The 55,331-nt window shown below is 74.0% G+C and carries 53 protein-coding genes and 2 pseudogenes (1 of these 55 running past the window's edge); 25 read left to right on the top strand and 30 right to left on the bottom strand.

What is annotated here, in order from left to right; genetic code table 11:
- Positions 1-209: 209 nt before the first annotated feature.
- Positions 210-1,007: a hypothetical protein gene (locus AB0B20_RS19075; protein WP_357390461.1), complete on the bottom strand. Its 798-nt coding sequence runs from the start codon at positions 1,005-1,007 to the stop codon at positions 210-212.
- A 348-nt stretch (positions 1,008-1,355) separates the two neighbouring features.
- On the opposite strand from AB0B20_RS19075, the gene AB0B20_RS19080 reads away from it, so the two are divergent.
- The 4 genes from AB0B20_RS19080 to AB0B20_RS19095 are packed head-to-tail and all read left to right on the top strand — an operon-like array spanning position 1,356 to position 6,388.
- Positions 1,356-1,694: a PadR family transcriptional regulator gene (locus AB0B20_RS19080; RefSeq protein ID WP_357390463.1), complete on the top strand. Its 339-nt coding sequence runs from the start codon at positions 1,356-1,358 to the stop codon at positions 1,692-1,694.
- The gene (locus AB0B20_RS19085; protein WP_357390465.1) at positions 1,691-2,512 is read left to right on the top strand and encodes an ATP-binding cassette domain-containing protein; all 822 of its coding nucleotides are present in this window, start codon (positions 1,691-1,693) and stop codon (positions 2,510-2,512) included. The genes AB0B20_RS19080 and AB0B20_RS19085 overlap by 4 nt, the downstream gene beginning before the upstream one ends.
- Entirely contained in the window at positions 2,509-3,195 is a 687-nt protein-coding gene (locus AB0B20_RS19090; protein ID WP_357390467.1) for a hypothetical protein, read from the top strand. The genes AB0B20_RS19085 and AB0B20_RS19090 overlap by 4 nt, the downstream gene beginning before the upstream one ends.
- A 52-nt stretch (positions 3,196-3,247) precedes the next feature.
- Positions 3,248-6,388, top strand: coding sequence for a BTAD domain-containing putative transcriptional regulator (locus AB0B20_RS19095; RefSeq protein WP_357390469.1), 3,141 nt, complete (start codon positions 3,248-3,250; stop codon positions 6,386-6,388).
- On the opposite strand, the gene AB0B20_RS19100 is transcribed toward AB0B20_RS19095, so the two are convergent.
- Positions 6,372-7,118 (bottom strand): ABC transporter permease, encoded by a 747-nt coding sequence (locus AB0B20_RS19100; protein WP_357390471.1) that lies wholly within the window; start codon positions 7,116-7,118, stop codon positions 6,372-6,374. The two genes, AB0B20_RS19095 and AB0B20_RS19100, sit on opposite strands and share 17 nt — an antisense overlap.
- Complete coding sequence (locus AB0B20_RS19105) at positions 7,115-8,056, bottom strand: ATP-binding cassette domain-containing protein (RefSeq protein ID WP_357472055.1); 942 nt, start codon at positions 8,054-8,056, stop codon at positions 7,115-7,117. Before AB0B20_RS19105 ends, AB0B20_RS19100 begins: the two co-directional genes overlap by 4 nt.
- 168 nt (positions 8,057-8,224) lie before the next feature.
- Here AB0B20_RS19105 and AB0B20_RS19110 point away from each other — a divergent pair, with 168 nt between their 5' ends.
- Together AB0B20_RS19110 and AB0B20_RS19115 are read left to right on the top strand one after the other, a co-directional pair.
- Positions 8,225-9,214: a DUF3800 domain-containing protein gene (locus AB0B20_RS19110; RefSeq protein WP_357472058.1), complete on the top strand. Its 990-nt coding sequence runs from the start codon at positions 8,225-8,227 to the stop codon at positions 9,212-9,214.
- Positions 9,211-10,200, top strand: coding sequence for a BtrH N-terminal domain-containing protein (locus AB0B20_RS19115; RefSeq protein WP_357472061.1), 990 nt, complete (start codon positions 9,211-9,213; stop codon positions 10,198-10,200). Before AB0B20_RS19110 ends, AB0B20_RS19115 begins: the two co-directional genes overlap by 4 nt.
- A gap of 3 nt (positions 10,201-10,203) precedes the next feature.
- Here AB0B20_RS19115 and AB0B20_RS19120 read toward each other — a convergent pair whose 3' ends face one another.
- Positions 10,204-13,476: a hypothetical protein gene (locus tag AB0B20_RS19120; protein ID WP_357472064.1), complete on the bottom strand. Its 3,273-nt coding sequence runs from the start codon at positions 13,474-13,476 to the stop codon at positions 10,204-10,206.
- 241 nt (positions 13,477-13,717) lie between these two features.
- Between AB0B20_RS19120 and AB0B20_RS19125 the strand changes: the two genes are divergently transcribed.
- Both AB0B20_RS19125 and AB0B20_RS19130 read left to right on the top strand, forming a co-directional pair.
- Positions 13,718-14,593 (top strand): sulfotransferase domain-containing protein, encoded by an 876-nt coding sequence (locus AB0B20_RS19125; protein ID WP_357472067.1) that lies wholly within the window; start codon positions 13,718-13,720, stop codon positions 14,591-14,593.
- Between the two features lie 21 nt (positions 14,594-14,614).
- Entirely contained in the window at positions 14,615-15,325 is a 711-nt protein-coding gene (locus tag AB0B20_RS19130; RefSeq protein WP_357390485.1) for a helix-turn-helix domain-containing protein, read from the top strand.
- Here AB0B20_RS19130 and AB0B20_RS19135 read toward each other — a convergent pair.
- Both AB0B20_RS19135 and AB0B20_RS19140 read right to left on the bottom strand, forming a co-directional pair.
- Positions 15,307-15,885 (bottom strand): dihydrofolate reductase family protein, encoded by a 579-nt coding sequence (locus tag AB0B20_RS19135; RefSeq protein ID WP_357472070.1) that lies wholly within the window; start codon positions 15,883-15,885, stop codon positions 15,307-15,309. The two genes, AB0B20_RS19130 and AB0B20_RS19135, sit on opposite strands and share 19 nt — an antisense overlap.
- A 54-nt stretch (positions 15,886-15,939) precedes the next feature.
- On the bottom strand, positions 15,940-16,404 hold the full coding sequence (locus tag AB0B20_RS19140; RefSeq protein ID WP_357472073.1) for a rhodanese-like domain-containing protein: 465 nt from the start codon (positions 16,402-16,404) through the stop codon (positions 15,940-15,942).
- 62 nt (positions 16,405-16,466) lie between these two features.
- Between AB0B20_RS19140 and ftrA the strand changes: the two genes are divergently transcribed.
- Positions 16,467-17,456 carry a transcriptional regulator FtrA gene (gene ftrA, locus AB0B20_RS19145; protein ID WP_357472076.1) on the top strand — a complete coding sequence of 330 codons (990 nt, stop codon included), beginning with the start codon at positions 16,467-16,469 and terminating at the stop codon, positions 17,454-17,456.
- Here the strand turns inward: ftrA and AB0B20_RS19150 are convergent.
- Genes AB0B20_RS19150 through AB0B20_RS19160 form a run of 3 tightly spaced genes read right to left on the bottom strand, consistent with a single transcriptional unit; the run spans position 17,429 to position 18,574 of the window.
- Complete coding sequence (locus tag AB0B20_RS19150) at positions 17,429-17,791, bottom strand: nuclear transport factor 2 family protein (RefSeq protein WP_357390493.1); 363 nt, start codon at positions 17,789-17,791, stop codon at positions 17,429-17,431. The genes ftrA and AB0B20_RS19150 overlap by 28 nt on opposite strands.
- Positions 17,769-18,245 (bottom strand): SRPBCC domain-containing protein, encoded by a 477-nt coding sequence (locus AB0B20_RS19155; RefSeq protein WP_357390495.1) that lies wholly within the window; start codon positions 18,243-18,245, stop codon positions 17,769-17,771. The genes AB0B20_RS19150 and AB0B20_RS19155 overlap by 23 nt, the downstream gene beginning before the upstream one ends.
- The gene (locus AB0B20_RS19160; RefSeq protein WP_357390497.1) at positions 18,242-18,574 is read right to left on the bottom strand and encodes a metalloregulator ArsR/SmtB family transcription factor; all 333 of its coding nucleotides are present in this window, start codon (positions 18,572-18,574) and stop codon (positions 18,242-18,244) included. The genes AB0B20_RS19155 and AB0B20_RS19160 overlap by 4 nt, the downstream gene beginning before the upstream one ends.
- A gap of 253 nt (positions 18,575-18,827) precedes the next feature.
- Between AB0B20_RS19160 and AB0B20_RS19165 the strand changes: the two genes are divergently transcribed.
- Complete coding sequence (locus AB0B20_RS19165; RefSeq protein ID WP_357472079.1) at positions 18,828-19,544, top strand: hypothetical protein; 717 nt, start codon at positions 18,828-18,830, stop codon at positions 19,542-19,544.
- Between the two features lie 90 nt (positions 19,545-19,634).
- Here the strand turns inward: AB0B20_RS19165 and AB0B20_RS19170 are convergent, their stop codons facing one another.
- On the bottom strand, positions 19,635-20,060 hold the full coding sequence (locus AB0B20_RS19170; protein ID WP_357390501.1) for a hypothetical protein: 426 nt from the start codon (positions 20,058-20,060) through the stop codon (positions 19,635-19,637).
- Positions 20,061-20,204: 144 nt separating this feature from the next.
- On the opposite strand from AB0B20_RS19170, the gene AB0B20_RS19175 reads away from it, so the two are divergent.
- Positions 20,205-20,942: a VOC family protein gene (locus AB0B20_RS19175; protein ID WP_357390503.1), complete on the top strand. Its 738-nt coding sequence runs from the start codon at positions 20,205-20,207 to the stop codon at positions 20,940-20,942.
- A gap of 49 nt (positions 20,943-20,991) precedes the next feature.
- Here AB0B20_RS19175 and AB0B20_RS19180 read toward each other — a convergent pair whose 3' ends face one another.
- Positions 20,992-21,351 (bottom strand): ADP-ribosylation/crystallin J1, encoded by a 360-nt coding sequence (locus tag AB0B20_RS19180; protein ID WP_357472083.1) that lies wholly within the window; start codon positions 21,349-21,351, stop codon positions 20,992-20,994.
- 159 nt (positions 21,352-21,510) lie between these two features.
- Here AB0B20_RS19180 and AB0B20_RS19185 point away from each other — a divergent pair, with 159 nt between their 5' ends.
- Complete coding sequence (locus tag AB0B20_RS19185) at positions 21,511-22,125, top strand: dihydrofolate reductase family protein (protein ID WP_357472085.1); 615 nt, start codon at positions 21,511-21,513, stop codon at positions 22,123-22,125.
- A gap of 47 nt (positions 22,126-22,172) precedes the next feature.
- A complete protein-coding gene (locus AB0B20_RS19190) occupies positions 22,173-23,075 on the top strand; it encodes a hypothetical protein (RefSeq protein WP_357472088.1) in 903 nt (300 codons plus the stop codon).
- Between the two features lie 39 nt (positions 23,076-23,114).
- On the opposite strand, the pseudogene AB0B20_RS19195 reads toward AB0B20_RS19190, so the two are convergent.
- Positions 23,115-23,696, bottom strand: a pseudogene (locus tag AB0B20_RS19195) (SUKH-4 family immunity protein); the annotation flags it as partial.
- A gap of 34 nt (positions 23,697-23,730) precedes the next feature.
- Between AB0B20_RS19195 and AB0B20_RS19200 the strand changes: the two are divergent.
- The 5 genes from AB0B20_RS19200 to AB0B20_RS19220 all read left to right on the top strand — a co-directional run bounded on the left by AB0B20_RS19200 (position 23,731) and on the right by AB0B20_RS19220 (position 27,458).
- Complete coding sequence (locus tag AB0B20_RS19200; RefSeq protein ID WP_357472091.1) at positions 23,731-24,675, top strand: FAD-dependent oxidoreductase; 945 nt, start codon at positions 23,731-23,733, stop codon at positions 24,673-24,675.
- Positions 24,676-24,738: 63 nt separating this feature from the next.
- Positions 24,739-25,281, top strand: a complete 543-nt coding sequence (locus AB0B20_RS19205; RefSeq protein ID WP_357472094.1) for a hypothetical protein — start codon at positions 24,739-24,741, stop codon at positions 25,279-25,281.
- A gap of 160 nt (positions 25,282-25,441) precedes the next feature.
- A complete protein-coding gene (locus AB0B20_RS19210) occupies positions 25,442-25,654 on the top strand; it encodes a hypothetical protein (protein WP_357472097.1) in 213 nt (70 codons plus the stop codon).
- Between the two features lie 42 nt (positions 25,655-25,696).
- Positions 25,697-26,638 carry a PfkB family carbohydrate kinase gene (locus tag AB0B20_RS19215; RefSeq protein WP_357472100.1) on the top strand — a complete coding sequence of 314 codons (942 nt, stop codon included), beginning with the start codon at positions 25,697-25,699 and terminating at the stop codon, positions 26,636-26,638.
- Positions 26,628-27,458 (top strand): 5'/3'-nucleotidase SurE, encoded by an 831-nt coding sequence (locus AB0B20_RS19220; protein ID WP_357472103.1) that lies wholly within the window; start codon positions 26,628-26,630, stop codon positions 27,456-27,458. Before AB0B20_RS19215 ends, AB0B20_RS19220 begins: the two co-directional genes overlap by 11 nt.
- A gap of 47 nt (positions 27,459-27,505) precedes the next feature.
- Here the strand turns inward: AB0B20_RS19220 and AB0B20_RS19225 are convergent, their stop codons facing one another.
- Positions 27,506-27,733 carry a hypothetical protein gene (locus tag AB0B20_RS19225; RefSeq protein ID WP_357472106.1) on the bottom strand — a complete coding sequence of 76 codons (228 nt, stop codon included), beginning with the start codon at positions 27,731-27,733 and terminating at the stop codon, positions 27,506-27,508.
- Between the two features lie 67 nt (positions 27,734-27,800).
- On the bottom strand, positions 27,801-28,628 hold the full coding sequence (locus AB0B20_RS19230; RefSeq protein WP_357472109.1) for an alpha/beta fold hydrolase: 828 nt from the start codon (positions 28,626-28,628) through the stop codon (positions 27,801-27,803).
- A 96-nt stretch (positions 28,629-28,724) separates the two neighbouring features.
- On the opposite strand from AB0B20_RS19230, the gene AB0B20_RS19235 reads away from it, so the two are divergent.
- Positions 28,725-29,759 carry a sigma-70 family RNA polymerase sigma factor gene (locus tag AB0B20_RS19235; RefSeq protein WP_357472112.1) on the top strand — a complete coding sequence of 345 codons (1,035 nt, stop codon included), beginning with the start codon at positions 28,725-28,727 and terminating at the stop codon, positions 29,757-29,759.
- 30 nt (positions 29,760-29,789) lie between these two features.
- Here AB0B20_RS19235 and AB0B20_RS19240 read toward each other — a convergent pair.
- Positions 29,790-30,377 (bottom strand): annotated as a pseudogene (locus AB0B20_RS19240) (hypothetical protein); the annotation flags it as partial.
- On the opposite strand from AB0B20_RS19240, the gene AB0B20_RS19245 reads away from it, so the two are divergent.
- On the top strand, positions 30,264-30,755 hold the full coding sequence (locus AB0B20_RS19245) for a winged helix-turn-helix domain-containing protein (protein WP_357390519.1): 492 nt from the start codon (positions 30,264-30,266) through the stop codon (positions 30,753-30,755). The pseudogene AB0B20_RS19240 and the gene AB0B20_RS19245 overlap by 114 nt on opposite strands.
- Positions 30,756-30,908: 153 nt before the next feature.
- On the opposite strand, the gene AB0B20_RS19250 is transcribed toward AB0B20_RS19245, so the two are convergent.
- On the bottom strand, positions 30,909-35,306 hold the full coding sequence (locus AB0B20_RS19250; RefSeq protein WP_357472115.1) for a S8 family serine peptidase: 4,398 nt from the start codon (positions 35,304-35,306) through the stop codon (positions 30,909-30,911).
- A 260-nt stretch (positions 35,307-35,566) separates the two neighbouring features.
- Here AB0B20_RS19250 and AB0B20_RS19255 point away from each other — a divergent pair, with 260 nt between their 5' ends.
- Together AB0B20_RS19255 and AB0B20_RS19260 are read left to right on the top strand one after the other, a co-directional pair.
- Positions 35,567-36,121, top strand: coding sequence for a winged helix-turn-helix domain-containing protein (locus AB0B20_RS19255; RefSeq protein WP_357472118.1), 555 nt, complete (start codon positions 35,567-35,569; stop codon positions 36,119-36,121).
- Between the two features lie 264 nt (positions 36,122-36,385).
- Positions 36,386-39,616, top strand: coding sequence for an Ig-like domain-containing protein (locus AB0B20_RS19260; RefSeq protein WP_357472121.1), 3,231 nt, complete (start codon positions 36,386-36,388; stop codon positions 39,614-39,616).
- 62 nt (positions 39,617-39,678) lie between these two features.
- Here AB0B20_RS19260 and AB0B20_RS19265 read toward each other — a convergent pair whose 3' ends face one another.
- The 3 genes from AB0B20_RS19265 to AB0B20_RS19275 form a co-directional block, all read right to left on the bottom strand.
- Positions 39,679-40,725: a zinc-dependent alcohol dehydrogenase family protein gene (locus tag AB0B20_RS19265; RefSeq protein ID WP_357472124.1), complete on the bottom strand. Its 1,047-nt coding sequence runs from the start codon at positions 40,723-40,725 to the stop codon at positions 39,679-39,681.
- A gap of 443 nt (positions 40,726-41,168) precedes the next feature.
- On the bottom strand, positions 41,169-41,888 hold the full coding sequence (locus AB0B20_RS19270) for a hypothetical protein (RefSeq protein ID WP_357472251.1): 720 nt from the start codon (positions 41,886-41,888) through the stop codon (positions 41,169-41,171).
- Positions 41,889-41,893: 5 nt separating this feature from the next.
- On the bottom strand, positions 41,894-42,397 hold the full coding sequence (locus AB0B20_RS19275; RefSeq protein ID WP_357472127.1) for a SigE family RNA polymerase sigma factor: 504 nt from the start codon (positions 42,395-42,397) through the stop codon (positions 41,894-41,896).
- 136 nt (positions 42,398-42,533) lie between these two features.
- Between AB0B20_RS19275 and AB0B20_RS19280 the strand changes: the two genes are divergently transcribed.
- Positions 42,534-43,319, top strand: coding sequence for a DUF3152 domain-containing protein (locus tag AB0B20_RS19280; RefSeq protein ID WP_357472130.1), 786 nt, complete (start codon positions 42,534-42,536; stop codon positions 43,317-43,319).
- Positions 43,320-43,396: 77 nt separating this feature from the next.
- Here AB0B20_RS19280 and AB0B20_RS19285 read toward each other — a convergent pair whose 3' ends face one another.
- The 5 genes from AB0B20_RS19285 to AB0B20_RS19305 form a co-directional block, all read right to left on the bottom strand.
- On the bottom strand, positions 43,397-44,224 hold the full coding sequence (locus AB0B20_RS19285) for a DUF72 domain-containing protein (RefSeq protein ID WP_357472254.1): 828 nt from the start codon (positions 44,222-44,224) through the stop codon (positions 43,397-43,399).
- Positions 44,225-44,253: 29 nt separating this feature from the next.
- On the bottom strand, positions 44,254-44,883 hold the full coding sequence (locus AB0B20_RS19290; RefSeq protein ID WP_357472133.1) for a hypothetical protein: 630 nt from the start codon (positions 44,881-44,883) through the stop codon (positions 44,254-44,256).
- Complete coding sequence (locus AB0B20_RS19295; RefSeq protein ID WP_357390422.1) at positions 44,880-45,218, bottom strand: hypothetical protein; 339 nt, start codon at positions 45,216-45,218, stop codon at positions 44,880-44,882. The genes AB0B20_RS19290 and AB0B20_RS19295 overlap by 4 nt, the downstream gene beginning before the upstream one ends.
- Before the next feature lie 130 nt (positions 45,219-45,348).
- The gene (prfH, locus tag AB0B20_RS19300; RefSeq protein WP_357472136.1) at positions 45,349-45,954 is read right to left on the bottom strand and encodes a peptide chain release factor H; all 606 of its coding nucleotides are present in this window, start codon (positions 45,952-45,954) and stop codon (positions 45,349-45,351) included.
- Complete coding sequence (locus AB0B20_RS19305; RefSeq protein WP_357472139.1) at positions 45,951-47,105, bottom strand: RNA ligase RtcB family protein; 1,155 nt, start codon at positions 47,103-47,105, stop codon at positions 45,951-45,953. Before AB0B20_RS19305 ends, prfH begins: the two co-directional genes overlap by 4 nt.
- 216 nt (positions 47,106-47,321) lie before the next feature.
- On the opposite strand from AB0B20_RS19305, the gene AB0B20_RS19310 reads away from it, so the two are divergent.
- Both AB0B20_RS19310 and AB0B20_RS19315 read left to right on the top strand, forming a co-directional pair.
- Positions 47,322-48,080 (top strand): peptidylprolyl isomerase, encoded by a 759-nt coding sequence (locus tag AB0B20_RS19310; RefSeq protein WP_194800849.1) that lies wholly within the window; start codon positions 47,322-47,324, stop codon positions 48,078-48,080.
- A 70-nt stretch (positions 48,081-48,150) separates the two neighbouring features.
- Positions 48,151-49,128, top strand: a complete 978-nt coding sequence (locus AB0B20_RS19315) for a DUF2804 domain-containing protein (protein ID WP_357472142.1) — start codon at positions 48,151-48,153, stop codon at positions 49,126-49,128.
- A 68-nt stretch (positions 49,129-49,196) separates the two neighbouring features.
- On the opposite strand, the gene AB0B20_RS19320 is transcribed toward AB0B20_RS19315, so the two are convergent.
- From AB0B20_RS19320 to AB0B20_RS19345, 6 genes are all read right to left on the bottom strand, one after another.
- Entirely contained in the window at positions 49,197-51,458 is a 2,262-nt protein-coding gene (locus tag AB0B20_RS19320) for a catalase (RefSeq protein WP_357472145.1), read from the bottom strand.
- A gap of 92 nt (positions 51,459-51,550) precedes the next feature.
- Entirely contained in the window at positions 51,551-52,213 is a 663-nt protein-coding gene (locus tag AB0B20_RS19325; RefSeq protein ID WP_357472148.1) for a 4'-phosphopantetheinyl transferase superfamily protein, read from the bottom strand.
- A complete protein-coding gene (locus tag AB0B20_RS19330; RefSeq protein ID WP_357472151.1) occupies positions 52,210-53,034 on the bottom strand; it encodes a metallophosphoesterase in 825 nt (274 codons plus the stop codon). Before AB0B20_RS19330 ends, AB0B20_RS19325 begins: the two co-directional genes overlap by 4 nt.
- A gap of 54 nt (positions 53,035-53,088) precedes the next feature.
- Complete coding sequence (gene pip / locus AB0B20_RS19335) at positions 53,089-54,039, bottom strand: prolyl aminopeptidase (protein WP_357472154.1); 951 nt, start codon at positions 54,037-54,039, stop codon at positions 53,089-53,091.
- Positions 54,040-54,082: 43 nt separating this feature from the next.
- The gene (locus tag AB0B20_RS19340; RefSeq protein ID WP_357390439.1) at positions 54,083-54,457 is read right to left on the bottom strand and encodes a hypothetical protein; all 375 of its coding nucleotides are present in this window, start codon (positions 54,455-54,457) and stop codon (positions 54,083-54,085) included.
- Positions 54,458-54,582: 125 nt separating this feature from the next.
- Positions 54,583-55,331: the 3' portion of a hypothetical protein gene (locus AB0B20_RS19345; protein WP_357472157.1), read on the bottom strand. 721 nt of this gene lie beyond the right edge of the window; the window shows 749 of its 1,470 coding nt (coding positions 722-1,470); its start codon lies off the right edge, out of view; its stop codon occupies positions 54,583-54,585.

Genomic DNA, 55,331 nt, shown 5'->3' on the forward strand with positions numbered 1-55,331 from the left:
ACGACATCTACGTCGCCCTGTCCACCGGCACCACATTCAGCCCCTCCACCAAATGGCACGACTACTTCGGCCTCACCGGCGAAACCACACTCTGAAGCCGTCCAACCGCTGACGACGCCGGGCCCGGCTCGGGGCCTTCCGCTGACCGGCCGGGACCGCCGGTCGCCGCGTACCCGGCCCGTGATCGTCCGATCCGGGCCGGGCGCGGCCTATCGCTTGACCAGGCCGCGCAGCGCCGCGAGCACCGACCGGTGGCTGACCTCGGCGTAGATCTTCTTGTCCGGGCCGTACAGGACCACATACGGACACTGCTGGTCGTCACCACCCATGGCCTTGTCCAGCAGCCGCCGGCCGGTCGCCACCTCGTACACCCGCAGGCGGTAGGTCGCCTTCAGCAGCGTCAGCGTGTCCGGCTTCGGGTCGTCGTAGCGGCACTTGCGGATCGTCGCGCCGATGCTCGTGCGGTCCAGGCAGGCGACCATCTGCACGGTCTTCGGGTCCTCCGACGCCCAGGTCCGTTCCACCCGCTTCGACAGGCCCTCGTCGTAGTAGTAGACCCGGTCGTGCCGGCGGTCCGTGCCCAGGTCGGTGCCGACGAGCAGCGCCACCGGATGCGGCGCGGCGCCGGTGCGCTTCGGCGACTGCGGGTAGTAGAGGACGCCGTCGCACACGTTGTTCAGGTCGGAAATCTGCCCGGCCGGGTAGTCGCTGGGCTGCGGTCCCCGCGCCGGTGGCTCGGCGTCCTCGGTCGCCCCGGGCGTGGGGGTCGCGCCGCCGGGTGACCGCCACGGGTCCGCGAACGGCTCGGCCGGCTCGCGTTCGGCCGACTGACGCCCGGTGGACCGCAGCAGGAGGACCCCGCCGACCAGGCCCGAGCAGAGCACGAGAAGCAGGACGCTCAGCGCCGAGACGGCGACGACCAGCCCGCGGTTGCGGCCGCCGGGAGCCGACGGCCCCGGCGGGTACGCCCCGAACGGCGCCGCCTGCCCGAACGGCGCCGTCGGCACGGCCGGTCCGAACGATGCTGCCGGTGTGGCCGGCCCGAACGGCGCTGTCGGCGTGCCTGGTCCGGACGGCCGCCGTGGGCGGCGGCGCGCCCGCGACCGGCGGCGGTCCGGCGGTGGGACCGCCGTCCGGCGGCGTCCACGCAGGCTCCTCGCCCGGCTGCCCGTCTGTCGTCGAATCCCGGTCGGCCCCCGTGCCGGATATGCGCATTCCCCCGTCGAACCCGTGCGGATCGCGCAACTTATCAGGATCGGCGCGCCGGAGATGCCCGTGCTAGGTGGTTGCGCTACCTAGATAGCGGCGCTACCGTCATCGTCCGTGAACGTCGCATCGGGACACTGCGGAGCGGGATGAACCAGGAACGGCGGGCGCAGTGGCTGCGCGGCGTGCTCGACCTCTGCGTGCTCGCGCTGCTGAGCCGGGGCGAGTCCTACGGCTACGAACTGTCCCAGGCGTTGCGGGCCCACGGGCTGGGCGCCGTGCAGGGCGGCACCCTCTACCCGGTGCTGCTGCGGTTGCAGCGCTCCGGCCTGCTCACCGCGCACTGGCGGGAGGGCGGGACCGGCCCTGCGAGGAAGTACTACCGGATCAGCCCGGCCGGCAGCGCGGTCCTGCGCGAGGCCGTGACCGACTGGAGCGCCTTCGCGTCGAGCGTGGGCGGGATACTGAGGGAGGAGCCGAAGCGGTGAACCACAACCTCTGGCTCGCCGCCCTGACTGGCGAGCTGCGCCGGCACGGGGTGGGGCCCGATCTGACCGGCCACGTCGTCGCCGAGGCGGCCACCCATCTGCTCGACAGCGGGGAGTCGCCGCTGCGGGTCTTCGGCGCGCCGGAGACGTACGCCCGGGCGGTCGTCGACAGTCTCGGCGGTCCCGACGTGCGGCCGCCGCGCCGCCGGCCCGGACCGGTGCGGCTCGCCGCCCGGGGCATCACCAAGCGCTACCGGGGACGGACCGTCCTGGACCGGGTGGACCTCACCGTCGGGGCGGGCCAGATCGCGGCGGTGGTCGGTGCCAACGGCGCCGGCAAGAGCACCTTCCTGCGGATCTGCGCCGGCCTGTTGAGCCCGGACGAGGGCACCGTCGAGGTGCACGGCTCGCTCGGCTACTGCCCGCAGGACGGCGGCACCGCCGAGTTCCTCAGCTCCGACGAGCACTTCGTGCTGATCGGCGCCGGCCGAGGGCTGGGCCGCACGGCCGCCCGGCGGGCAGGTCGCGCGGAGGCGGCCGGGCTGGAGTGGACGCCGCCGCGACGCACCCAGGCGCGGCACCTCTCCGGCGGCACGCGGCAGAAGCTCAACCTGGTGCTGGCCCGGCTCGGCGAGCCGGAGGTGCTGCTGCTCGACGAGCCCTACCAGGGCTTCGACAGGGGGACGTACCTCGACTTCTGGCACGAGGTGTGGCGCTGGCGCGACGCGGGCAAGGCCGTCGTGGTCGTCACCCACCTGCTCAACCAGCTCGACCGGGTCGACATCGTCCTCGACCTGACCGGAGGGCGGGACGCGTGAGCCGGACTCTCGTGGTGGCTGAGGCCGCCCTGCGCGAGCTGCTGCGCCGCCGTACCGTGCTGGTCATCCTGCTGCTGATGCCGCTGGCCTTCTACCTGAGCCGCCGCGGCGACTTTCTCGGGCAGTCGATCCGCTTCGTCTGTCTCGGCCTGGCCTGGGCGCTCAGCACCGCCGCGCTGTTCGCGGGCAGCGCGGCGCGCGGCATCGAACCGCGCCTGCGGCTGTCCGGCTACGGCAGCCGGCACCTGGTGCTCGGCCGGCTGCTCGCCCTCTGGACGGTCGGCGTGCTGCTCTCCACCCCGTACTTCCTGCTCGTCCTGGCCGACCAGCGCGACGTCCGGTACGGTGCGATCGCCCTGATCATGGCGCTGACCGTGTTCGTGTCGGTGCCGTTCGGCCTGCTGCTGAGCGCCGTGCTGCCGCGCGAGCTGGAGGGCACGCTGGTGCTGCTGACAGTGGTCGGTCTGCAGATGGTGATGAACCCCGAGGGCAGCGCCACCCGGGCGTTGCCGTTCTGGTTCAGCCGGGAGATCGCCACGTACGCAGTGGACCACACCGACGGCGGCTACCTCACCCGCGGCCTCATCCACGGGCTGGCCTTCGGTGTCGCGCTCACGCTGCTGGTCGTGGTGGCCGCCGCGGTGCGGTTGCGGCAGCGCCGGCATCTGCGCCTGGCCACCTGACCGGTGGGGGCGGCGGACCGGACCGGGCCGCCCGGCGTGGCAGGATCGGTGAGTGCAGATCGGGTTGCTCGGGCCGTTCCAGGTCACCGTGGACGGCTGCGTCCCGGCCGACGTGCCGGGCGCACGGCTGCGCGCGCTGCTCGCCGCCCTCGCGCTCCATCCCGGCCGGGTGGTCCCGAAGCCGGCGCTGGTCGACTGGATCTGGGGCGAGCAGCCGCCCGCCGACGCCGCGAACGCGCTGCAACGGCTGGTGTCGCGGCTACGCAAGGCGCTTGCGGCGGGCGCCGTCGACGGGCTGCCGGACGGTTACCGCCTCGTCGTCGAGCCCGACGCGGTCGACGCCGTGCGATTCGAACGCCTCGTCCGCCGGGCCCGCGACGGCGACGGGCCACAGCGGGTACGGCTGCTGCGTGAGGCGCTGGGCCTGTGGCGTGGCGACGCGCTGCGCGACGTCGGGCTGCCCGGCAGCCCGGCGCTCGACGCGGCGGCCACCCGGCTGGAACGGCTGCGCCTGGCCGCCACCGAGGACCGGTACGACGCGGAGATCGGACTCGGCCGGGAGGCGGACCTGATCCCCGAGCTGGCCGACCTGGTGGCCGCCCATCCGGTACGCGAGCGGCTCGCCATGGCGCTGATGCGCGCGCTGGTCGCGGCCGGCCGGGACACCGAGGCGCTGCTGGTCTACCGGCGCACCGCCGACGCGCTCGCCGACGCGCTGGGCGCCGACCCGTCGCCGGAGCTGTCGGCGCTGCACGTCGCCCTGCTGCGCGGCGAGACGGTACGCCGGGAGGACACCCGCCGCACCAACCTGCGCGCCGAGCTGACCAGCTTCGTCGGCCGGGACGCCGACCTCGCCGCGGTCGGTGCGCTGGTCACCGAGCACCGGCTCACCACGCTCACCGGTCCGGGCGGCTCCGGGAAGACCCGGCTGGCCACCGAGACCGGGCGCCGGCTGACGGGCGACCTGCCGGACGGGGTGTGGCTTGTGGAGTTCGCCGCCGTCAGCGCCGACGGGGACGTCGTGCAGGCGGCGATCTCCGGGCTCGGCCTGCGGGACGCGCTGCTCGGCGACGCGGCGAGCGCGGAACCGGTCCACCGGCTCGTCGCGGCGATCCGGGACCGGGACATGCTGCTGATCCTGGACAACTGCGAACACGTCGTCGAGCAGGCGGCGGCGCTGGCCCACCGGCTGCTCGGCGAGTGCCGCCGGCTGCGGATCCTGGCCACCAGCCGGGAACCGCTCGGCATCACCGGCGAGGCGTTGTGGCCGGTCGTGCCGCTGGGCCTGCCAGGCGGCGACGCCCCGATCGCCGAGGTCGAGTCGTCGCCCGCCGTACGTCTGCTGCGGGACCGAGCCGCCGCCGTCCGCCGCGACCTGGCGTTCGACGAACACACGTCGGCGACGATGGCGCGGATCTGCCGCGCGCTCGACGGCATGCCGCTGGCAATCGAGCTGGCCGCGGCACGGCTGCGCGGCATGTCCGTCGACCAGCTCGCCACCCGGCTCGACGACCGGTTCCGGCTGCTCACCGGCGGCAGCCGGACCGCGCTGCCCCGGCACCGGACGCTGCGCGCGATGGTCGACTGGAGCTGGGAGCTGCTCAGCGACGCCGAACGCGCGGTCCTGCGCCGGCTGGCGGTGTTCTCCGGCGGGGCGAGCCCGGACGCGGCCGAGCGGGTCTGCGCCGGTGGCGCCGTCGCGCCGGGCGACGTGCTCGACCTGCTCACCGCGCTGACCGAGAAGTCGCTGCTGGTCGCCGCCGCCGGCGACGTCGCGCCGCGTTACCGCATGCTCGGCACGATCAAGGAGTACGCCGCGCAGCGGCTCGCCGAGGCGGGGGAGGCGGATGCCGTGCGCCGCGCGCACCTGGCGTACTTCACCGAACTGGCCGAGACCGCCGAACCGCGGCTGCGCCGCGCCGACCAGCTCACCTGGCTCGCCCGGCTCGACGCCGAGCACGACAACATCACCGCCGCGATGCGCGGCGCGCTGTCGGCCGGTGAGGGGCCCGAGGCGATGCGGCTCTCGGCCGGCGCCGGCTGGTACTGGTGGCTCGGCGGCCACCGCACCGAGGGCATGGAACTGATCGCCGCGGCCACCGAGGCGCCGGGTGAGGTGCCCGACGACGTCCGCGCCGTGGTGTACGGACTCGTGGTGTTGTTCCTCAGTTCCGGGCCGGGCGACGCGCAGCACGCGGCCGAGTGGATCCACAAGGCCTACCGGTTGAGCGGGGAGGGCCGGCGCGGTCACCCGGAGCTGGCGCTGGTCGTGCCGATGGAGCGCATGCTGCGGGAGCCGGACGCGCTGCTGCCCGCCTGGGAGTCGCTGCTCGACCACGATGATCCGTGGGTACGCGCGCTGGCCCGGCTGCACCTGGGCAAGCTGCGGGTCATCCTCGGCATCGAGGCGGCGCAGGCGGAGGCGTGCCTGCGGCAGGCGCTCGCCGAGTTCCGGGCGGTCGGCGAACGCTTCGGGATCTCGTTCGCGCTCAGCGAGCTGGCCGAGCTGATCGCCGTACGCGGTGACGTCGCCGCCGCCTGCGACCACTACGAGCAGGCAGTCGCGGCGGTCACCGAGGTCGGCGCCGTCGAGGACGTGATCCGGATGCGGGCGCGGCTGGCCTGGCTGTACCGGCTGGGCGGCGACGAGGCGGCGAGCGCCGACGCCGTGGCCGAGGCGCGACGGCTGGCTGCGGGGGTCGCCTGGCCGGGCGCGCTGGCCGAACTGGCGCTGGCCGAGGCGTACCTGGCCCGCCACGACGGTGACGCGGACGAGGCGTACGCGCGACTGCGGGCCGTGTCGGCGCTGCTCGGCGACGAGGCGGAGCTGGCGAGCGTCCGGGCGGGCACCCAGGATCTGCTGGGCTACCTGGCCGAGGACGTCGAGCAGTCGCGTACCCATCGGGCGGCGGCGTGCCGGGCGGCGCGCGAGGGTGGCTACGCGCCGCTGACCGCGCAGGTGCTCGTCGGTGTCGCGGACCTGGCGTTGCGGCTGGACCGGCCGGGCCAGGCGGCGCGGCTGCTCGGCGCCGCCACCGAGGTACGCGGGCAGCCCGACCGCGCCCACCCCGACGTGCCCCGGATCGAGGCGGCGGCGCGCGACCGCCTCGGCGACGTGGGGTTCGCCGAGGCGGTCGCACAGGGCCGGGAGACCGGCTGGGAGCGGCTGGCCGGGGTCACGCTCGCTTCGTGAACGTGGACCGCGCCCACAGGTAGCCGACCACCGCGATGCCGGCGCACCAGGCGAGCGCGGGGATCACGTCGCCGGCCGACGGCGCGCCATCGAGCAGGCCGCGCAGCGTCTCGATGATCGGCGTGAACGGCTGGTACTCGGCGATCTGCCGCAGACCCGGCCCCATCTTGTCGGCGGGCACGATCGCGCTGCTGAAGAACGGCAGCAGGACCAGCGGCACGGAGGCCATGCCCGCCGACTCCGGCGACCTGGCGAACAGGCCCAGCGCGACGGTGAACCAGCTGACCGCGACGCTGAGCAGCACCACCACGCCGGCCACGCCGAGCCAGTGCGGCGGTCCGGCGGCCGGGCGGAAGCCGAGCAGGAACGCCACCCCGACCAGGGCCGCGACCGCGAGGACGTTCGTCAGCACGGTGGCGACGACGTGGCCGGTCAGCACCGCGCCCCGGGAGACGTGCATGACCTTGAACCGGTTGATGATGCCCTTTGTCATGTCGGAGTTCACCGACGTCGCGGTGCCGCCCAGGCCGTAGCAGACCGCCATCAGCATCAGGCCCGGCGTCGCGTAGTCGACGTAGTCGACGCCGACGGAGAACGCGTCGCCGAGCATGTACACGAACATCAGCATCACGATGATCGGCATCAGCACCGCGTTGAACACCGAGGTCGGGTTGCGGCGCAGGTGCGTCAGGTTGCGGCGCAGCATGACGACCGAGTGGTTCCTGCTCATTTGGCCGCCACCTCCGGGGTGCGGCCGGTCAGGGCCAGGAAGACGTCGTCGAGGTCGGGGGTCTGCACGGACAGGTCGTCGGCGCTGATCGCGTGCGCGTCGAGCCGGTCGAGCAGGGCGCGCAGCGCCGTGGTCCCGCCGTCGGTGGGCACGCGCAGCGCCAGCGCCTCCTCGTCGCGTACCGCCTCGGGCAGCACCAGCGCCGCCGCGTCGAGTTCGGCGACGCTGCCGAACCGCAACCGCACGTGCGTGCCGGGGATCCGGCGCTTCAGCTCCTCCGGCGTGCCCTGGGCGACCAGCCGGCCCTGGTCGAGCACCGCGATCCGGTCGGCGAGGCGGTCGGCCTCGTCCAGGTACTGGGTGGTGAGGAAGACCGTCACGCCACCTGCGACCAGCTCCCTGATGATCGACCACATGGTGCGGCGGCTGCGCGGGTCCAGCCCCGTCGTCGGCTCGTCCAGGAAGATGATCCGCGGCTCGCCGACCAGCGTCATCGCCAGGTCCAGCTTGCGGCGCATGCCCCCGGAGTACGTCGACACCAGCTTCCCGGCGGCCTCGACCAGGTCGAACCGTTCCAGCAACTCGGCGACGACCCGTTTGCCGGTCACCCGGTTGCGCGGGCCGAGGTCGACCATCAGTTGCAGGTTCTCCCGACCGGTGAGCAGTTCGTCCACCGCCGCGAACTGCCCGGTGACCCCGATCGCCGCGCGGACCGCCCTGGCCTCGGTGACCACGTCGTGCCCGGCGACCCGCACCGACCCGGCGTCGGCGCGGATCAGGGTGGTCAGGATGTTGACGGCAGTCGTCTTGCCGGCCCCGTTCGGGCCGAGCAGGCAGAAGATCGTGCCGGCCGGGACGTCCAGGTCGACGCCGTCGAGCACCACCTTGTCCTTGTACGCCTTACGCAGCCCGGAGACCGCTATCGCTGAACTCGTCATGCGACCACCATGGGCGGCCGTACCGCCACCGCCCTGACACGGCGCTGACACGGCCGCTGTCAGCTTGTCGGTGGGGCGGCGTACGGTCCCGCCGTGGATCGGGAGACGTGCCGGCCGGTCCCGGCAAACCCGGTGGTCCGGACGGGCCGGGTCGGCGAGCATGGCGGCATGGCCGGGGAAACGTCCACCACCAGGTTGCCGCTTCAGGGCGGGCTGCCGCCGTCCGGCGCGGTGACCGGGCCGGTGGTGGAGATCGCCTGCGACGAGTCCGGTTTCTCCGGCACCAACCTGCTCGACCCGGCCACCCCGGTGATCGTCCACGCCGGCGTCGACCTGAGCCGCGACGAGGCGGCCGAGCTGATCAGTGGGCTGCGGTCCGGGTTCCGGTTCTCGCCCGACGAGGTCAAGTCGCGGCAGTTCCTGCGCCGCCGCGAAGCCGCCGAGGCGGTGCGGTGGTTCCTGTCGGCGCTGCGCGGCCGGGCGTACGTGCACCTGGTCGACAAGGAGTTCTTCCTCGCCACCCGGGTCGTCGACCTGCTGCTGGCCGAGCCGTCGTACACGGCGGGCACCCGCCTCGCCGGTGACCGGCGTCCGGCCGCTGCGGCGCTGCACCGGGCCGGGCGGGCGGCCGGGCCCGGCTGGGCGGCCTTCCTCGCCGCCGTCGTCGAGATGCTGCGCACCAAGCGGCGGGACCGCGCGGACGACCGGAGCGTCGAGCGGTTCTTCGCCGCCCGGGACGCGCTGCGGCGCCACGTCGGTGACGCGCAGGCCGGCGCGGTCCTCGACGCGCTCGACCCGGCCCGGGTGGCAGCTGTGCGGGCCCGGCTGTACGCGGGCGACCGGACGATCCCGCCACCGCTGGAACCGTTGCTGCCGGCGCTGGCCGAGACAGTCCTGCACTGGAGCGCCGGGCGGCGGCGGGTGCTGGTGATCCACGACGAGCAGAGCGCGCTCACCGAGGACCGGCTGCGCCGTCTCCAGGCGGCACTGGCAGCGGGCGTCCCGGCCGGCCCGTCGCCGCTGGCCGGGCTGGTGATGACCGACTCGCGCGACGACCCGCGCGTGCAGTCCGCCGACCTGCTCGCCGGGGTGGCCCGCCGGATGCCCGCCGACGGGCCGCTGCGCCCGCTGCTGTCCCCGGAACAGGAGCCCACGTGATCCTCGACGACGTCACGCCGCGCGCCGGAGTGCACTGCGAGACCACCACGCTCGGCGTGCTGACCCGGCACGCAGGTCTCGACCTCTCCGAGCCGATGCTGTTCGGCCTCGGCGAAGGGCTCGGCTTCGTCTACTGGGACGCCAAGGGCATGGACGTGCCGTTCCTCGGCGGGCGCACGAAGCCGCTGTGCGTGACCCGGGCCGCCGCCGGCCGCCTCGGCCTGGACCTGCGCGTACGGGAGACGACGTCGGCGGTCAGGGCGTGGCGCGACGTCACCGACGCGCTGGACGCCGGGCAGCCGGTCGGCCTGCAACTGGACTCGTACCACCTCGACTACTTCACCACGAAGGTCCACTTCGGCGGGCACACGGTCGCGATGTACGGCTACGACGACACCCACGCCCACCTGGTCGACACCGCCCAGCAGGGCGGCGTGGTGACCACCACGCTGGGCAGCCTCGCCCGGGCCCGCGCCGCGCGGGGGCCGATGACCGCGCGCCACCTGTCGTACACGCTCACCGCTCCCGGCGGCCCGCCGGACCTGGACGCCGCCGTCCGCGCGGCGGTACGGGCCAACGCCGAGGCGTTCCTCCACCCGCCGATCGCCAACCTCGGCCACCGGGGGATCGCCACCGCCGCCGCCCGGGTGCCCCGCTGGCTGGCCCGCGCCGCCGATCCGGCACGCGACCTGCCGCTGGCCGCGACGCTGATGGAACGCGGCGGCACCGGCGGTTCGTTGTTCCGCGCCCTGTACCGGGACTTCCTCGCCGAGGCCGCCACCGTCACCGGCGACACCCGCCTGCGGCGGGCACAGCTGATGTACGCCGACATCGCGCCGCTGTGGACCGCCGTCGCCGACCACATCGCCACCGCCGGGCGCACCGGCGACGCCGTCCACCTGACCCGCGCGTCGGCGGTCCTCGCCGACCTGGCCGTCCGCGAGCGCGAGGCGATGACGGTGCTGGCCGCGCTCGACGCCGGGTAGGCGTCAGCTCATGTCGAGCGTGTACGCGGCCTCCCGCACGTCGGCGTCCGGGTGACGGCGCAACCCGGTCAGTAGGTCCCGCCACGGCGTCTTCCAGCCGAACTCCGAGCCGTGCCCGACGAGCGCCACCGCGAACAGCCCGCCGGCCAGGTCGCCGCGCCCGGCGAGGTGGACGACGGTGTCGGCCAGGACCGCCGGTTCCAGCCGCTGCCGCAGGTCGAGCAGGCGCGCGCCCACGCGCTCGGCGGTGCGCACCGCGACCAGCGGGCGGCCCGCGCAGAGCGCGGCGACCTCGTCCAGGCCGTCGAGGCGGCCGAGGCCGACGAGTAGCCTCGTGGCCGTACCCAGGAAGGAGTCCTGGCCGGCGAGCCACCGCGCCGCCTCGACCAGCCCGGCCCGGTCGGCGCCGGCGGGTCGGCTGGCGGACCACAGGGCCGCGCCCTCCGCGAGCGACTCGACGCGCCGCCGGGCCGGCCGGTCGGTCACCGGGCCGCCCGGGTCGTCGTCGGCCGCGTCCCGCTCCACCAGGCGGGTCAGCGCGGCCCGGAACGCCGCGTCGCCGCCGGCCCGCAGCAGGTTCGCCACCCCGATGCTCGGCGTCGTCTCGTCCGGGTCGGTGAGTCGATCCACGACCAGGTCGGTGACGCCGGTCAGCCACGGCCACCACCCGCCGAGCACGCCGAACGCGGCGCTGCGGACCTCCCGGTCGTCGGCCCGGCACGCCGCCGCGATCAGGTCGGCGTAGGCGCGGCGGTGGCGCTCCGAGATGCCGGACGGGAACGCGCCGAGCACCGCCCGCCGCTCCTCGCGGCTGGCGTGCACCGCCGCCCGCAGCACCGCCCAGGTCGCCTCGGACCCCAGCCGCTGCCGGGCGGCGGAGACGATCGCCGCCCGCACGTCGCGGTGCGTGTCCGGATCGGCGTACGCCTCGCCGAGCGTCGCCATCACGCCGGTGTGGGCGTAGCGGGCCAGGAGCCGGGCGGCCTCCTTGCGGCTGGTGACCTTCGCGGCGCCGGTGAGCACCCCGCCCAGCAGCTCGGCCAGGCGAGCCGGCGGGACGTACCGGGCGGCCCGTCCGGCCGCGTACAGCGCGACGCGTGCCCGGTCGCCGTCGGCGTACCGCAGCAGCACCGGGAACGCCTCGTCCGGCCGGTCGGTCCGGACCAGCGCGCCGAGCGCCGCCTCGGCGACCGGCACCTCGGACGCGTCGACGTGGCGCAGCACCAGCTCGCGTCCGGCCGGACCGGCCCCGGCGGCGGCCCGGATCGCCGCCGCCCGCCGCCAGACCCGTTGCCCGGAGTCGGCGACGACGCGGGCCTGAAGCGCCACGAAGCGCTCCTGCTGGCGGGGGAGCCAGCGCTGGGCGTACGGCGCGGTGTCGGGCACCCACCGCAGGCCGCGTTCCACGAACCGGCCGCGCGGAGGGCGGTCCAGCACCCGGTCGAGCAGGTCGGTGCGGGACGCGCAGACGATCGTCCACACCTCGTGCAGCGCCACCGCCGACGCGTCCACGGCGAGCACCTCGGCGACGCGCCGCGAGCGGGTACGCGGGTCGGCGAGCCAGAACCCGGCCGCCGCACGGGCCACCGGGGGCAGGGTGTCCGGCCCGATCGCCCGGCGCAGCAGGTCCTGTAGCTCGGGCAGCCGCCAGGCCCGCCGGCCGAGCGCTTCGGTGAGCGCGAACAGCAGGCCGTAGCGGCCGCGCGCCATGCCGTCCTCGATCCGGCCGCGCAGCCGGTCGAACACCACCTGCTCCTGGCCGTGGCGCAGCACCGTGTCGAGCCGGCGCAGCACCGGCACGTTCGCGTCGCTGCTCACCTTGTCGATGGTGAGAAGCGCCCACTCGGCAAGCTCCGGCACGTCCACGTGAAGCGTGAGGACGTCGACGGCGAGCCGGCTCAACGCCGTCGTGGTGGTCGCCGAGGTGTCCCGTGCGTCGACCGCGTCGGTGGTGAGCCCGGTCAGCCCGCCCGCGTTCATCGCGGTGAGCAGCGGCGTCACGGTGGCCAGGGCGGTGAGCGCGGCGGCGCGTACCGGTTCCTGCTCGTTGCGCAGCCGGCCGAGGCGGACCACCACCTGGGCCACCGTCCGCGGGTCGCGGGAACGGCGCGCGGCCGCCACCAGCAGCCGCCAGCCGTCCGCCCGTTCGTCCGCGTCGCCCGAGCGCAGCGCCGCGCTCGCCGACGCGGACGCCTGCGGCCACGGCAGGTACGCGCTCCAGAACCGCACCTGCTCCTCTCGCTCGCGGACCGACGGCAGGGCCAGCACCCGCGCCGCCTCGCGTGCCCGCACCGGTGCCGGCAGCGCCTCCATCACCTCGCCGCCGGGCCGCAGTGCCGTGGTGTCGGTGTCCGCCAGCGCGCCGTCGTACAGGTCGGCGCGGCGGCTCGGCGCGACGGCGCGCAGCAACGCGGCGAACGCCCGGTCGTGCTCGCGCAGCCGGGCGGCCAGCGGGATCAGCTCGCCGGTGGGCAGCGCGGCGAAGCGGCCCAGCAGCGCCCGGGGCAGCGCGGTGCCGGCCAGCCAGGCCGCGCGGCCGGGCGAGGTGAGCAGGCGTACGACCCGACGGGCGTCGTGTGCGGCGAGCCGCCCGTACGCGACGAGCGCGCCGGGCAGCGAGTACTCCGGCGCGTATCCGTCGAGCAGGTCCAGCGCCCGGCCGGGATCGCCGCGCAGCACCGCGCCGGCGACCTCGGTCCAGATCCGCCCGCGCGACTCCGGCGGGGCCGCGGCCAGCCGTTCAGCGGTGCGCGCCAGCACGATGTCGCTGTGCCACCGCATCAGCCGTTCCGGGTTCAGCGCGTGTTCCAGGTCGGGCAGCAGCGCCCGTACCGTCTCCGGGCCGCAGGCGGGCAGCAGCGCGGCCGCCTCCTGGTCCCCGAAGCGTTCGCGTACCCCGGTGATCAGCGCGTCGGCGACGGCCGGCGCCGGGCGGCGGCGCAGCCCCCGGTAGACCCGGCGCCGCGCGTTCGCCGGCCGGTCGGTCAGGTCGACGGGTGTCACGCCGGCCCGCACTGCCGCGTTGAGCGCGGTGGCGCCGATCGAGGGCTCCGGGTCGTGCATCGCACCCAGGACAGCCTCGGTGTCCTGGGTGGCCAGCGCGGCGAGCAGCGCGAGACGCCGCTCGTAGGGGCCCTGCCGGCGCAGGTCGGCGCAGACCTGCGCACGGTCGGGCGCGGTGCGTGCCCACGCCACGAGGCGTCGCGTCCGGTCGCGGTGGGACAGCGGATCGAGTGACGTCAGCAGAGCGCGGGTGGCCTTGAGCACGGCGCCCATTGTGCCGGTGGGCGGGTGCGCGCGGGTGCCCCGTCACCCCATTCCGCAATTCCTATGGAAATTGTAGATTTTCAGCGTTCTCCCAGGTGGCCGGGATTGACATCAAAAGGACCGTCGGGGATATTCCTAGCGGCGCGTCGGGGCGCGGGCGAGCAGGCGGAGTCTGCGGATTTCACCTGCGTGACGTGCGCAAAGCTGTCGTGCTGCCCCTGCCCTGCCGGGGTCCGGATGAGGTTGGACAATGATTAAACGGGCCGTCGAATTCGCCAAGCACAATTCGCCGAATTCCATGCGCGTCGCGGCCCGGCGGGCACAGATGGAAGCGCGCAACGCCCGCATGCGACTCACCGTGCCGGTGGTGGAACGCAGCGAATTCGCCAACATCTTCCACTGCACCGTCCGCAAGACCGGCAGCCAGTGGATCAAGGCGTTGTTCAGCGACCCGGCCGTCTACCGCCACTGCGGGCTGCTGCCGTACGACCCGCGCTTCTACGCCGGCGGGGCCACCGCGCCGGTGCCGGCCGGCCGCATCGGCCTGGCGATCTTCCTCTCCCACAAGCGGTTCGAGGCGGTGCCCAAGGCCGGCGGCTACCGCGCGTTCTTCGTGATCCGCGATCCCCGCGACGTGGTCGTGTCCAGCTACTTCTCGCTGCGCAACTCGCACGCCCCGATGGGCGACATCCCGCAGGCGCGCAAGGCCCTCCAGGAACTGCCGAAGAAGGAGGGCATGCTCTACGTCATCGACCGGCTGCGCGACAAGAAGCAGTTCGGGCAGATGCGGTCCTGGGCGGTCGCGCCGGCCGCCGAGACGTTCCGGCTGTTCCGCTACGAGGACCTGACCGGCGAACGGCAGGCCGACGAGGTCGACCAGCTCATGCGGCACTGCGGGATCACGCTGCCGCGCCCGGAGCTGGAGGCGCTGCTGGCCCGCTACAGCTTCAGCAAGATGAAGAAGTCCAAGGAGACCCCGGGGCGGATCTCCCACTACCGCAAGGGCGCGTCCGGCGACTGGCGCAACCACTTCGACGACGACATCTACGCCGCGTACACGAAGGCGGCCGGTGACCTCGCGGAGATCCTCGGCTACCCCGCCCGGGACGAGACCCCCGCCCGCTGACCGGCGCCGTATGCTCCTGCCGTGGAGCTGCGGTTCACCACGCGGGCGTCCGACTCGGCCTGGATCGACACCGTGTGGACCTGCGCCAGCGATCGGGTCGACGAGATGACCTCGGTGGCGACCCCGTGCTGGGGGCTCGTGTTCTGGCAGCGTGACGGTCGCTCCTACGCGGCCGTCTCCGGCCCCGAGACCGCTACCGGCACCGCGCCGGTGCCCGAGGGCGCCACCTTCGTCGGCATCGACTTCGCGGTGGGCACCTCGCTACGGACCGTACCCACGCCCGAGCTGGTGGACGGCGGCGCCGAGTTGCCCGACGTGAGTCGCCGGACGTTCCGGCTCGACGGCGGCCGGTGGGCAACGCCCGGCCCGGACGACGCCGAGGCGCTCGTGGCACGGCTGGTCCGCGCCGGTGTGGTGGTCCGCGACCCGCTGGTCACCGAGACGCTGCGCGGCGGCCGTCCACCGGCGTCACCGCGTACCCTCGAACGCCGGTTCCGGGCGGCGACCGGGCTGACCCGGGGCGCGGTGCGGCAGATCGACCGCGCGCGCCGGGCCGCCGTGCTGCTGGCCGCCGGTGGCCCACCCGCCGACGCGGTCACCACCTTCGGGTACGTGGACGAACCGCACCTGGCCCGCGCGCTGCGCCGGTACGTCGGACGGACGGCCGGTGAGCTGCGCGCGGGCGCCGGTGGGGCGATCGCGCTGGACCCGGCTCAGCGGGTCACGTCGTAGATCAGCTTGACGACGCCGTTGGGGTAGGTGGCCGAGTCGCTCAGCCGCAGCGTCTGCCGGTCCCGGTCCGCCTGGCTGAACAGGCCCTTGCCGGCGCCGAGCAGCACCGGGAAGACGAGCAGGTGGTACCTGTCGATCAGGTCCGCCTCGGCGAGACGGCGGGCGAGTTCGGCGCTGCCGTGGATGAAGATGTCGCCGCCGTCGCCCTGCTTGAGCGCGGCCACGTCGGCGGTGCCGCGCAGGATCGTCAGCGGTCCCCAGCCGTCGATCAGCGCGTCCTCGGGCAGGCTTGACGACACCACGTACTTCGGCAGGTCCCGGTAGGCGGCGTGGTCGTCGGAGTCGCGCCAGGTCGGCGCGAACGCCTCGTAGCTGCGTCGCCCGAACATCAGCGCCGTGGTCTGCGCCAGCTCCTCGCCCTTGAGCGAGAACGCCTCCGGCAGGAACTCGATGTCCTTGACGACCCAGCCGCCGCTGCGGTGGTCCTCGCCCGGGCCGCCGCCCGGGGAGTCCACGACGCCGTCGAGCGACATGAATCCGGTGTAGACGAGATCACGCATGCGGCAATGCTAGGAACGGCCGCCACCTGCCGTCTTGTACGGAACCGACACGCTTCAGCAGCCGCACGACGCGCCGGCCGGGGCGGTGAGGGCGTCGGCGGGCCGCCGCACGAGCCCCGCCTCGGTGCGTACCGGGAAGCCCTCCCGCACCCAGTACTCGTACCCGCCGATCATCTCCTTGACCGGACGGCCGAGCCGGGCGAACTCCATCGCCGCGCGGGTGGCGCCGTCGCAGCCCGGCCCCCAGCAGTAGGTGACCACTGTGGCGTCCGGCGGGACCAGCTCGCCGGCCCGGCCGGCGATCTCCGCGGTGGGCAGGTGCACCGCGCCGGGGATGTGCCCCTGCCGCCACGCCGGAAGGGCGCGCGAGTCGACCACGACCAGGCCGGGGACGCCCGCCTCCAGGTCGGCGTGCACGTCGCTCACGTCGGCCTCGAAGGCGAGCCGGGCCGTGAAGTGGGCGAGGGCGTCGGCGGGGCGGGCCGGGGGAATGCGCAGGACGTTCGACATGGCACTCATCGTGGTGGCCGCCGACCGGCCGCTCCAGTGGCGCGAGCGACACCGCCCGCTAAGATCCCGCCATGAACCGCGCCACCGTGTCGGTGCTCGCGTACGAGGGCATGTCGGTGTTCGAGACCGGCATCGTCACCGAGGTCTTCGGCCTGCCCCGCCCGGAGTTCGACGTGCCCTGGTACGAGCTGACCGTCTGCGCGGAGGACCCCGGCGCGGTACGGCTGGTCGGCGGCGCCACCCTGCACAGCGGCCACGGCCTCGACGCGTTCGCCGCCGCCGGCACGCTGATCGTGCCGGGCGTCGCCGACGTGCACGCCGACCCGTCGCCAGCCCTCACCGGCGCGCTCCGGGCGGCCCACCGGCGCGGCGCCCGGATCGTGTCGATCTGCTCGGGCGCGTTCGCCCTGGCCGGCGCGGGCCTGCTCGACGGCCGGCGGGCCACCACCCACTGGCGGTACGCCGACCTGCTCGCCCGGCGGCACCCGGCGGTACGCGTCGATCCGGACGTGCTCTACGTCGACGACGGGGACATCCTCACCAGCGCGGGCAGCGCTGCCGGTCTCGACCTCTGCGTCCACCTGGTGCGCCGCGACCACGGCCCGACCATCGCCAACGCGGTCGCCCGCCGGCTTGTCGTACCGCCGCACCGCGAGGGCGGCCAGGCGCAGTTCATCGAGGCGCCGGTGCCCGGCGACCCGGATGACGACCGGCTCGCCGCGAGCATGTCCTGGGCACTGGCGAACCTGAACACCCCGATCACCGTGGAGCGGCTGGCGCGGCGGGCGCACATGTCGTCCCGCACCTACCTGCGGCACTTCGCGCGGGCCACCGGCACCACCCCGATCCGGTGGCTCGTCGAGCGGCGCGTCCAGGCCAGCCTGCCGCTGCTGGAGACGACAAACGCGCCGATCGAGGAGGTCGCCGCGACTGTGGGGTTCGAGACGGCGGTGACGTTCCGGCACCACTTCGCCGCCGCGATGCGGACCTCGCCGTCTGCGTACCGCCGGACCTTCACCAGGACGTCCGGCGCTCACGCCCCGGGCAGCGGGACGACGTAGGAGTCGACGCGGGCGATGAGCCCGTCCCGGAACGTGAACAGGTCGTTGAAGGCGAACCGGAACGGCCCGTGCTCGACGCTGACGCCCCGGCCCTCGCCGGTGACCACGACGACCGGCCCGTCCTCGTGCACGCGCTCGACGTCGAGGCGCGGGCTGCCGCTGAACGCCGGGTTCTCGATCTCGCCGTCGAACTCCGCCCGGCCCCGGGTGGTGCGGTGGCCGTGGATGACCCACTCCACGTCCTCGGTGAGCGTGGCGAGGATCCGCTCGTGGTCGCTCGCCCGGAAGCCGTCGAAGTATTCGGCGACCAGGTCACGCTGGCTTGCTCGGGTCACTGCTGTCTCCTTCGTCGTGGGGCGCGAGGTGGGCGGCGAGGGCGTCGAGGATCGAGGCGAGCCCGTCGGCCGCCTGGTCGGTGCGCAACTCGGGCGGGAGTTCGCGCTGGTGCACGGTGAGATCGGTGCCGTACCCGGCGGGCCGCAGCGTGACTGTGGTGCGCAGGCCGGTGACCGGCTCGTCGAACACCAGCTCGCGCGGCCTGTCGACGCTCACGTAGACGAACCGCAGCCGTCCGGTCCGGCCGTCCGGCGCGTGCGTGTCCAGCGCGAACTCCCCGCCCGGTCGCAGGTCGACGACCACCGACGCCGCCGGCACAGTGGCGTGCGAGCCGCCCCAGAACGCCGCGATGCCGGCCGGCGAGGTGAACGCCTCCCACACCCGGTCCGGCACGGCGGGCAGGTGGCGGCGGGCGATCAGCTCGTCGCCGTGCCGTTCGGTACGGGCTCTCACCGGGCCGCCTCCGGGCCGGAGAGGTGCGTCTCCAGCGCGTCGAGACGGTCGTCCCAGGCGCGGCGCTGCTCGTCGATCCACGAGCCGAGCCGGGTGAGCCGGTCGACGCGCAGCCGGCACGGCCGCCGCGTGCCCTCCCGTCGCTGCTCGACCAGGCCGCAGCGGCGCAGCACGCCGACGTGATGGGAGATGGCCTGCGGCGTCAGGTCGAACGGCTGGGCCAGCTCGCCCACTGTGGCCTCACCCCGGGCGAGACGGGTCACCAGGGCCCGGCGGACCGGGTCGCCGAGAGCGGCGAAGGCGAGGTCGAGGTCCGGTTCTGAGCGCATACCCGAACGCTATCGCAAACACTCCTTTGCGCAAACACCCATTTGCGGGAAGCAACGGGGCCGGTGGCACCCGTGACGTTCCACCGACCGCCGCACCGGCCCGCCGAACACCTGCCGACCTGCCGGAACCCGGCAGCGGGGCCGGGCGTTGGGGGAGTGGCGATGCTGTTTCGGGTGACGCCGCATCGGGAACGTCGTCGGGACGGGGCACGGGACGGAGGTCGACGTGAGGACACCGAGTCGCCGGAGGCGGATGCTTGGCGTACCCCTGCTCGTCGCCACGCTGCTCGCCGGCGCCTGCGGCGACGGCGGCGGGAACGACGGCGGCGGCGCGAGCACGACCTCGACGCCGGCCGCGGGCCCGACGTCCGCCACACCGTCGGCGTCACAGCCGCGCGGCGGGTCCGTGACGATCCCGACGTCCGCGTTCGCCGACCTGCCGCCGGAGCTGCGCAAGACCCCCGCGCAGCCGACCGAGGTCGCCGACGCGCTGCCCGAGCTGTGCGACAAGGAGTTCCGCAGCGGCGGGCGGTCGGTCACCGCGAGCGCCGCGATGATGAGCACCTACAAGCAGCCCAAGGATCCGCCGGAGAACGTCCCCTACGGCACGCTGCACCAGACCGTCTTCGCCTTCGAGGGCACCGGCGCGGCCGACTACCTGCGCCGGGTCCGGGGAGCGGTGGCGGACTGCCTGTCGTTCCCGGCCGCGGGCGGCAGCGTCACAGTCACGTCCCGGCCGATGGCGGGGGCCGGGGACGAGGCCCTGCTGGTCACCGTGAGCCGGCCGGCGACCGGCCCGGACGGCAGCCTGGCCAAGGGCCGGGCCACCAGCCAGATCGTCGTCATCCGGGTCGCCGACGCGGTCACTGTCGTGCACGACCAGGGCTGGGAGGGCACCAGCGCCGACCCCGGCCTGGCCGACGACATCGCCCGGTCCGCGTTTCGCGGCCTCGACTCCTGGCAGCGCTAGCGACGGCGGCGTGCCACCCGGCGTACGAGCGGGTACGCGACGCCGCCGGACAGCAGCCAGGGCGCGGCGGCGAGCAGCAGCCCGGCGCGATCAGGACACGGCGGCCCGCACCAGCTCGGTCAGCCTCTTCTCCACCTCCGGGCTCCACCGCAGCAGCGCGAACGACGCCGGCCACATGTCGCCGTCGTCGAGGTTCGCCGCCTCCTGGAAGCCCACTGTCGAATAGCGGTACTTGAACTTCCCCGCGTCCTGGAAGAACACGACGATCTTGCCGGCGGCGTTCGCGTACGCGGGCATGCCGTACCAGGTCTTCGGGGACAGCTCCGGCGCGGCGGACGTGATCGTCATGTGCACGCGCTCGGCCAGCTCGCGGTCCTCCGGCGCCATCTGCGCGATGCGGTCGAGCACCGCCTGAAGGTCGTCGGCCTTCTTGGCGCCCTTCTTCCCCTCGGCACGCAGCTCGGCGGCGCGCTCCTTCATCGCGGCGCGCTCCTCGGCGCTGAATCCGTCGGACATCTCGGTTCCCCCTCGTGGCTCGCGGTCCGCGTGGCGCCGACCGCCTGACGACAACGCTATGGCGTGGCGCTGACCGGGCGCTTCTCGATTCCTGATCACCTGCCGGGACCACGGCGACCGGGCGCGGCACCTACCATCGCCGCCATGGCGACCCGGCTCGTACAGATCAACATGAAGGCCCACGACGAGGTGGCGCTCGGCGGCTTCTGGGCGAAGGTGCTCGGCTGGGAGACGTCCAGCGAGGCCCCCGGCGTGACGAACCTCGAACCCGAGGGCCTCACGTACCCGGACCCCCGCGTCCTCTACGTCGACCTCGTCGTCTCCACCGAGCCCAAGACGGCGAAGAACCGTGTCCACGTCGACCTCGCGACCACCTCGGCCGCGCACCACGCCCAGCTGGTCGCGCGCCTGACCGCCCTCGGCGCCACCCCCGCCGACGTGGGCCAGGGTGACGTGCCGTGGACGGTCCTGGCCGACCCGGAGGGCAACGAGTTCTGCGTACGGGAGCCGGACGCGCGGTACGCCGGCACCGGGCCGATCGGCGCGGTGGTGGTCGACTGCGCCGACCCGCGAGCCATGGCCGGCTTCTGGGGCCGGGCCACCGACTGGACGGTGCACGAGGTCACCGACCGGGAGGCGGTGCTGCGCTCGGCGAAGGGCGTCGGACCGTACCTGCGGTTCGTCCGCACCGCCGACGCGAAGACCGGATGGAACCGCGTCCACCTCGATGTCCGCCCGTACCCGTCGGACGACCTGGACGCCGAGACCGCGCGCCTGCGGTCGCTCGGCGCCAGCGACGCGGACCTGGGCGGGGCCGACCCCCACTGGCGGGTGCTCGTCGACCCGGAGGGCAACGAGTTCTGCGTGCTCACCCCGGGCTGACCGGCCACGGCACCGGGCGGGCGGGTGCGACAGCCCGCCCGGGCGCCGGTCAGGCCGTCTGCTCCGGCCGGAACTCGTGCACCACCTCGATCGGCCCGACGATGTGCCGGTTGAACTCGTCCAGTTCCTCGGCCGGCACCCACAGCTCCAGGATGTCCCGGCCGCCGGCCTGCCGCACCGGGTAGCGGGCGGCGAACGCGCTGTCGACGTGGAAGCGCGTCACGTAGCCGACGCCGGAGGCCGCCACGTTCCAGTCCCGGGCGATCATCACGGCGTACTGCTCGTTGAGCACCGGATAGAAGATCGGCTGGTCCGGCAGCCGAGGCGGCCAGGCCCGCCAGCCGGAGGCGCGGACGAGGTCGAGTTCCCGTGGGCCGGTCGGCCGCCACATCGTCGTCGTCTCCGTCATCGCGTACCCCCTTCTGCTCCGGTCGTGGCACGGTACCGGCGGCGTGCCGCGACCGGCCATCGGGTTTCGGCAGCAGAATCGACAGCGGGTGCGATGAGTTCGCGCCGCCCCGGCGGTCCAACCGTCGACATCCTGGACAGACAGGCAAGGAGCACCGCGATGGCCACTGTGATCTCCACGCTGTTCATCTCGGCCGACGGCGTCGCCGAGATCGACCCCGACTGGCACTTCCCGTACTTCGACGACAACATGGGCCGCGCCGTCACCGAGGACTACGACACCTCCGACGTGCTGCTGATCGGGCGCGAGACGTACGACAGCTTCGCCGGCGCCTGGCCGGAGCGCGAGGCCGCCGGCGGTGAGGACGCGCCGTTCGCCAAGCAGCTCGGCGACATGCGCAAGGTGGTCGTCTCGCGCCAGCCGCTGGAGTTCTCCTGGCGCAACTCCGAGGTGATCCAGGGTGATCTGATCGACGCCGTGCGGGCGCTCAAGGCCGACGCCGGCATCAAGGGCATCCTCATCCCCGGGTCGATCTCGGTGGTGCGGCAGCTGCTCGCCGCCGGCCTGGTGGACGAACTGCGGCTGCTGGTGCACCCGGTCGCCGCCCGCAAGGGCCGCCGGCTGTTCGACGAGGGCGATGCGCCGTACCACCTGCGGGTGGCCGCGACCGAGGCGTACCCGACCGGCGTGCTCCGGGTGATCTACACCCCGGCCCCGGCGCCGGGCGCGGTCGGCTACGACGACATCAGGGACCAGGTGCCGGCCGGGAGCTGACGAGCGCGGGACGGCAGCGGGCCGGTCCGTCGTGAAAGGATCCGCCGGTGCGTCGCGCCCGGCTGCTGCTGATCCTCGCGACGGTGTGCGCCGTCGCCCACGTCGTCGGCGTCCTGACGGCCGCTCCGCTCTGGCGCGGCGCCGAGGTGCTGAGCCTGGCGCTGCTGCTGGCGTACGCCGTCGCCGCCGGACTGCCGCCCCCGCGCTGGGCGGTGCCGGTGGCGCTCGCGCCGCTGATCGTGGACGCGGTCCGCACCATGCCGGCCGAACCGGGTGCCGCGGACACCGGCTGGGTGGTCTACGGCAGCGGCGACAACGTCTTCGACAGTACGGCCGGCTTCGACGTCACGCTCGCCGGCAGCTGGGCGGCGCTGGCCGCGGTGGCGGCGCTGCTGGTCGCGTTCCGGGGCCGGGGGCGGCGCCGGCACCTGATCGCCGCGGCGGTCGCCGCCGCGCCCGTCGTCGGGTACGCGGCCGTCCGCGCCGCCGACATCGGCCTCGCCGTCGCCGCCGGCACCCGGATCGTGGAGACGCACACCGTGACCACGCTGACCCGGGTGGAAGGCCGTGGATACCACGACCAGGCCGATGTCGTGCCGGCGCTCGTCCTCGCGGTGCTGCCGCCGCTGGCGCTCGCGCTCGCCGCGCTGGGGCTCGCCGTGCTGCTGGCCGGGCGGGGCCGGCGGCTCGCCGCGACCGGCGCGGCGCTGCTGGCGGTGCTCGCGTTGCCGCTGCTCGACGCGGGCATCGAGGCCCTGCGCCTGCCCGGTTCGGCCGACGGCACCGCCCTGTTCGCCTGGTACGCCATCACACCCACCCGGACGCTGCCGCAGCCCGTGCCGGCCCTCACGGCGGTGGTCGAGCTGGCCGCGTACCTGCTGCTCGTCGCCGGCCTGACCGGCGCGGACCGCGCCGCACCGGCGGTGCCCGCGCCGGCGGAGGCCGGTTGACGTCAGGCGGCCGGCCCCGGCTCGATCAGCGGCTTCCGGTCACGGCGGCGCCTCGTCCCCGTCGTCCTCGCCCGGCTCGTCCTCGTCCGCGTCGTCGAGCAGGCCCTGCCGGTGCAGGAACGCATACCACCCGTCGTCGTCGGTGACCAGCTCGGCGTAGCCGGGACCGAGCACGTAGTAGTGCACGAACGAGTCGAGGCCGGGTGCCAGCTCCTCGAACGCGTCGCTCATGAACCACTCGGTGCCGGTGGGCGGGAAGTGCCACACCGCGCCGGTCGCCCGCTTTAGGAAGATCGGCTCGTCACTGCACGTGGCGACGACCAGCCAGCCGGTCCGGTCTCCGGGGATGGGGGAGAAGCCGGGCGCGTGGTCGAGGAAGTACTGCATGTCGGCGAGCCGGTCGACCGAGACCAGCTCGAACGCGCCGGCCCGCAGGCCGTCGGCGGCCAGCAGCAGCTCACGCAGGGCCGCCGGCAGCTCCGCCGGCACGTCACCCGCGTCGGCCGGGGCGCCGATTCGCGCGTACGCGAGAGAGGCCGGCTCGTCGGCGGTCAGGTCGGCGCGGAGTTCGTCGAGAAGTCGCGCGAGTTCGGAGGGCATTCCACTACCTCTCTTCTGATCGAGGTCCGTCCGGGATCTGCGCCATCATGGCGTCATGACGAAGGCGGACGTGGTGGTGGCCGGCGGTGGCGTGATCGGGTTGACGACGGCGCTGACGCTCCAACGGCGCGGCGCGCGGGTCACCGTGCTGACCGCCCACGACCCGGCCGACACGGTGTCGGCGGTGGCCGCCGCGGTCTGGTACCCGAGCCACACCGAGGAGGATCCCCGGGTGCTGCGCTGGGCCCGCGACACCCACGCCGAGCTGCGCCGCCAGGCGGCCGACGGCGTGCCGGGAGTGGTCGACCGGCCCACCCGGATGTGGCTGCGCCACCCCTACACCGGGCCGCCCTGGTGGGCCGACGCCTGCGGCGACCTGACGGCCGAGCCGGCGGAGCCGCCGTACACCGCGCTGCTGCGGTTCACCGCCCCGTCGGTGGAGATGACCAGCTACCTCACCTGGCTGCGGCAGCGCCTGGAGGCGCGCGGCGGCCGGGTCGTCCGCCGCGCGCTGGGCACGCTCGCCGAGGCGTACGAGTTCGCGCCGGTCGTGGTGAACGCGACCGGGCTGGCCGCCGGACGGCTCGCCGCCGACCCGGCCGTGTACCCGGCACGCGGGCACGTCCTGCTGGCGGCGAACCCCGGCCTGACCGTCTCGGTACGCGACGAGGACGACCCGGCCGGCGTCACGTACGTGCATCCGCGCCGGCACGACGTGGTGCTCGGCGGCACCTACGACGAGGGGGTGGGACACACCGGCCCCGACCCGGAGGAGGCGGCGGCGATCCGGCGCCGGTGCGTGGCGCTGGTGCCGCAGCTCGCGGACGCGCCGGTGCTGGGGGAGCGGATCGGGCTGCGCCCGGCCCGGCGCGGCGGCCCCCGGGTCGAGGTGGAGCCGGCGCACGGGCGGTTGGTGCACGCGTACGGGCACGGCGGTGCCGGGGTGACGCTGTCCTGGGGCTGCGCCGCAGAGATCGCCGATCTCGCCCTGAGCGTCTGACCGTCCCGGCGCAGGCAGGTAGGCGGCCCACCGCCGGAGCGCGCGGGCGGTAACCTCGGCCCGGTGTCCGCCCGCCGCGCCGCACTGTTCGCCCTCGTCGCCCTGATGACCGTCTACATCGGCTGCACGCTTGTCGCTCTCGCCGCCTACAGCCACCGGATCGGCCTGGTGACCCACGACGGCTCCGGTTTCCTGGTGGAGTTGCTCGACGCCGTGGTGCCCCTGCGTGACCTGCTGCCCGCCGTGCTCTGGTTGCTGTCGGCCACGCTGCTCGTCACGCTCGTGGCCCTCGGCGGATGGGCCGCCCGGAGGGTCACCGGCTCCGACGACGAGCGGCTACCGGCGGCGGCGTGGGTGGCCGGGATCGCGGCGGTGCTGCTCAACCCGCTCGCGGTCGTGCGCTACGCGTCCGCCACCGCCGAGGGCGGCGAGTACATGCGGACGGTGCAGGTGGAGACCAACCTGCTGGTGCTGGCCGCCGCCGTGGCCACCACGATCAGCGTGCTCGCCGTCGCCCGGCTCGTCCGGCACTCCGAGACGGCGAGCCCGGCGTCCCGGCGGATGCGGGTGGACGACTGGTCCGCGGACGCGGCGGGACGGGAGTGACCTGTCCGCTCAGGAGTGTCTCGTCCAGGCCCCGGCCATGTAGCCAGGCGCGACAGCGTGGACCGGTCAGGAATCGAGAAGCATCGCGCGGGCGGGCGGACCTAGCGTTTCCGGCACGGGCCTCCCACCGGGGCGGCCACCGGGGAGAGGTCGTCGACCGATGGACACGCGCATCCGTCAGCTGCACCGCTGGTTCTCCGTCGCCTTCACCGTGACCGTCGTGGTCACGTTCGTGGCGCTGGCGCAGAAGGACCCGATCGTGTGGGTCTCCTACGTGCCGCTGCTGCCGCTCGCCCTGCTCCTGGCCAGCGGTCTCTACCTGTTCGCGCTGCCGTACCTGCGGCGTCGCCGTACCGCCGCGCGCCCGCGCTGACCTGGGGGATTACCGGGGCCGGTCCGCGGGCAACACTGGCGGATGGATCAGAAGGTGATGGTGTTCGCCCCGGCGCCGCTGTTGACGGTGACGATCGAGCAGCAGGGCGACGCGCCCGAGCTGCATCTGCACCCCGGTGGGCAGGGGGTGTGGCAGACCCGGATGATCGCCGCGCTCGGCGTGCCGGTCACGATGTGTGTGGGCCTGGGCGGCGAGGTCGGCGACGCGGTCCGCAAGCTGCTCGAAGACGAGGACGTCACGGTACGGGTGGTGCGGCGGGAGTCCGGCACCGGCTGGTACGTGCACGACCGACGCGACGGCGAGCGGACCGAGATCGCCGAGCACCCGGGCGCGCCCATGGTGCGGCACGACATCGACGAGCTGTACACGGTGACGCTCACCGAAGGGCTGCGCGCGCCGGTCAGCGTGCTCAGCGGGCCGGCCGACCCGCAGGTGGTGGACCCGGACATCTACCGCCGGCTCGCCGCCGACCTGAGCGCCAACGGTGGGACGGTGGTGGCGGACCTGTCCGGGCCGTACCTGGAGGCGGTGCTCGACGGCGGCGTGACGGTGCTGAAGGTCAGCCACGAGGAACTGCTCGACGACGGCCTGGCCAAGGACGACAGCGTGGACGCGCTGCGCGACGCCGGCCGCCGGTGCCAGGAACGCGGCGCGCGGACGGTGCTGATCAGCCGGGCCGGGGAGCCCGCGCTGGCGCTGCCGGAGGACGGCGAGCCGCTGCTGGTGCACGCGCCGCCGCTGGAACTGGCCGACCACCGGGGCGCCGGTGACTCGATGACCGCCGGGGTGGCGGCGGTGCTGGCCCGGGGCGGTGACCTGCGGGAGGCGCTGCACGTCGGCGCCGCCGCCGGCGCGCTCAACGTGACCCGGCACGGGCTCGGCACCGGCCGGGCCGAGGCGGTACGCGAACTGGCCGGCCGGGTACGGCTGACCCCGCTGGACGGTGGCGACGATGACGGCTGACCGGCGACCCCGGGTGCTGGTGACGAACGACGACGGCGTGCACGCCCCCGGCATCCGCGCGCTGGCCCGGTCCGCGTACGAACGCGGGCTGGACGTGGTGGTCGCCGCGCCGCAGCACGAGGCGAGCGGGATGAGCGCGGCGCTGTCCGCGGTGACCGAGGACGGACGGCTGGTGTTCCGCGAGACCGAGCTGGACGGGCTGCCCGGCGTGCCCGCGTACGCGGTGGCCGCCTCCCCGGCGTACATCGCGGTGCTGGCCGGGCTCGGCGTGTTCGGGCCGGTGCCGGACCTGCTGCTGTCCGGCATCAACCGGGGCGCCAACGCGGGCCACGCGGTGCTGCACTCCGGCACCGTCGGCGCGGCGCTGACCGCCGGGAACAACGGCATCCGCGCGCTCGCCGTGTCGCTCGACGTGCTCACCCCGGCGGCGGCGAGCGCCGGGAGCGGCGGCGCGGCGATCGCGGTGCTGGACAGCGTGGACGACGAGTCCCGCCACTGGTCGAGCGCCGCCGAGCTGGCCGGGAGGCTGCTGCCCTGGCTGGCCGGCGCGGAGCCGGGCACGGTGCTCAACCTCAACGTGCCCGACCTGCCGGCCGATCAGGTGGCCGGGCTGCGCCAGGCGACCCTGGCGCCGTTCGGGCAGGTGCAGGTGTCGGTCGCCGAGCGCGGCGAGGGCTTCGTGCGTACGGCGGTGGAGGAGAACGCCGTCCGCGCGGTCCCCGGCACCGACATCGCCTGGCTGGCCGACGGGTACGCCGCGGTGACAGCGATCCGGGCGCTCGGCCACCTGCCCGATGTGGAGCTGCCGGTCGACGGCTGAGGACGGTCCGCCCCGCCACCGTCGTACGGGTGGCGGGGCGGGAAGCGTCACTCGCCGGCCGCGCGCCTGCGGTCGGCCTCGGCGTCGGCGGCGCCCACGGGAACGCCGTCGCCGTCCCGGTCGGCCCGGGACAGATCCACGTCGGCGCCGGCCCGGGCGGCGTCCGCCGTCGCGTCGTCGGCGCCGACGACCTCGCCGCCGTCGGCCTGCCCGTCGTCGGGGACCAGCTGCCCGGCGGTGGCCAGCCCGATCGGTGCGTACCTGGGGTCGGTCATCTCGTCCTCCTCACCGGTGTTCCTTGAATAGCGGTACCCCGGGACGGAGGGCAGCACACGTGCGACGTCAGCGTCCCCGGTCGAGGAAGTCCAGGGTGACGGCGGCGAACAGCGGCGACTGGTCGATGTCGTAGTGGGTCAGGCCGGGCAGGATCGCCAGCGCGTGCCCGCCCGCCGGGCGTCCCTCGCCCGCCCAGCCGCCGTCGCGCCGGCCGCCGTCGAGCAGCCCGAACACCTCGACGAAGTGGCTCGGCGGGGCCATGTCCGCGTCGGCGGCCACCACGAGCGTCGGCACCCGCAGGGCCCGCACCTGCTCGGTGAGGTCGAAGTCCTGCCGCATCGCCTCGCCGATCTTGTCGAGCAGCCGGGGGAAGTCGGCCGGCCGCGGCGCGACCCGCTGGTACAGCTCGTACATCGGGGTCTCCTTCATGAACTCGGCGGCCCCGGCGCCGACCTGGCCCTGCTGCGCCAGCATCTCCGGATACACCGCGTCGCGGCGGATGTGCGCGGACGCGGCGACCAGCCGGCCGACCTTCTCGGGGTGCCGGAAACCGACGTGCAGGGCGACCCCGCCGCCGAGCGAGAAGCCGACCACGTCCGGCCGGTCCAGCCCGAGGTGGTCGATCAGCGCGGCGACGTCGTCGGCCATCAGCGCCGTGTCGAGCGGGCGGTCCACGTCGGCGGTGCGGCCGTGCCCCTGGAGGTCCACCAGGGTCACCTGGTGCCGCGCGGTGAGCGCGGGCAGGATCGGCGCGAACATCTCACCCGAGGTGAGGCCGCCGTGCAGCAGGATCATCGGCCGGCCGGCGCCGTGCGTCTCGTAGTACAGGTGGACGCCGTTGACGTCGGCGTACCGCCCGGGGGCGTGGGTCTCGTCGCGCTGCGCTGTTGTCATCGGTGCTCCTCGGATGTGGTGACCTGACGGCTGGTGGACCGGGAGGGCGGCACGGAATCATCGGTGCGGGATCGAACGTGCTCGCATCGACGCTGCATGTGGGCTAGGTTCGGCGAGGTGAGCGAGGTGGCGAGCGTTCCCGTCGAGGCGCAACTCGAGGCGTACCGGTCGGAGTTGACCGGCTACTGCTACCGGATGCTGGGTTCGGCCTTCGAGGCCGAGGACGCGGTGCAGGACACATTCGTCCGGGCCTGGCGCAATTTCGACAAGTTCGAGGGGCGGTCCGCCCTGCGGACCTGGCTCTACCGGATCGCCACGAACGTCTGCCTGACCATGTCCACGAGCGCGCAGCGCCGGATCCGGCCGATGGACCTCGGTCCGGCGGGCGTCGGCACCGCCACCCATCCCGGCGAGCCGCGCCCGGAGCAGATCTGGTTCGGTCCGGCGCCTGACGACCGGGTGCTGCCCGAGGTCGCCGACCCGGCCGAGGTGGTCGCCGGCCGGGAGTCGGTCCGGCTGGCGTTCGTCGCGGCGTTGCAGCACCTGCCGCCGAAGCAGCGGGCCGTGCTGATCCTGCGCGAGGTGCTGGCCTGGTCGGCCCAGGAGACCGCCGAACTGCTGGACACGTCGGTGGCGAGCGTCAACAGCGCGCTGCAACGGGCGCGCGCCACGATCGCCTCGGCCGACACCGAGACCGAGGTGCGCCGTCCGCTCGACAGCGAGCAGCAGGCGCTGCTCGCCCGCTACGTGCGGGCCTTCGAGGCGTACGACCTGGCGGCGCTCACCGCGTTGCTGCACGAGGACGCGACGCTGTCGATGCCGCCGCTGCCGCTGTGGCTGCGCGGCTCCGCGCACATCGCCGCGTGGATGGCCGGCACTGGCAGCGGCTGCCGCGGTTCCCGACTGGTGCCGACGGCCGCCAACGGGATGCCCGCGTTCGGCCAGTACCGGTGCGACCCCGACGGCTCAGGTCACGTGCCGTGGGCGTTGATCGTGATCGGCGTCTCCGGGGGGCGGATCACGTCGCTCAACAACTTCCACGACGTCGACCGGCTGTTCCCGCTGTTCGGGCTGCCCGCCCGGCTGGAGGAGGGCGCCGGCCAGCCCGAGCAGGCCGGCCAGTTCGCGTAGGCCCGCGCACGCGCCGCGTACCTCGAGCCGCCAGCCGAGCCGCCGGGCGGTCAGGCGCAGCCGCGCCAGCACCTCGACCGTGACCAGGTCGGGTGCGGTCACCGCGGACACGTCGCACACCACCACGCCCCGGTCGCGGTCGCGCAGCGCCTCGGCCAGTTCGGCGCAGCGGGCCGCGATCTCCGCGCGGGTCGGCGTCCCGTCGGCCAGGCGGAGCAGGTGGGTGATCACAGGCGTTGGACCGCCGTACGTCCCCGCTCTCATCGGTACGCGCGCGTCGGCGCGATTTGCCTCGACCACCTTGTCGCACGCAGTTACATAGACGTTAACTGCTATACCAATCATCGGTGCTCGGCTATATGATCCCGGTAGTTCACCCCGAAGCCTCACGAAACCGCAGCTCCCGCACCCCTCGGGTCGAACTCCGCAAGCCAGGTGCCCCCGCGACGTCTGCCTGGCGACCGCCCGGCGTTGCGGTTCAGCCTGCCGGAAAGGTGGGAACGGATGACAGGGCTTCCGTCCTTGGTCATCGGCATCGCGACCTCGTCGGCCGAGCGCCGGCAGCTCGCCCAACTGCTCGGCGGCACCGAGTCGTTCCTGATCGTGTCCAGCGCCCATCAGGCCCGCCGCTTCCTCGACCTGGTACGCCGGCCCGCGCTCACCGTCGTGCCGCACCCGCCCGTGGGTGACGAAGCGCCGGCCGAGCCGCCCCGGCGGGAGCTCGCTGTCGACTCCGACCGGCGGGTGCTGCGCTGGCGGGAGCGGGAGATCGGGTTGACGCCGCTGGAGCACGACCTGCTGGTCTGCCTCACCGGCACGCCCGGCCAGGTGTGGACGTACGCCCGGCTGCACCGCGCGGTCTGGGGCAACGACCACCTCGGGCGGCGCTCGGACATGCACTCGGTGGTCCGCCGCCTCCGCCGCAAGCTGGGCCGCCTCGACGCTCCCGCCGAGATCCACGCCGTGCGAGGCGTAGGTCTGCGCCTCACTCCCTGACCCCCGCCCGGCCTCGCCGTCGATCTTGCACTTGCGGCCACTCGGGCGGGGCTTTCGTGTGCTTCGCCGGGGCGGAAAGTGCAAGATCGACGAGAGTGTGGAACGGCCCGCCCGGCGCGTGCGCCGGGCGGGCCGTTCCTGTCGGGTGCGGGGTCAGCAGCGGGTGGGGGAGAGGGTGAAGTCCTCCACCGTGGGCGTGCTGCTGTTGATCTTCGTCTGGCGCGTCTGGGGCTTCCAGCCGTCCTTGGCGACGATCAACGTCAACGGGTTGTTGCGCCGGTCCATCCAGTAGGCGTACCGGCCCTGCGCGTCGGTGGTGAAGGTGTACGAGCTCGCCCAGGAGTCGACCTGCACCGTCACGCCCGCCAGCGGTGCGGTGGCGCCCTGGCAGCTCTTGCCGGAGACCGTGCCGGACAGCTTGCCCCAGGTGGTCGGCGGCTGCGCGATCATGGTCACCGCCACCGGCTCCACCGTGTACGGGGTGTCCTCCTTGATCGCCACCGACGCCGAGTACGTGCCCGGCTGGTCGACGTTCGCCGTCATCGTGACGGTGACGGTGACCTTCTCACCGGGCGCCAGCGTGACCTTCGACTTGTCGACGGTCAGCCAGCTCACGTCGGCGGCGGCCTCCGAGCACTCGGAGAAGCCGGGCAGGACCTCGCTGTCCTTGGTGGCTGTGAAGCTGCCCGACGAGCCGCCGATCTTGTAGAACCCGCACGCCGCGCCGCCCCGGTAGCGGGCGGTGTTGGCGTTGGGCAGGTTCGCCCACGAGTTGGTCGCCGGGTCGAACGCGAAGCCGGCGTTGGTGATGGCGCCGCCCTGCGACCCGCCGACGACCAGGAGCTTGCCGTTCGCCACCGCGTACGAGGAGGCCCAGCTGTCGGCCGGCGCGTCCGGGATGGCGGTCCAGGCGTTCGCGGACGGGTCGAAGGCGTACCCGACCTTCTGCGACGTGGTGCCGTCGTTGCCGCCGGTGCAGTAGACGGTGCCGTCGATCCCGCCGCAGGACAGGAACGCCACCGACTTCGGGTACGCGGGCAGCGTCTCCCAGCTGTCCGCGCCGGGGTCGTAGCGGACCACCGAGTTGGACATCGGCGTGCAGCTGGCAGTGGTGCAGCCGCCGATCGCGTACAGCTTGCCACCCGCGACCGCCTGGCCGGCCGCCGAGCGCGGCGCCGGGTTGTCGGCCTTGCGGCTCCAGGTGTTCGCCGCCGGGTCGTACGAGAAGGTTCCGGCGTCCGGACCGGCGGCGCCCCAGCCGCCGGTGGCGATGATCTTGCCGTCGACCACGCCGACCGTCATGGCGTTACGCGCGCCGGGCAGGTCGGCGATCCCGGTCCACGCCTGGGCGATCGGGTCGTACCGGTAGTTCTTGGCGCTCGACGCGGTGCCGTCGCCACCGGCGATGGAGTAGACCTTGCCGTCGACGCTGACGACCCGGTTGTCCATCACGTTCGACGGGTAGCCCGGGATGGCGGTCCACGGGTCCGCCTGCGGGGCCGCCGCCGCGATCACGGTGGACGACTTGCCGGACGAGCGGGCGGCGAACGACGTCGCGGCGGTCAGCCGCTGGACCGGCGCGCCGGTCGAGCCGAGCAGCGCCTGCTGGGACAACTGGGAACCGTCGGCCCGTTGCAGCACGAACCCGCCGTCACGCTCGCTGAACTCGGCGGTCACCGGCGCCCCGCCGGTGTTCGTCACGGTGAAGGTCTTGCTGACCTTCCCGCTCGGCATCCGGACCGTGCCGGTGATCGAGGTCGGCTTCACCGACAGCCGGCCGGCGGCGAGCTGGAAGTTGGCCGCCGTGGCCCAGTCCTCCTCGACCGCCACCTGCTTGGTCTGGCTCACGTAGTTGCCGGCGCTGGCGGTGAACGGGTGCGTCCCGGTCAGCGACGAGAACATCCAGTAGAAGCCGTCGGGCAGCTCGGTGTCGTCCGGCGTGGCCACCGTGGTGGCCTTCTCCGCCGGGCGGTCCTTGCTGGTCACCGTGGCGCCGTTGACGTAGCTGTTGTCGTTCTTGTCCCGGACGTGGCCGAGGACCAGGCCGCCCTTGACCGGCTTGCAGACGAGCTTGCTGCCGATGAGGACGTTGTCGACCTGCCACCACCACTCCCAGCTCGCCTCGTAGTAGTGGAAGCGCACCCGCACCTGCGACTGGTCGGCCGCCTGCGGGATCGGCACCTCGGTCACCCGGGGCCCGCGCACGTCGGCGGCCTGCCGCAGCACGTTGCTCCACGTGGTGCCGCCGTCCAGGCTCAGGTCGACGTCCGCGCGGTCGCTGTTGAGCCAGTTGTAGTCCTGGTTGAACCGGATCACCGGCGTGGTCACGCCGGTCAGGTCGACCACCGGGCTGACCAGCGACGTGTCCTGCCGCCCGCCGCTGCCGTAGTTGTCGCTGTCGATGATGGCGAAGTTGCCGCTGCCGCCGGTCAGGTTGCCGCGCTCACCGGCGTCGGTGAACTCCCAGACCTGGCCGGTGCCGGCGTTGTCCACAACGGTCCAGCCGTCCGGGGTGCCGGTGCCGTCGAAGGTCTCGTACACGCCGTCGGAGCTGACCGTGTAGCCGGGGGCGGTGGCGCACGCCTCCGGGTTCGCCTGCACCGCGATGTTCGCGGTCACGTTGGCGGACCCGACGGTGACCTCCTTGGTGGTGGTCAGGTAGCCGGCGTACTGCGGCTCGACCTTGAGCCGGTACGTCGTCCCGGCCGGCAGCGACAGGCTGTAGCGGCCGGTCGTCGGCGTGGTGTAGTCGGAGATCGGCGTGCCCTCGACGCTCACCTTCGCGTACAGCGGCCAGCCGTGCCCGGAACCGTCGGTGACCTGCCCGCTGACCGTGACGCTCGCCACCGCGGTGAGCGCCACGTCCAGCGTGGTGGTCGTGTTCGCGGTGACGGTCGCCGACAGCGTGCGGGTCGCGTACCCGAACGCCGAGACGACCACCTGGTAGTCGCCGGCCGGCAGGAGCGAGGAGTACGTCCCGTCCGCGCCGGTGGTCAGCGTGCGGTCCGCCGCGCCGGTCAGGGTGACGCTCGCGCCGGCGATCCCGGCGCCGGTGGCGGCGTCGGTGACCTTGCCGGCCAGCGTGCCGTTGTCGCCGATCGGGGCGGCGGCCAGTAGCGCGAGCGCGTCCAGGCGGCCCTCGCCGTAGACGTTGTTGTCGTCGGTGGTGCCGCCGCACTGCGCGTCGCCCTTGTCGATCGCCGTGTCGTTCAGCAGCGCGCGGGTCGCGGTGACGTCGCCGACCAGCGTGGGCGCCGCCGACCAGAGCAGCGCGATCGCGCCGGCCAGGTGCGGCGCCGCCATCGAGGTGCCGCTGATGCTGGCGTACGAGTTGGTCGGCACGCTGGAGCGCACGTTCACACCAGGGGCCGAGATGTTCGGCTTGATCTCGCCGTTCTGCCCGGTGCCCCGGGACGAGAAGCTGGCGATGTTGTTGTTGACGTCGTACGCGCCGGCCGAGTAGTTGCTCGCCAGGCTGCCCGGTGAGCCGCTGGTCTGGCAGGACGGGCCGTTGTTGCCGTTTGACCAGACGCCGAAGATGCCGGACGCGGTCCAGGCGTTCGTGACGTCCTCCATGAACGGCTGGTTGGACGGCGCCGTGGTGCCCCACGAGTTGTTGATGATGTTCGGCCGCTTGCTGGCGTCCGGGTTCTGCCCGTTGAGGTCGGTGGGCTCCAGCATCCACTGCCCGGAGGAGATCAGCGCGGCGTCGGACGGGCAGCACCCGTTCGCGGCGATCCACTTGACCTCGGGGGCGACACCGATCTGGTTGGCCCCGTCGGCGCCGGCCATGGTGCCCATGGTGTGCGTGCCGTGGCCGTCGGAGTCGCACGGCGCGGTGGCGCACTCGCCGGCCGCGTCGAACCAGTTGTAGTCGTGGTCGAAGGTGCCGTCACCGTTGTTGCCGCGGTAGGCGTTCACCAGCGCCGGGTGGTTGAACTGGACGCCGCTGTCGATGCTGGCCACGGTGATGCCGGCGCCCTTGACGCCGTACTGGGACCAGACGTCGTCGGCGTTGATGTTGGCGATGCCCCACTCCAGGGCGTTCGCCGACTTCTCGTCGGTGCCCGGGGTGGTCTCCGGCAGCTTGTACTCCACCGGCGCGTACAGGCCGTCCACCTCGGAGTGGGCGGCGAAGTTCTGTGCCATGGTCAGCGAGCCGTCGGTGACCTTGATGGCGTTCGTCGCCCAGAAGGTCTGGTACTTCGTGCCCGAGCGGTCCAGCTCGGCGCGGATCTTCGACTGGCTGTCGGCGGCGGTCTTCTTCAGCGCCGCCGCGACGGCGGCCCCGCGCTCGTTCCAGTCCTTGATCGCGGCGGCCTTGCCCAGGTCCGCCTTGGCGCCGAAGTGGATCCAGAAGTCGCCCTCGCTCTTGCCCTGGAGCTGACGGGTGAGTTCGGGACGGATCTTGTCGCTGGCCGACGCGCCGGCGCCGGTGCCGGCCTGTGCCCCCGTGCCGGTGGCGGCCAGCGCGGTGGCGGCGAGCACCAGGGCGGCGCCCGCGCTCACCAGCCGCCGGGCCGGGCCCCATCTGTGTGGACGTCTCAGCATCGGTGCTGCCTCCTACTCCGATGACCCGCTGATGATCGAGCCATGGCAGAAGGGCCAGGAGACGGACTCTCCCGACTGGTCGCACCGGTGTTGCAAGAACCCCCCAGGCCCCCTAGGCGCCGTGCGGGTCTGCGCCGGACGCCTGAGTGGACACTATGATCGACAGTAAGGAACGATCAATGACCGTACGTGAGCAACATGTCACCAACAGGCCCCCGTGTCGGGCGGCTTGTTGACAGTTTCTGTCACGGTGGGGCGCGGTGACGACTGACGGCACGAACGCGGCTGACTCCGGCACCGACCCGCCGGAGCGGCCCTTCTCGCTCGTCATCGGCGTGACGTCGTCGCCGGCCGAGCGGCTGCGGCTGACCGAGCTGCTGGACGGCGTCGCGCCTCTTCTGATGGTCACCGATCTGGACGAGCTACGCGAGTTGATCATGACAGATGCGCCAGCCCCGCCCGACGCGCCGGCTCGGCCCGTACCCCCGGACGAGCCCGCGCCGGACGGCGCGCTGGTGATCGACGCCGCCCTCTCGACCGCCCGGTGGGGTGACCGCGAGACCGCCCTGACCCGGCTGGAGCGTGACCTGCTGACCTGCCTCACCGCCGAGCCGGTACGGGTGTGGAGCTACGCCGAGCTGCACCGGGCGGTCTGGCGCGACGCGCCGACGCACGGCCGCGCCGACGTGCAGTCCCTGGTGAAGCGGTTGCGCCGTAAGCTCGACGGGCTGGGCACCGGCGTCACCATCGCGGCGGTACGCGGCGTCGGCCTGCGGCTGACCGACCACCGCCAACCCCGGGTACGGGGCGACTGACCGTCCGTCCACGGGGCGCCCTGAGCCCGCCGCAACGGTGATGTCGCGGACCCGACGGCGCGCACGGCCGGACGGTGACAGCCGGTGACCCGATCGGTGGAGGCCCCCCGCCGGTGTGGCCGGAATTGATGGCGACCGGTCGATTACCGGTGCGGCGTGTATCGCGAGAAGTCTTTGCCTCCTACGGTGACGTCCGGCACGCGGACGAGGGGACCCGGGAATCACCCGGGAGGGCCGTCCCGGCGGACAGGGAGAGTTGACTCGATGCGAGTTTGGCTTCGCGCGGTGGCGGTGGTCGCCGCCGGCGCGGTCGTGGTGGCGGGAGTACCGGCGCTGGCCGGCACCGTCGTCGTGCGGGACGCCGGCGTGGCCGGACACGCCGGCGCCCAGGCGACGGGCAGCAGCGCCGCGCTCGGCGCCGCGCGTACGACCGCGACCCGTGCGCTGGTCACCCCCGGGGACACCCGGCTGATGCCGACCACGCCCCGCACCGACACGCCGCGGATCACCAACGGCGAGATCACCGACATCGAGGTGATCGGCAACCGCGTCTTCATCGCCGGCACGTTCACCTCGATCGCTAACGTCGGCGGGTCCGCGATCGCGCAGCGGTCGCTGGCGTCGTACAACCTGGACACCGGCAAGGTGGACACCGGGTTCAAGCCGGTCATCGACGGCGCGGTCGCCGCCGTGGAGGCGTCGCCGGACGGCTCGTCGCTCTACATCGCCGGCTCGTTCAACACGATCAACGGCGTGACCAAGCGCAAGATCGCCCGGCTGAACCCGACCACCGGCGCGCCGGTCGCCGCGTTCACCGCCACCGCCAACGCGCGGGCCACCGCGCTCGCGGTCAGCGGCAACGCCGTCTACGTCGGCGGCCAGTTCGCCACCGTCAACGGGGTCAGCCGCAGCGGCCTGGCCGCGCTCAACCCCACCACCGGCGCCGTCGACACCGGCTTCAACCTGCCGCTCACCGGCGGCATCGGCGTCGGCGGCATGCTCACCGTGCAGCAGCTCAAGCTCACCCACGACCGCACCAAGCTGCTCGTCGTGCACACCGGCCGCCAGATCGCCGGCCAGGACCGCTACGGTGTGGCGCTCATCGGTACGGCCAGCAAGGCGCTGTTGCCGTGGCGTACCCGGCTGTGGGAGGACAACCTCTCCTTCGTCGGCGGCATCCAGCGCGTCTTCGCCGGTGACATCGCGCCGGACGACTCGTACTTCGTGGTCACCAGCGGCTCCGGCGGCGACCGTCCGCCGATCAACGACACCGCCATCGCGTACTCGCTGACCGGAAACGACAACGTCGAGCCGCTCTGGATCTCCCGGCACTTCGACAGCATCTACTCGGTGGCGATCACCGACACCGCCGTCTACGTCGGCGGCCACTTCAGCTGGCAGGAGTCGCCCACCTCGAACGTGCCGTGGCCCGGCCTGGACAACGTCGGCTACGGCACCGGCCAGGGGCTCAGCGGCTACGGTCTCGGCGACCAGGTGGTCCGCCGCGACCACATCGGCGCGCTGGACCCGCTCACCGGCACCGCGCTGGAGTGGAACCCCGGCTCCAACTCGTACGAGGGCGAGAAGGCGATGCTCGCCACCTCGCGCGGCCTGCTCGTCGGCGGCGACGGCAACGTCAAGGGCGGCAAGACCACCGGCCGGGTGGCCTTCTTCGACCTCTCCAAGGAGCCCAAGCCGGCGGCGCTGGACACCACAGTCACCACGCCGATCGAGGGCGCGGTGAAGCCGGCCGGCGAGTCGTTCACCATCAGCGGCCAGGCGCTCGCCCCGGCCGGCGTGGCCCGCGTCCAGCTGGAGATCCAGGACCGCACCAGCGGCAAGTACCTCCAGGCCGACCTGACCACCTGGGGCGCGTTCAAGGCGATCAACACGACTGTCGCCGTGCCGAACGCCACCTCCACCACGTGGAGCCTGCCGGTGACGCTGCCCGCCGGGGTCTACCAGTTGCAGGCCAAGACGTTCGACCGCAACGGCGCCGGCGACACCACGAAGGCGGTCAAGAAGATCGAGGCGTTCCGCTTCGACGACCTGCCCCCGACGACCCGGATCAGCTCGCCGTCGGCCGGCCTGGTCGCCACGCAGACGTTCGTGGCCTCCGGCACCGCCACCGACGACAAGGGCGTCAACTCGCTGATCTACTCGTTCCGCACCCCGGACAACAGGTACCTCCAGGACGACGGCACCGTCGCCGCCGTCTACAACACCTTCCGCGGCGAGCCGGACGTGATCGGCGCGAAGTCCGCCACCTGGCAGTACGAGGTCACGCTGCCGACCGAGGGCCAGTGGAAGATGACCGCCACCGCCGTCGACACGAGCGGGCAGAGCGACCTGCGCGGTGACACCCGCGACTGGACCGTCTCGGCCACCGGCGTACCGCCGACAGTGGCGATCACCTCGCCTGTGGCGATGACCCCGCCGGGCAACCCGGCGCCGTTCACCGTCGCGCCCGGCGGCACCGTCACGTTCGCCGGCACGGCGCGCGACGACGACGACCTGAAGTCGGTCGAGATCTACCTGCGCAACAACACCACCCGTGAGGCGCTCGCCAGCGACGGCACGTGGGGCGCCGACTCGGTCGCCGGCTACCACCGGATCTCGCCGACCAACCTCGACGCCGCGACGTTCGACTGGTCGTTCACCACGGTGCCGCTCACCCCCGGTGTCTACGACTTCCGGGTACGGGCGACGGACAAGCTCGGCCTCACCACGTCCAGCACCAACATGGGCCGGCTCACCGTCACCGCGCAGGTGCCCGGCGACGCCTTCCCGAACGGGCTGCTCAGCTTCACCGGCACCAACCAGGACATCGACCAGCTGCACCTGGACCTGGCCGGCACGGCGACCGACGACAAGGGCGTCCGGGCGGTCCGGATCGCGCTGCGCGACCTGGACACCGGCCGGTACGTGCAGCCCAACGGCACCATGGCCGCCGCGTTCGCCACAGTCGACGCCACGCTCGCCTCGCCGGGCGCGACCAGCACGCCGTTCACGCTCTCGATCGACCTGCCCACGCGGGGCACGTACAGCGTGGAGGCGTGGGCCGTGGACACGGCCGGCCAGCAGGACAACTCGACAAGCGGCGCTACCGCCCGTTACCTGGTCTACCCGGGTGACACCGACCCGACGCTGGAGCCGAGCATCACGCCGGTCGAGGGTCAGGCGTACACCGGCGGCCGGATCGTGATCACCGGCCGGGCGGTGGACGACGGCGGGATGCAGAAGGTCGAGGTGCAGATCGGCAACAGCGCCGGTCAGGGCATGAACTCGGCCGGCACGTTCGGCCGCGCGGGCGCGCCGACCAGCTGGCCGTGGATCGCCACGTTCCTCACCAGCCCGGGATCGCCGGGGTCCAACTTCGCGTACACGTCGCCGGTGATCCCGGCCGGCACGTACACGGTGACGATCCGTGGCATGGACAACAGGGGGCAGTACCAGCAGCCGCCCCGTACCGTCACGGTGACCGTCACCGACTGACCGGACGGCCTCGCGGGCCGGTCCGCGCCGGGACTCCCGGCGCGGACCGGCCCGTGCCCGTCTCAGGGACGGATCAGGCACATCCCGGCGGCGGCCGGCCGGTCCATGGTGGCCAGCGCATCCGGCGCCTCGGCCAGGTCGATGACGCGGGTGACCAGCTCGGCCGGGCGCAGCACCCCGGCGGTGACCAGCCGCAACATCTCCGGGTACGCGTGCGCCGGCATGCCGTGGCTGCCCCGCAGCTCCAGCTCGTACGCGATCACCAGGTCCATCGGCAGCGCGGGCCGGCCCTGCGCGGCGGGCAGCAGCCCGACCTGCACGTGCCGGCCGCGCCGGCGCAGCCCTTCGATCGACGCGACGCAGGTGGCGTGACTGCCCAGCGCGTCCAGCGAGAGATAGGCGCCCCCGCCGGTGGCCTCCCGGATCGCGGCGGCCACCTCGCCCGGGCCCTCGAACGCGCTCGCGTCCAGGCAGACCGCGGCGCCGCTGCGGCGGGCCAGCTCCAGCGCGCCGGGTGATACGTCCACCGCCACCACCCGCGCCCCGCTCGCCGCCGCGACCATGACGGCGGACAGGCCGACGCCGCCGCAGCCGTGCACCGCCACCCACTCGCCCGCCGCGACCCGGCCCTGCGCGACGACGGCCCGGAACGCGGTGGCGAACCGGCAGCCGAGCGCGGCGGCGGCGGCCTCGTCCAGCTCGTCCGGCAGCCGGACCAGGTTGACGTCGGCGTGCCGCACCGCGACCAGCTCGGCGAACGAGCCCCATCCGGTGAAGCCCGGCTGGGTCTGCCGCTCGCAGACCTGCTGGTCGCCGGCCAGGCACGAGGGGCACCGCCCGCACGCGCAGACGAACGGCGCGGTCACCCGGTCGCCGGGCCGCCAGCCGCGTACGTCCGCGCCGACGGCCACGACGACGCCGGCGAACTCGTGCCCCGGCACGTGTGGCACGCGGATGTCCGGGTCGTGGCCCTGCCAGCCGTGCCAGTCGCTGCGGCACAGGCCGGTCGCGCCGACCCGGACGACCACCCCGTCCGGCGCCGGCGCCGGATCGTCCACCTCCCGGACCTCCGGCCGCCCCCCGAACCGCTCGAACACCACAGCGCGCATACCCCCGATCCTCACACCCGCCCCCTCCCGCCCTCCGCACCCCTCCCGCCCTCCGCGCCCCTCCCGCCCTCGCCCCGGCTCCCGGTCCCCTGCTCTCGGCGATCTTGCACTTGCTGCCCCGCCGATGTCGTGAATGTCCTGTCTGCCCGGGCAGAAAGCGCAAGATCGCCGGAGAGGGGCCGGTCCCCGCCTGTCGCTTCTCCCATCACCTGGGAACCCTGGTCCGTATCCCGGGAGCGCCGTAGATCTTGGTACGAAAAGGCCCCCATGGGGGCCGATTCGTACCAAGATCTACCGGTCGCTCGGGTCGCCGGTGCGGGATGGGTCTCATGCTGGTGATCAAGGAGTTTGTGTCCTCGTCAGGGCGGTGTCAGCCCGCAAACTCCTTGATCACCGGGGGAGACGGGGGAGACGGGGGAGAGAGGGGAGGGAGGGGGAGTGGGCTATAGGCGGCGGCCCTGGGATGTGTGGGCGGTGATGCCGTCCAGGGGGGTGCCGGGGGTGAGGGTCGTCGGGTCGAACCAGAAGATCATCACCTGGGGGTCCTCGCTCCACCGGACCAGCTTCGCCTCGACCTGGTGGCCGTCGACCGTCCCGACGATGCGCGCCGCCGGGCCGACGAAGTAGCCGAACGTCGGCACCGGCGCGTCGGCGGGCACCCGCTGCTGGTCGTACCCGATCTCGTGGAACCCCGGCCGGCGGTCGCTGCCGGACACGTCGTTGACCAGGAAGTCGGAGGTCAGGCGACCGTCCGGGGTGCGCCGGCCGGCGACCAGGCCGATCGTCACGCCGGGCACTCGCGGCAACTCGACCGGGACCATGAAGAACACGCGCTCGTCGGCGCCGTACCGGATGCCGCTGCCGACGACGGTTCCGAGCGGTCGCGGTGGGGCCTCGGTCGGTGCCGGCACGGCGGCCGGCGTGGGCGGGGGAGTGCCGGCGGACGCGGTGGCGACCGGCTCCCCGGCCGGGGCGTGCGGCGGGCCGGGCCGCGGCGCCACGACGTCGACGCCGACGGCCACCGCGATCACCGCCACCGTCGCCGCGACCCCGGCGCCGATCCGGCGGCGTCGGCGCAGCCGGCGTCCCCGGCGCATGATGTCCGTGATGTCCAGGCCGTCGGCCCGCTCGGTGGCCCGCATCGCGCGGCGCAGCTCGTCCATCTCGGTCACCGGCACGTCTCCTGCGGTCGCGGCGCGGACAGACCGGCGGTACGCAGCTTCCCCAGCGCCCGGGACGCGGTGCTCTTGACGGTGCCGACCGATACGTCGAGTTCGTTTGCCACCTGGGCCTCCGGCAGGTCGAAGTAGTGACGTAGGACGACGACGGCGCGTTCGCGCGCGGTGAGCGTGGCGAGCGCGGTGACCAGCCACCGCCGGGTCGCCACCTCCTCGGCCAGGTCACCGCCGCGCCGCTCCGGCAGGTCGTCGCTCGGATATTCGCGGATCGGCCGTCGCCAGCTGTCGATGAGGTGGTTCACCAGCACCGACCGGGCGTATCCGTACGGGTCGCCGTTGCGGATCCGGGACCAGGACGCGTACGTGCGCACCAGCGCGGTCTGCGCGGCGTCCTCGGCGTGGTGGTGGTTGCCGGTCATGAGGAAGGCGGCGTGCGTCAGCCGCGCGGACGACGCCCGCGCGAACTCGACGAACTCCGCGTCACCCCGGGCCATGCCGGCCTTCTGCCCCTCTCACCCCGGTAGTGACGGGCGGGACGGGCAAAAGGTTGAGTCCCCGCCGGACCAACTTCGGTGACTGGTCACCCGTCCTCATCGCTGCGCCCGAGACCGGGCGCCGAGGGGAGACGAGATGACCAGGACCGTGGAACGGACGCGCGGCGGCGCCGCCGTGATCGTGCTGGCGGTGTCGCTGGCCGGCTGCGCGCCGGCGGCGGCCGACCAGCCCGCCGCCGCGCCGCCCGGACCGTCCGCCGCCACACCGGCCGTGACGACGGCGGCGCCCGCCCGGCCCCGGCCGGCGCCGATCGGCTATCCCGCCCACGGCGGCGGCGGGTGGCGGTTCGCCGCCGCCGAGCCGGCGACCTCCGGGGGTACGGGCCGGCTGCTGCGCTACCGGGTGGCGGTGGAGCGGGACGTGACCGGCCTGTCGGCGGCCGAGTTCGCTTCGCAGGTCACCGCCATTCTCACCGGCCCGGGTGGCTGGACCACCGACGGACAGCTCACCCTGCGCCGGGTCGGCGCACGCGGGCCCGCCGACTTCACCGTCCACCTCGCCACCCCGGGTACGCGCGACGACCTGTGCGGGGACGGGCCGGACGGGTACACGTCCTGCCGTAACGGGAGCCGGGTGGTGGTGAACGTGGCCCGCTGGGTGCGTGGCGCACCCGCCTACGGCAGCGACCTCGCCGCGTACCGGCGGTACGTGGTCAACCACGAGGTCGGTCACCGCCTGGGCCACGGGCACGAACGCTGCCCGGGGCGGGGCCGTCCGGCGCCGGTGATGCAGCAGCAGACGCTCGGCCTGCACGGGTGCACCCCGAACCCGCTGCCGTTCCTGCGTGGCGAGCGGTACGCGGGACCGTCCGGCGCGTACGCCGACCGGGTGCCCCCGCCCGAGGGCGGCCGGCCGGGCTGACCGGCGGGCGCCCCGCGCATCGCCCGGCCAGGGGGCCGGGCAGCGGCCGGGCGATGCGGGGTGGTCCCATTCGGGGCTCAAAACAGCGTGGCCGGGCCGACCGGCTTCGGTTCCGGCAGCGGCGCGAGGCCGGGCACCCGCGCGCGGACCTGGTCGTGGAAGCGGCGGGCCAGCTCGGGGGCGTCCGCGTTGTCCGGCGTGTGCACGAACACGGTCGGTGAGCGGCCCTCGCGCAGCCAGCCGGTGACCACGTCCAGCCACGGCTGCCAGCCCTCGACGGCCTGGGCCGGGTCGTCGCGACCCAGGTAGCGCACGATCGGCCGGTCGGTCAGCGCCCGGGTACGCAGCGGGAGGCGCGGTTTGCGCGTCCACGCCTCCCGTTCCGCGTCGCTCGTCGGCGGCGTGCGGAAGAACGCCGTGGTGTCGAACGGGATCCACTCGGCGCCGGCCCGGTGCAGCGTCGCCTCCAGCGCGCGTACCGCACCGGGCTCGGTGAAGAAGGCGCTGTGGCGGACCTCGACGGCGTACCTGTGGGTGGTGGGCAGTGTGCGCAGGAACCGGTCGAGGTCGGGCACGTCGCCGGGGCCGAACGAGCCGGGCAACTGGATCCAGAGCGTGTCCGCCCGGGGGCCGAGCGGCTCGATCGCGTGCAGGAACGCCCGCAGTTCCGCCTCGCCGCCGGTGAGCCGGCGCTCGTGGGTGACCACCTTCGGCAGCTTCGGCAGGAAACGGAAGCCCGGGTCGGTCTGCTCGGCCCAGGACACCACCGTCTCCCGGGCCGGGGTCGCGTAGAACGTGGTGTTGCCCTCCACCGCGTCGCACCATCCGGCGTACGCGCGCAGCCGCTCGTGCGCGGGCAGCGGGTGCGGCAGGAAGCGGCCGGACCAGGACCTGTGTGTCCACATGGCGCAGCCGACGTGCAGGCGCGCCCCGGTCACCGGTAGGGCCAGTTCGTCGATCCGCCGCGCAGCCGCGCCTCCCGGTTCCACTTGCGGGTGAGGTACAGCGCGAGGCAGCCGAGCCCGGCGAACACCGGCGCGAGCAGCATGAGCAGCAGTCCGGTACCGAGCCGGAAACCGTCACTCTTGATGCCCTTGGCGGTGGTCAGCGCGAACGCCTCAGCACCGTCACCGGTGCAGCTCACGAAGTCGGTGTCCATCCAGGTGACCCCGCCGGTGACCAGCACCGGCGTGAACCGGCGCGGGTCACCGCGGTCGCGCATCACCGCCGCGGTCCCCTCGGGCCGGGCCCCGGTCAGCTCCCTGCTCCGCTGCTCGCCGGTGGAGTAGACCCGGCTCTTCGTGGTGCACCGGACGGAGGCCGGGTCCACTGTGGCCGGGGTGGCGAGGATCAGGATGTCGCCGGGACGTACGCCGGTGTCACTGATCTTGATCTCCGCGCCGGGAGCGAACTCGGCGTCGGCGGAGAAGGCCGACGCGGCCGCGAACGGGCCCGTCTGGGTCAGCAGCGCCAAACCGAGGAGGCCGGCGAGCAGGAAGCCGCCTCCACCGACGAAGATCCACATCGCGACCACGGCGCGGAAGCGCTGCACGAGCGGGTTCACTGGACGCGGTCCATGTCGCAGGCGCCGTCGACGACCTGCCCGGGGTCGGAGGAGTACGCGCTGTACTTGGCGTCCGGCACGGACAGCTGCACGCAGAGCGCCGACGCGTCGTTGTTCGTGACGAACGTGACGACGCCGACGCCGTCGTAGTCCCCGATCGGCAGATCGCTCACGCCCCGGGGGAACCGCCCGGTGTCCTGCTTGATCGACACGGCGTCGCTCATCGCGTCCCGGAGGTAGGTCTCGGGATCGGTGCCGGCGTCCCCGCCACAGGAGGCGACCGAGAGCGCCAGTGTCGCCAGCGCCGCCACCGGGCCGGTCCTTCTCCGTCGCATCCGTCCTCCTCGCGCGCCTCACGTCGGCGGGCCGAGCCCGCCCGCTTGCCGCGCCCACGGTAGCCGGGCCGGTCAGACGCCTCGGATCGGGTCGAGGTCACCAGTTGCGCCGGACCGGCCCGGCGCGGGGTCACGGGCGTTCCACCCGCACCGGGTCGCCGCGCACGAGGTCGTCGTGGACCCGCCAGCGGGCGTCGGCGCCGGCCCGGCGGGCCGCCTCGTCGTCGGCGGCGATCCGCTGCCGCAGCAGCTCGACGGCGATGCGCCGGTTGAGGTGCAGGTGCCGTTCGGTGTCCACCACCACGGTCCGGCCCGACGGGCGGTGCGTGGCCCGTACGGCGGTGCTCGCCTTGTTGCGGTGCTGACCGCCCGGCCCGCCGGTGCGGCACGGCACGAACTCGACGTCGGCCTCGTGGAACGGCGTGACCACCACGTCGGTCCGGCAGGGCTGCGCGGTGACGTACCAGTTCTTGCGGCCGTGACCCGTCCGGTACGGGCTGGGCGCCTGCCAGCAGAGCGTGCCGGTCCACCCGGCCGCGAACGCCTCCGCCCCGGCGCCGGTGATCAACAGGAGCACCGACCGGTAGGCGCCCGTCCGGTCGCCGGGCACCGTCTCGACCCGCTCGCTACGCAGGCCCCGCCGGGCCGCCTCGCCCTCCAGGCGGGACAGCAGCCGGGCCAGCGCCCACGCGCACTCGGCGGGCCCGCGCCCGGCGGACAGCAGCAGCTCGGTCACCGGCGGCCCTTCCGGCGCTCGTCGCGGCGGCCCACGTCCGGCGTCTTGTAGGTGACAAGCGGAACCGTCGTGGTGACGGGCGTGGCGAGGTCGTGCGCCACCAGGTCGCCGATCACCTGCTCGATGCGCTTGTAGGCGGTGGGCGCCTCCTCGAACAGCAACTGCCGGTCGCCGCACACCACTACCGAGCCCACAGGCGTACGCCGCAGTTCCTCGACGGTGTGCTTGGCCCGGCCCCGGCGTAGCGCGTCGGCGCGGGACATCTTGCGCCCGGCGCCGTGCGCCACCGAGTAGCCGGCGTCCGCCCCGGCGTGCGCGGCCACCAGGTAGGAGGGCGTGCCCCGGGTGCCGGCGATCAGCACGTTCCGGCCGTCGCCCGGGGCCGCGCCCTTGCGGTGCAGGTAGCGCCCGTCGCGGATCTCGACCAGGTTGTGGCACTGGTCGACGACCGGCTCGGTGGGTTCGGCGCCGAGGGCGTACGCCACCCGCGCGGCCAGCAGCCGCCGGTTGAGCGAACCCCACCGCACTGCGGCGTCGTGCCGGGCCAGGTAGGCGTCCGGGTCGGGCGCGGGACCGGCGCCGTGCGCCTCGGTGTGCTCGCGCAGGATCCGCTCGCCCAGCCCGCGTGACCCGGAGTGGACCACGAGCACCAGGTCACCGGCCTCCAGCCCGAGCCGCGTGGCGTGCTCCGCCGCGAGGATCGGCCCGACGCGGGCCAGCTCGACGAAGTGGTTGCCGCGCCCGACGGTGCCGAGCCCGTCGAGGTGACCGGCCGGCACGTCGCCGTCCAGCACCGACCAGGCCGGGTCGTCGGCGTCCCGGTCCGGGTCGAGCGCCCGGTCCAGGTCGGGGAACCGGGCCGCGAGCCGTTCCGGTACGGCCCGGCGCAGCGCGATCGGGAACACCGCGATCCCGCACCCGATGTCGGAGCCGACCAGGAACGGGTAGAGCACAGTCGAGGACATCGCGGCGCCGATCGGCGCGCCCTTGCCGGGGTGCAGGTCCGGCATGGCGGCGACATGCGCCATGCCGTCCAGGGCGGCGACCTGGCGGCACTGGTCGAGCGCGGCGGACTCGATCCAGCTGCCGGGGGAGGAGAAGACGGAGACGGTGGCGGGCACGACGGCCCGCCCGGAGGGGTACGCGGACACAGACGCTCGTTTCTGCGGAAGAAGAGAGGCGGGAACGGCAGGCGGCGAGGGCCTGCGAGCTGGGTGCGGTCCGTCAGAACGTCATGCGCCCAGCCTCGCGGAGGCGGCCCCGGGGCGGCAACCGACTTTCGGCCCGCGACGCGTTCGCGTCGACATCGCCGCACCCGCTCCATAGACTCCGGTCGTTCTGGTACCACGAGTCCAGGGAGGACCCCCGTGTCGAGCGAAACCCGAACGCACGCCGCCTTACCCCTGCTGGCCCGTCTCGCCGGGGTGAGCGTGGCCGCCGCGACGATCGTCGCCGCCGCAGGTGTCGCCGCGACCGCCGCGCCGCCGGCCGATCCCGCGCCCACGAAGGGGCCGTGCGCGTACACGCCCACGCCGGACGAGCCGGCCGCCCGTCCGGTGCCGCTGCCGCCGGACCCGCGCCGGACGCCGGACCGGGGCACCGTGCGGGTCACGCTGCGCACCAACCAGGGGCCGATCGGGCTGACGCTGGACCGCGAACAGGCGCCGTGCACCGTGCAGAGCTTCCTGCACCTGGTCCGCAAGCGCTTCTACGACCGGACGCCCTGCCACCGGCTCACCGCGTACCCGACGCTGACAGTGCTCCAGTGCGGCGACCCGTCCGGCACCGGCGAGGGCGGCCCGGGCTACCGCTACCGCGACGAGCTGCCCACCGACCTGCCGCCCGCGCCGACCGACCCGACGGGCGTACGCCGCCTGTACGCGCGGGGCACCCTCGCCATGGCCAACGCCGGCCCGGACACCAACGGCAGCCAGTTCTTCCTGGTCCAGGCCGACTCGGCGCTGCGCCCCAACTACACCGTGTTCGGCCAGGTCGACGCGGCCGGGCTGGCCACGCTGGACCGGATCTCGGCCGGCGGCATCGCGCCCACGCCGGAGGACCCGGCTCCGGTCGACGGCGCCCCGGCGGTGCCGGTGGAGATCTGCCGCGCCAAGCAGGGCCGCTGACGCGACGGCCCGGCGGGACGGCCGTCCAGGCCGCCCGCCGGGCCCGCGCCGTCGCCGGTAACCTGCGGCGATGACGCATGAGCGGGAGATCACCGAGCCGGTCGACCTGTGCCGCCCGGACGGGCGGTTGAACCCGGACGCGGTCGGCTGGAGCCGCCGGCCGCTGCACCGGGCGAACCTGCGGGGCTGGGGCCGGGCCAAGCGGTGGGAGCACTGGGGCGTGGTCACCCCGACGCACATCCTCGGCCTGGTCGCGTCGTCGCTTGACTACGCCGGGGTGCAGAGCCTCTACCTGCTCGACCGGGCCACCGGGCGGGAGACCACTGCGGAGGCGGTGGTGCCGCTGGCCCGGGGCACGGTGCTGCCGCCGGTCAGCGGCGCCGGGCCGGTCCGGGCCCGGGGCGGGAAGCTCACCATCGCCGTGGACCAGGGCCCGGACGGCAGTACGGTGCGAGCCACCGCGCCCGGCATCGAGGTGGACCTGACAGTGCCGCTGCCGCCGGGGCACCAGTCACTGGGCGTGGTGGTGCCGTGGAGCAGCCGGCGGTTCCAGTACACGGTCAAGGACATCGGGCGGCCGGTGCACGGCACGATCACCGTGGACGGCACCGCCTATCCGGTGGGGGAGGGGTCGTACGCGGCGCTCGACCACGGCCGGGGCAAGTGGCGGTACGCGGTGCGGTGGAACTGGGCGGCAGGCAGCGGACCGGGCCGGGCGATCCAGCTCGGCGGGAAGTGGACCGACGGCACCGGCTCGACCGAGAACGCGGTCTTCGTGGACGGGCGGCTGCACAAGATCGGCGCGGACCTGACCTGGGCGTACGACAGGACCGACTGGCTGCGGCCGTGGCGGATCACCGGCGACCGGGTCGACGTCACGTTCCACCCGTTCCACGAGCGGGTGGCGCGTACCAATCTGCTCGTGCTGGCCGGGGAGACGCACCAGTGTTTCGGGCACTTCACCGGCTGGGCGGCGACCGACGACGGCGAGCGCGTGGACCTCGAGGGCCTGGTCGGCTGGGCCGAGGAGGCCCGCAACCGCTGGTGACGTCACCCGGGGGGCGGACAGCGAGGTGGGGCGGTCCCGTCCGGGACCGCCCCACGCACGACTCGGGATCAGGCCACCGAGGCCGGGAACCGCTCCCAGACCCGGTGCGCCGCCATCAGCCGCTGCACCTCGGCGAGCACCTCGGCGCCGGAGCCGCCGGTCACCACGCCCGGCGTGCCGGTGACACCGGCCTGGTTCAGCACCTCGGCGCCCGCGCCCCAGGCGCCGATCACCTTGGCGTGCCGCCAGGCCTCCTCGACCAGCAGCAACACCCGCGGGTCGACGGTCGGGGAGCCCGAAGCGCCGGCCTTGGCGTCGCGGGCCGGCAGCGCGTCCGGCGCCGGGGCCGGTGCGCCGGCCAGCAGCACCGCGTCGAACTCGACCGAGCGGCCGGTGGCGAACGTGCGCTGCACCGGCAGCCCGTCGACGGTGCCGCCGTGCGCGGCGATCAGCAGCGGCACCATGCCGGCGGCGAACACCTCCCGGCGTACCTCGTGCACGTCGCCCAGGTCGGCCTGGGCGTCGACGACGATGCCGACCATCCGGCCGTCGGCCGGCCACTCCCGGCCCACCTGGGACAGCGCCGGGCTGGGCTGCACCTCCGCGAGCGGAACCGTGGGCTGCGGCACGGGCAGGCCCAGGCCGATCGCCACCTGCTCGCACAGCACCGGGTCGACGTTTGCCAGGCACTGGAGCTGCCGCTCCTTGATCGCCTGGTGGTAGCACTTGCCCAGCTCGAACGTGTACGCCCGGATGATGTGCTCCTTCTCCACCGGCGACATGCTCTGCCAGAACAGGCGTACCTGGCTGTAGTGGTCGTCGAAGGAGGCTGGCGCGGCGCGTACCTTCGGCGCCTCGGCCACAGTCACCGGCGTGTCCACGAACGCGTGCTCGCGGTCGCCGGCCGGGAACGGGTTGCCGCCGTCGAGCGAGTTCGGCCGGTACGGCGCCACCCCGGCGTGCACCGCGTGCTGGTGGAAGCCGTCGCGCAGCATGTCGTTGACGTCGGCGTGCGGCCGGTTGATCGGGATCTGGGTGAAGTTCGGCCCGCCCAGGCGGGTGAGCTGCGTGTCCACGTACGAGAAGAGGCGGCCCTGCAACAGCGGGTCGTTCGTCACGTCGATGCCCGGCGGCAGGTGCCCGACGTGGAACGCCACCTGCTCGACCTCGGCGAAGAAGTTGCGCGGCGTCTTGTTCAGGGTGAGCTTGCCGATCGGCTGCACCGGCGCCAGCTCCTCCGGCACGATCTTCGTCGGGTCGAGCAGGTCGATCCCGGCGAACGTCTCCTCCGGCGTGTCCGGGAAGACCTGGATGCCCAGCTCCCACTCCGGGTACGCGCCGGCCTCGATCGCGTCGTACAGGTCGCGGCGGTGGTAGTCGGGGTCGAGGCCGCCGATGAGCTGCGCCTCCTCCCAGGTCAGGGAGTGCACGCCGAGCTTCGGCTTCCAGTGGAACTTGACCAGCACCGTCGCGCCGGCCTCGTCGACCATGCGGAACGTGTGCACGCCGAAGCCCTCCATGGTCCGGTAGGACCGCGGGATGCCCCGGTCGGACATGTTCCAGATGGTGTGGTGCTGCGCCTCGGTGTGCAGCGAGACGAAGTCCCAGAACGTGTCGTGGGCGCTCTGCGCCTGTGGGATCTCCCGATCCGGGTGCGGCTTGCCGGCGTGGATGACGTCCGGGAACTTGATCGCGTCCTGGATGAAGAACACCGGCATGTTGTTGGCGACCAGGTCGAACGTGCCCTCGTCGGTGTAGAACTTGGTGGCGAAGCCGCGGGTGTCGCGGACCGTGTCGGCCGAGCCGCGCGAGCCCAGCACTGTGGAGAAGCGGACAAAGACCGGCGTCTCGCGGCCCTTCTTCAGGAACCCGGCCCGGGTCACCTCCTCGGCGGTGCCGTACGCCACGAACGTGCCGTGCGCGCCCGCGCCTCGGGCGTGCACCACGCGCTCCGGGATCCGCTCGTGGTCGAAGTGGGTGATCTTCTCCCGCAGGTGGTGGTCCTGGAGCAGGACCGGGCCGCGCGGACCGGCCTTGAGCGAGTGGTCCGTGTCCCGCAGCCGGGCCCCGTTGGCGGTGGTGAGGTACGCGCCCTGCTGCCCCTTGGCGATCTTCGGCACCCCGGTCTCGGCGCCGGTCGGGGTCCGGGTGTCCGGCGCGCCCTGCTCGGCCTTGGGCGGCAGCGGCCCGTGCGGGGTGGTCGGCTCCTCCAGCGGTGGTGGCGCGCTGCCGGGGGCGCCCGGCACGTCCGGAGTCAGCGCGTCGCCGACCTTCTCGACGGCGGCTTCGACGACACCCTTGACGATCTGGGCGGGCTTGCTGGATTCCATCAGGACCTGTCCTCCTACGGCTAAATGTCCAGGCCCCTTCCGCCGTACCCCAGGTCAGGGCGGGCAAACCGGAACAATCGCAGGATCGCTGGTCAGGGTAGGTGCGGCACGGCCACGGCGGTGAGCAGCAGCCCGCCGGAGGCCAGCCAGCGTCCGTCCAGCACGTCCAGCGGTGGCCCGCCGTCGGCGCGGGTGCCGTCGACCAGGATCCGGGCGGTGAACCGGCCGGCCCGGTCGAACGTCAGCTCCGCCTCCTCGAACCCGAGCCAGCGCCCGGTCAGCGGATACCACGCCTTGTAGACCGACTCCTTGGCGCTGAACAGCAGCCGGTCCCAGTGCGTCGCCGGGTCGGCGGCGCGCAGCGCGGCCAGCCGCTCCGGCTCGCCCGCAGTGAGGACCGCGCCGGCCACCCCGTCGGGCAGCGGCTCGTGCGGTTCCGCGTCGATGCCCAGCCCGGCCAGCGCGCCGGACGGGGCCACCGCCGCCGCCCGGTAACCGGAGCAGTGGGTGATGCTGCCCACCACCCCGGCCGGCCACACCGGCTCCCGCCGGGGACCGGGACGGATCGGCGCCGGGGCGTACCCCAGGCGGGCCAGCGCCTCCCGCGCGCAGCGGCGGGCCGTGACGAACTCCTGGCGGCGGCCGGACACCGCGCGCGCGATCAGGTCCTCCTCACCCGGGTACGGCGCCTCGCCCGGCACGTCGGTGAACGCCTCGACGGCCAGCGCCCCGGCCGGCAGCAACGCCTCGATCATCCGAGGATCCGCTTCATCGGCGCCGGCTCGCCACCGCGCCGCCGCCACTCACGCGGGTAGCCCAGCGACACCTCCTCGAACCGCACCCCGTCGTAGTGCGTGGTGCGCGGGATGTGCAGGTGGCCGTAGACCGCGACGGCGGCGCGGTGGCGCACGTGCCAGTCGGCGGTCCGGTCGGTGCCGCACCACTGGGCGAACTCGGGGAACCAGAGCACGTCGGTGGGCTGGCGTACCAGCGGCCAGTGGCTGACCAGCACGGTGGGCAGCGCCGGGTCGGTGGCCTCCAGCCGCCGCCGGGTCGCCTCCAGCCGTGCCCAGCACCAGGACTCCCGGTCCGGGTACGGGTCGGGGTGCAGCAGCATCTCGTCGGTGCACACCACGCCCGCGTCGTACGCCTTGCGCAGCGACTCCTCCTTGGTGCTGGTGCCGGGGGCGCGGAACGAGTAGTCGTAGAGCAGGAACAGCGGTGCCACGGTGACCGGCCCGTCCGCGCCCCGCCAGACCGGGTAGTCGTCCTCCGGGGTCAGCACGCCCAGCTCGCGGCACATCGCCACGAGCGCGTCGTAGCGGGCCACGCCGCGCAACGTCACCGGGTCGTTCGGGTGGGTCCACAGCTCGTGGTTGCCCGGCGCCCACACCACAGTGGCGAACCGGTCGCGCAGCAGCCGCAGCGTCCGCTCGACGTCGGCGAAGACCTCGCCGACGTCGCCGGCCACGATCAGCCAGTCGTCCGCCGTCTCCGGCCGCAGGCCGTCCACCACCGCGCGGTTCTCCGCGTACGACACGTGGAGGTCACTGACCGCGTACAGCGCACCCGTCACCCGGCCGATCTTGCCAGTGGCGCCGCCGGATGACCAGGCTCGCCGGCCGAGGTGTCAGCCGACCTTCGCGGTCACCTCGTCGAGTGCGCGCAGCACCTCCCGGGTCACGCCCGGCTCGGCGGCGGAGTGCCCGGCGTCGGGCACGATCCGCAGTGTCGCCTCCGGCCAGCGCCGGGCCAGGTCGTACGCGGTGACCGGCGGGCAGCACAGGTCGTAGCGGCCGTTGACGATCACGGCGGGCAGGTGCCGGATCCGGTCCACGCCGTCGAGCAACTGGCCCTCGGCGAGGAAGCCGCCGTGCACCGCGTAGTGCGACAGGATCCGGGCCACCGGCAGCGCCTGGTCGTCGGCGGTGAAGTGGGCGAGCAGCTCCGGGTCGGGCCGCAGCGACGAGTTGACCGCCTCCCACCGCCCCCAGGCCCGCGCGTGCTCCCGGGCCCGCGTCTCGTCCGGGCCGTGCAACCGCCCGTGGTACGCGGCCAGCACGTCGCCGCGCTCGGCGGGCGGGATCGGCGCGACGAACCGCTCCCACTCCTCGGGCTGGAGGTGACGCAGCCCGCCCTGGTAGAACCAGTCGCGTTCGCTGCGCCGCAGCAGCAGCACGCCGCGCAGGACCAGGCCGGTCACCCGCTCCGGGTGCGTCTGGGCGTACGCCAGGCCGAGCGTGGTGCCCCACGACCCGCCGAACACCAGCCAGGAGCCGACGCCCAGCCGTTGCCGGATGGTCTCCAGGTCGGCCACCAGGTGCCAGGTGGTGTTGGCGCGCACCTCGCCGTGCGGGGTGCTGCGGCCGGCGCCACGCTGGTCGAACAGCACGGCCCGGTGACGGGCGGGGTCGAAGAACCGGCGGGCCGCCGGCACCAGGCCGCCGCCGGGGCCACCGTGCAGGAACACCACGGGTACGCCGTCCGGCCGCCCGACCTCCTCCACGTACAGGACGTGGCCGTCACCGACCGGTACGCGGTGGGTGGCGTACGGCTCGACGGGTGGGTGCAGGCCGGTCATGCCCGGTCATTGTGCCCGTCGCGGGCGCCCCGGGTGGCCCCGGTCAGCAGGCGACGTTGCCGCCGAGGTTGTCCAGCAGCGCGTCGGCGACCCAGCCGGAGACGCCTGTGGTGACGTCGCGCAGGTAGGTCCACGTGTAGGTGGTGTGGCCGTTCGCGCTGACCCGGTCGCCGCTGGCGAAGCAGTGGAAGTCGACGGTGTGGCTGAGCTGGCCGTAACCCAGGGAGGCGCAGGTGGTGTGCGGGCCGGTCCGGATGTTGACGTTCGTGGCGTTGAAGAGCTGGCCGAACTTGCTGTCCACGTTGGAGTGCGAGTGGCTGCATCCGGCGCTCGCCGGTGCGGCCGTGCCGGCCACCGCGGCGCACGCCGAGGTGACGGTCAGGACGACGGCGGCACCGATGGAGGAGATTTTCCGCATACCCGTCAACTCCCGCAAAAGGATCTAGATGTACCGGCGGATCGATCCAAATATTTGCATAGAGCAAGGTCGATGAGCAAGGTGCGTGCCGCCGCGCCCATACCCGGACCGGCGGCACGCGTCGCTCAGGCGGTGGCCGGTACGCCGTTGTCCGTACCGCTGGTCTCCGCCTCGGACGCCCCGCGCGGAGCCGGCGTGCGGACCGCGAACGCGTCGAAGCTCGGGCCGTCCAGCCGCTCGACGAACGGCTCCACGACCGGCGGCTCCGACCGGTCCCGCTCGACCCCGTCCGGCTCGGCCCGCCCGTCCGAGGCCCGGGGCGCCGCCTCGGCCGGGACCGGGGCCGCCGGCCGCGCCGGCACCTGCGGGTACTCGGCGGTCTCGCCGCCGCCCGCCGCGGCGGCCATGACCGCCGCCGCGGCCAGATCGGCGACCCGCTTGGCCTCCCGCTGCACCCGGGCCCGGGTCTCCTTGGCGTGCTGCTCGGCCAGGTCCGCCGCGCGCCGCGCCTCGTCGAGCCGCTTGCTCTCCGCGCTCAACTCCCGGCGTACGCCGACCAGCCGCTCCTCCAGATCCCCGCCGGTGCGCTCGATGGCGGCGATCTCCCGGCGGGTGTCCTCCAGTTGCCGGGAGGCCGTCTCCAGCTCCGCCTTGAGCTGGGTCAGCGACTCCTGACGCTGCTGGATGTCCCGCTGCACACCGGCGAGCTGCTCCTGGTGCGCCGCGGTCTCCTCGTCGGCCCGCTCGCGGACCTCGGTGGCGTACTGCTGCGCCTCGGCGACCAGCGCGGCGATGTCCTTCTCCGCGGCGGCGGCCCGGTCGGCCAGCTCCTGCTCGGCGGCGGCCCGCCGCTCGTCCAGCTCCTTGGCCATGG

It is taken from the genome of Micromonospora sp. NPDC049151, assembly GCF_040648395.1.
Taxonomy (GTDB): domain Bacteria; phylum Actinomycetota; class Actinomycetes; order Mycobacteriales; family Micromonosporaceae; genus Micromonospora.

Excerpts from the sequence above, each read along its gene's own strand:
- AB0B20_RS19250 (WP_357472115.1), bottom strand. The coding sequence starts at position 35,306 with ATGCTGAGACGTCCACACAGATGGGGCCCGGCCCGGCGGCTGGTGAGC.
- AB0B20_RS19125 (WP_357472067.1), top strand. The coding sequence starts at position 13,718 with ATGATTAAACGGGCCGTCGAATTCGCCAAGCACAATTCGCCGAATTCC.
- AB0B20_RS19325 (WP_357472148.1), bottom strand. The coding sequence starts at position 52,213 with ATGATCGAGGCGTTGCTGCCGGCCGGGGCGCTGGCCGTCGAGGCGTTC.
- AB0B20_RS19340 (WP_357390439.1), bottom strand. The coding sequence starts at position 54,457 with ATGCGGAAAATCTCCTCCATCGGTGCCGCCGTCGTCCTGACCGTCACC.
- AB0B20_RS19235 (WP_357472112.1), top strand. The coding sequence starts at position 28,725 with ATGTGGGCTAGGTTCGGCGAGGTGAGCGAGGTGGCGAGCGTTCCCGTC.
- AB0B20_RS19210 (WP_357472097.1), top strand. The coding sequence starts at position 25,442 with ATGGACACGCGCATCCGTCAGCTGCACCGCTGGTTCTCCGTCGCCTTC.
- AB0B20_RS19315 (WP_357472142.1), top strand. The coding sequence starts at position 48,151 with ATGACGCATGAGCGGGAGATCACCGAGCCGGTCGACCTGTGCCGCCCG.
- AB0B20_RS19170 (WP_357390501.1), bottom strand. The coding sequence starts at position 20,060 with ATGTCCGACGGATTCAGCGCCGAGGAGCGCGCCGCGATGAAGGAGCGC.
- AB0B20_RS19180 (WP_357472083.1), bottom strand. The coding sequence starts at position 21,351 with ATGACGGAGACGACGACGATGTGGCGGCCGACCGGCCCACGGGAACTC.
- AB0B20_RS19280 (WP_357472130.1), top strand. The coding sequence starts at position 42,534 with ATGACCAGGACCGTGGAACGGACGCGCGGCGGCGCCGCCGTGATCGTG.
- AB0B20_RS19165 (WP_357472079.1), top strand. The coding sequence starts at position 18,828 with ATGCTTGGCGTACCCCTGCTCGTCGCCACGCTGCTCGCCGGCGCCTGC.
- AB0B20_RS19265 (WP_357472124.1), bottom strand. The coding sequence starts at position 40,725 with ATGCGCGCTGTGGTGTTCGAGCGGTTCGGGGGGCGGCCGGAGGTCCGG.
- AB0B20_RS19320 (WP_357472145.1), bottom strand. The coding sequence starts at position 51,458 with ATGGAATCCAGCAAGCCCGCCCAGATCGTCAAGGGTGTCGTCGAAGCC.
- AB0B20_RS19185 (WP_357472085.1), top strand. The coding sequence starts at position 21,511 with ATGGCCACTGTGATCTCCACGCTGTTCATCTCGGCCGACGGCGTCGCC.
- AB0B20_RS19225 (WP_357472106.1), bottom strand. The coding sequence starts at position 27,733 with ATGACCGACCCCAGGTACGCACCGATCGGGCTGGCCACCGCCGGGCAG.
- AB0B20_RS19080 (WP_357390463.1), top strand. The coding sequence starts at position 1,356 with ATGAACCAGGAACGGCGGGCGCAGTGGCTGCGCGGCGTGCTCGACCTC.
- AB0B20_RS19245 (WP_357390519.1), top strand. The coding sequence starts at position 30,264 with ATGACAGGGCTTCCGTCCTTGGTCATCGGCATCGCGACCTCGTCGGCC.
- AB0B20_RS19260 (WP_357472121.1), top strand. The coding sequence starts at position 36,386 with ATGCGAGTTTGGCTTCGCGCGGTGGCGGTGGTCGCCGCCGGCGCGGTC.
- AB0B20_RS19140 (WP_357472073.1), bottom strand. The coding sequence starts at position 16,404 with ATGAGTGCCATGTCGAACGTCCTGCGCATTCCCCCGGCCCGCCCCGCC.
- AB0B20_RS19200 (WP_357472091.1), top strand. The coding sequence starts at position 23,731 with ATGACGAAGGCGGACGTGGTGGTGGCCGGCGGTGGCGTGATCGGGTTG.
- AB0B20_RS19230 (WP_357472109.1), bottom strand. The coding sequence starts at position 28,628 with ATGACAACAGCGCAGCGCGACGAGACCCACGCCCCCGGGCGGTACGCC.
- AB0B20_RS19175 (WP_357390503.1), top strand. The coding sequence starts at position 20,205 with ATGGCGACCCGGCTCGTACAGATCAACATGAAGGCCCACGACGAGGTG.
- AB0B20_RS19160 (WP_357390497.1), bottom strand. The coding sequence starts at position 18,574 with ATGCGCTCAGAACCGGACCTCGACCTCGCCTTCGCCGCTCTCGGCGAC.
- AB0B20_RS19215 (WP_357472100.1), top strand. The coding sequence starts at position 25,697 with ATGGATCAGAAGGTGATGGTGTTCGCCCCGGCGCCGCTGTTGACGGTG.
- AB0B20_RS19100 (WP_357390471.1), bottom strand. The coding sequence starts at position 7,118 with ATGAGCAGGAACCACTCGGTCGTCATGCTGCGCCGCAACCTGACGCAC.
- AB0B20_RS19135 (WP_357472070.1), bottom strand. The coding sequence starts at position 15,885 with ATGCGTGATCTCGTCTACACCGGATTCATGTCGCTCGACGGCGTCGTG.
- AB0B20_RS19285 (WP_357472254.1), bottom strand. The coding sequence starts at position 44,224 with ATGTGGACACACAGGTCCTGGTCCGGCCGCTTCCTGCCGCACCCGCTG.
- AB0B20_RS19295 (WP_357390422.1), bottom strand. The coding sequence starts at position 45,218 with ATGCGACGGAGAAGGACCGGCCCGGTGGCGGCGCTGGCGACACTGGCG.
- ftrA (WP_357472076.1), top strand. The coding sequence starts at position 16,467 with ATGAACCGCGCCACCGTGTCGGTGCTCGCGTACGAGGGCATGTCGGTG.
- pip (WP_357472154.1), bottom strand. The coding sequence starts at position 54,039 with ATGACCGGCCTGCACCCACCCGTCGAGCCGTACGCCACCCACCGCGTA.
- AB0B20_RS19110 (WP_357472058.1), top strand. The coding sequence starts at position 8,225 with ATGGCCGGGGAAACGTCCACCACCAGGTTGCCGCTTCAGGGCGGGCTG.
- AB0B20_RS19270 (WP_357472251.1), bottom strand. The coding sequence starts at position 41,888 with ATGGACGAGCTGCGCCGCGCGATGCGGGCCACCGAGCGGGCCGACGGC.
- AB0B20_RS19120 (WP_357472064.1), bottom strand. The coding sequence starts at position 13,476 with ATGGGCGCCGTGCTCAAGGCCACCCGCGCTCTGCTGACGTCACTCGAT.
- AB0B20_RS19105 (WP_357472055.1), bottom strand. The coding sequence starts at position 8,056 with ATGACGAGTTCAGCGATAGCGGTCTCCGGGCTGCGTAAGGCGTACAAG.
- AB0B20_RS19275 (WP_357472127.1), bottom strand. The coding sequence starts at position 42,397 with ATGGCCCGGGGTGACGCGGAGTTCGTCGAGTTCGCGCGGGCGTCGTCC.
- AB0B20_RS19220 (WP_357472103.1), top strand. The coding sequence starts at position 26,628 with ATGACGGCTGACCGGCGACCCCGGGTGCTGGTGACGAACGACGACGGC.